Origin of the sequence: Alkalihalobacterium elongatum, assembly GCF_019024285.1 — a bacterium.
Lineage (GTDB): Bacteria > Bacillota > Bacilli > Bacillales > Bacillaceae_F > Alkalihalobacterium > Alkalihalobacterium elongatum.
In genome coordinates this window covers 1-53,731 of sequence record NZ_WMKZ01000030.1, presented here as the reverse complement: position 1 = coordinate 53,731, position 53,731 = coordinate 1, and the positions used below count along the sequence as shown (strand labels likewise).

Annotated in this window: 47 protein-coding genes, 1 other RNA gene and 1 pseudogene; 4 read left to right on the top strand and 45 right to left on the bottom strand. The window is 40.3% G+C overall.

Annotation, left to right across the window (positions count from 1 at the left end; all coding sequences use genetic code 11):
- Positions 1-297 precede the first annotated feature (297 nt).
- The 4 genes from GKP30_RS20200 to GKP30_RS20185 form a co-directional block, all read right to left on the bottom strand.
- On the bottom strand, positions 298-2,424 hold the full coding sequence (locus GKP30_RS20200) for a heavy metal translocating P-type ATPase (RefSeq protein WP_216831274.1): 2,127 nt from the start codon (positions 2,422-2,424) through the stop codon (positions 298-300).
- A complete protein-coding gene (locus tag GKP30_RS20195) occupies positions 2,396-2,764 on the bottom strand; it encodes an ArsR/SmtB family transcription factor (RefSeq protein WP_216831273.1) in 369 nt (122 codons plus the stop codon). The genes GKP30_RS20200 and GKP30_RS20195 overlap by 29 nt, the downstream gene beginning before the upstream one ends.
- Before the next feature lie 134 nt (positions 2,765-2,898).
- Positions 2,899-3,954, bottom strand: coding sequence for an HD-GYP domain-containing protein (locus GKP30_RS20190; RefSeq protein ID WP_216831272.1), 1,056 nt, complete (start codon positions 3,952-3,954; stop codon positions 2,899-2,901).
- Positions 3,955-4,080: 126 nt separating this feature from the next.
- Entirely contained in the window at positions 4,081-4,968 is an 888-nt protein-coding gene (locus GKP30_RS20185; protein ID WP_216831271.1) for a LysR family transcriptional regulator, read from the bottom strand.
- A 409-nt stretch (positions 4,969-5,377) separates the two neighbouring features.
- Between GKP30_RS20185 and GKP30_RS20180 the strand changes: the two genes are divergently transcribed.
- Complete coding sequence (locus tag GKP30_RS20180; RefSeq protein ID WP_236035252.1) at positions 5,378-6,622, top strand: MFS transporter; 1,245 nt, start codon at positions 5,378-5,380, stop codon at positions 6,620-6,622.
- 38 nt (positions 6,623-6,660) lie between these two features.
- On the opposite strand, the gene GKP30_RS20175 is transcribed toward GKP30_RS20180, so the two are convergent.
- The 14 genes from GKP30_RS20175 to rpoN form a co-directional block, all read right to left on the bottom strand.
- Complete coding sequence (locus GKP30_RS20175) at positions 6,661-7,605, bottom strand: nuclease-related domain-containing protein (protein WP_216831270.1); 945 nt, start codon at positions 7,603-7,605, stop codon at positions 6,661-6,663.
- Positions 7,606-7,865: 260 nt separating this feature from the next.
- Positions 7,866-8,225: a transfer-messenger RNA gene (gene ssrA, locus GKP30_RS20170) on the bottom strand.
- 244 nt (positions 8,226-8,469) lie between these two features.
- On the bottom strand, positions 8,470-8,937 hold the full coding sequence (gene smpB / locus GKP30_RS20165) for an SsrA-binding protein SmpB (RefSeq protein WP_216831269.1): 468 nt from the start codon (positions 8,935-8,937) through the stop codon (positions 8,470-8,472).
- A 272-nt stretch (positions 8,938-9,209) separates the two neighbouring features.
- On the bottom strand, positions 9,210-11,546 hold the full coding sequence (rnr, locus tag GKP30_RS20160; RefSeq protein WP_216831268.1) for a ribonuclease R: 2,337 nt from the start codon (positions 11,544-11,546) through the stop codon (positions 9,210-9,212).
- A 21-nt stretch (positions 11,547-11,567) separates the two neighbouring features.
- Positions 11,568-12,317, bottom strand: coding sequence for an alpha/beta hydrolase (locus GKP30_RS20155; protein WP_216831267.1), 750 nt, complete (start codon positions 12,315-12,317; stop codon positions 11,568-11,570).
- A 397-nt stretch (positions 12,318-12,714) separates the two neighbouring features.
- Positions 12,715-12,945: a preprotein translocase subunit SecG gene (gene secG, locus GKP30_RS20150; RefSeq protein WP_075387000.1), complete on the bottom strand. Its 231-nt coding sequence runs from the start codon at positions 12,943-12,945 to the stop codon at positions 12,715-12,717.
- A 348-nt stretch (positions 12,946-13,293) separates the two neighbouring features.
- The gene (gene eno, locus GKP30_RS20145) at positions 13,294-14,577 is read right to left on the bottom strand and encodes a phosphopyruvate hydratase (RefSeq protein ID WP_216831266.1); all 1,284 of its coding nucleotides are present in this window, start codon (positions 14,575-14,577) and stop codon (positions 13,294-13,296) included.
- Positions 14,578-14,714: 137 nt separating this feature from the next.
- Complete coding sequence (gene gpmI, locus GKP30_RS20140; protein WP_216831265.1) at positions 14,715-16,247, bottom strand: 2,3-bisphosphoglycerate-independent phosphoglycerate mutase; 1,533 nt, start codon at positions 16,245-16,247, stop codon at positions 14,715-14,717.
- Positions 16,248-17,000, bottom strand: coding sequence for a triose-phosphate isomerase (gene tpiA / locus GKP30_RS20135; RefSeq protein WP_216831264.1), 753 nt, complete (start codon positions 16,998-17,000; stop codon positions 16,248-16,250).
- Between the two features lie 24 nt (positions 17,001-17,024).
- Positions 17,025-18,209 (bottom strand): phosphoglycerate kinase, encoded by a 1,185-nt coding sequence (locus GKP30_RS20130; RefSeq protein ID WP_216831263.1) that lies wholly within the window; start codon positions 18,207-18,209, stop codon positions 17,025-17,027.
- Positions 18,210-18,317: 108 nt separating this feature from the next.
- Positions 18,318-19,325, bottom strand: a complete 1,008-nt coding sequence (gap, locus tag GKP30_RS20125) for a type I glyceraldehyde-3-phosphate dehydrogenase (RefSeq protein ID WP_216831262.1) — start codon at positions 19,323-19,325, stop codon at positions 18,318-18,320.
- Between the two features lie 227 nt (positions 19,326-19,552).
- Positions 19,553-20,566, bottom strand: coding sequence for a sugar-binding transcriptional regulator (locus GKP30_RS20120; RefSeq protein WP_216831261.1), 1,014 nt, complete (start codon positions 20,564-20,566; stop codon positions 19,553-19,555).
- Between the two features lie 151 nt (positions 20,567-20,717).
- Positions 20,718-20,969 carry a glutaredoxin family protein gene (locus tag GKP30_RS20115; RefSeq protein WP_216831260.1) on the bottom strand — a complete coding sequence of 84 codons (252 nt, stop codon included), beginning with the start codon at positions 20,967-20,969 and terminating at the stop codon, positions 20,718-20,720.
- A gap of 11 nt (positions 20,970-20,980) precedes the next feature.
- Positions 20,981-22,324, bottom strand: a complete 1,344-nt coding sequence (gene rpoN / locus GKP30_RS20110; RefSeq protein WP_236035250.1) for an RNA polymerase factor sigma-54 — start codon at positions 22,322-22,324, stop codon at positions 20,981-20,983.
- A gap of 500 nt (positions 22,325-22,824) precedes the next feature.
- Here rpoN and clpP point away from each other — a divergent pair.
- Positions 22,825-23,421 (top strand): annotated as a pseudogene (clpP, locus tag GKP30_RS20105) (ATP-dependent Clp endopeptidase proteolytic subunit ClpP); the annotation flags it as partial.
- 423 nt (positions 23,422-23,844) lie between these two features.
- Here the strand turns inward: clpP and GKP30_RS20100 are convergent.
- From GKP30_RS20100 to uvrB, 25 genes are all read right to left on the bottom strand, one after another.
- Complete coding sequence (locus GKP30_RS20100) at positions 23,845-24,102, bottom strand: HPr family phosphocarrier protein (protein ID WP_216831258.1); 258 nt, start codon at positions 24,100-24,102, stop codon at positions 23,845-23,847.
- An 84-nt stretch (positions 24,103-24,186) separates the two neighbouring features.
- Entirely contained in the window at positions 24,187-25,140 is a 954-nt protein-coding gene (whiA, locus tag GKP30_RS20095; RefSeq protein ID WP_216831257.1) for a DNA-binding protein WhiA, read from the bottom strand.
- Positions 25,141-25,171: 31 nt separating this feature from the next.
- Positions 25,172-26,116, bottom strand: a complete 945-nt coding sequence (locus tag GKP30_RS20090) for a gluconeogenesis factor YvcK family protein (RefSeq protein ID WP_216831256.1) — start codon at positions 26,114-26,116, stop codon at positions 25,172-25,174.
- A complete protein-coding gene (gene rapZ, locus GKP30_RS20085; RefSeq protein WP_216831255.1) occupies positions 26,117-27,010 on the bottom strand; it encodes an RNase adapter RapZ in 894 nt (297 codons plus the stop codon).
- 54 nt (positions 27,011-27,064) lie between these two features.
- Positions 27,065-27,529 (bottom strand): NUDIX hydrolase, encoded by a 465-nt coding sequence (locus tag GKP30_RS20080; RefSeq protein ID WP_216831276.1) that lies wholly within the window; start codon positions 27,527-27,529, stop codon positions 27,065-27,067.
- 629 nt (positions 27,530-28,158) lie between these two features.
- Complete coding sequence (gene trxB, locus GKP30_RS20075; protein ID WP_216831254.1) at positions 28,159-29,106, bottom strand: thioredoxin-disulfide reductase; 948 nt, start codon at positions 29,104-29,106, stop codon at positions 28,159-28,161.
- A 240-nt stretch (positions 29,107-29,346) separates the two neighbouring features.
- Complete coding sequence (locus tag GKP30_RS20070; RefSeq protein ID WP_216831253.1) at positions 29,347-30,390, bottom strand: tetratricopeptide repeat protein; 1,044 nt, start codon at positions 30,388-30,390, stop codon at positions 29,347-29,349.
- 545 nt (positions 30,391-30,935) lie between these two features.
- Positions 30,936-31,565 (bottom strand): bifunctional phosphoribosyl-AMP cyclohydrolase/phosphoribosyl-ATP diphosphatase HisIE, encoded by a 630-nt coding sequence (gene hisIE, locus GKP30_RS20065; protein WP_216831252.1) that lies wholly within the window; start codon positions 31,563-31,565, stop codon positions 30,936-30,938.
- Positions 31,562-32,320: an imidazole glycerol phosphate synthase subunit HisF gene (gene hisF / locus GKP30_RS20060; protein ID WP_216831251.1), complete on the bottom strand. Its 759-nt coding sequence runs from the start codon at positions 32,318-32,320 to the stop codon at positions 31,562-31,564. Before hisF ends, hisIE begins: the two co-directional genes overlap by 4 nt.
- 1 nt (position 32,321) lies before the next feature.
- Positions 32,322-33,056 carry a 1-(5-phosphoribosyl)-5-[(5-phosphoribosylamino)methylideneamino]imidazole-4-carboxamide isomerase gene (gene hisA, locus GKP30_RS20055; RefSeq protein ID WP_216831250.1) on the bottom strand — a complete coding sequence of 245 codons (735 nt, stop codon included), beginning with the start codon at positions 33,054-33,056 and terminating at the stop codon, positions 32,322-32,324.
- On the bottom strand, positions 33,049-33,690 hold the full coding sequence (gene hisH, locus GKP30_RS20050; RefSeq protein WP_216831249.1) for an imidazole glycerol phosphate synthase subunit HisH: 642 nt from the start codon (positions 33,688-33,690) through the stop codon (positions 33,049-33,051). Before hisH ends, hisA begins: the two co-directional genes overlap by 8 nt.
- A complete protein-coding gene (gene hisB, locus GKP30_RS20045; protein WP_216831248.1) occupies positions 33,691-34,278 on the bottom strand; it encodes an imidazoleglycerol-phosphate dehydratase HisB in 588 nt (195 codons plus the stop codon). It abuts the gene before it with no gap.
- A gap of 1 nt (position 34,279) precedes the next feature.
- Entirely contained in the window at positions 34,280-35,554 is a 1,275-nt protein-coding gene (gene hisD / locus GKP30_RS20040; RefSeq protein WP_216831247.1) for a histidinol dehydrogenase, read from the bottom strand.
- Positions 35,551-36,192 (bottom strand): ATP phosphoribosyltransferase, encoded by a 642-nt coding sequence (gene hisG, locus GKP30_RS20035; RefSeq protein WP_216831246.1) that lies wholly within the window; start codon positions 36,190-36,192, stop codon positions 35,551-35,553. Before hisG ends, hisD begins: the two co-directional genes overlap by 4 nt.
- Complete coding sequence (locus GKP30_RS20030; protein WP_216831245.1) at positions 36,185-37,375, bottom strand: ATP phosphoribosyltransferase regulatory subunit; 1,191 nt, start codon at positions 37,373-37,375, stop codon at positions 36,185-36,187. The genes hisG and GKP30_RS20030 overlap by 8 nt, the downstream gene beginning before the upstream one ends.
- Positions 37,376-38,011: 636 nt before the next feature.
- Positions 38,012-38,533 carry an acyltransferase gene (locus tag GKP30_RS20025; protein ID WP_216831244.1) on the bottom strand — a complete coding sequence of 174 codons (522 nt, stop codon included), beginning with the start codon at positions 38,531-38,533 and terminating at the stop codon, positions 38,012-38,014.
- 2 nt (positions 38,534-38,535) lie between these two features.
- On the bottom strand, positions 38,536-39,177 hold the full coding sequence (gene ppaX, locus GKP30_RS20020) for a pyrophosphatase PpaX (protein WP_216831243.1): 642 nt from the start codon (positions 39,175-39,177) through the stop codon (positions 38,536-38,538).
- The gene (locus tag GKP30_RS20015; RefSeq protein ID WP_328703190.1) at positions 39,167-40,126 is read right to left on the bottom strand and encodes a nucleoside recognition domain-containing protein; all 960 of its coding nucleotides are present in this window, start codon (positions 40,124-40,126) and stop codon (positions 39,167-39,169) included. The genes ppaX and GKP30_RS20015 overlap by 11 nt, the downstream gene beginning before the upstream one ends.
- Before the next feature lie 25 nt (positions 40,127-40,151).
- Positions 40,152-41,036, bottom strand: coding sequence for a prolipoprotein diacylglyceryl transferase (lgt, locus tag GKP30_RS20010; RefSeq protein WP_216831242.1), 885 nt, complete (start codon positions 41,034-41,036; stop codon positions 40,152-40,154).
- A gap of 69 nt (positions 41,037-41,105) precedes the next feature.
- On the bottom strand, positions 41,106-42,044 hold the full coding sequence (gene hprK, locus GKP30_RS20005) for an HPr(Ser) kinase/phosphatase (protein ID WP_216831241.1): 939 nt from the start codon (positions 42,042-42,044) through the stop codon (positions 41,106-41,108).
- 503 nt (positions 42,045-42,547) lie between these two features.
- A complete protein-coding gene (locus GKP30_RS20000) occupies positions 42,548-42,901 on the bottom strand; it encodes a phage holin family protein (RefSeq protein WP_216831240.1) in 354 nt (117 codons plus the stop codon).
- Positions 42,901-43,104 (bottom strand): PspC domain-containing protein, encoded by a 204-nt coding sequence (locus GKP30_RS19995; RefSeq protein WP_216831239.1) that lies wholly within the window; start codon positions 43,102-43,104, stop codon positions 42,901-42,903. The genes GKP30_RS20000 and GKP30_RS19995 overlap by 1 nt, the downstream gene beginning before the upstream one ends.
- 19 nt (positions 43,105-43,123) lie before the next feature.
- Complete coding sequence (locus tag GKP30_RS19990) at positions 43,124-44,239, bottom strand: DUF4097 family beta strand repeat-containing protein (RefSeq protein ID WP_216831238.1); 1,116 nt, start codon at positions 44,237-44,239, stop codon at positions 43,124-43,126.
- 460 nt (positions 44,240-44,699) lie between these two features.
- The gene (uvrA, locus tag GKP30_RS19985) at positions 44,700-47,573 is read right to left on the bottom strand and encodes an excinuclease ABC subunit UvrA (RefSeq protein WP_216831237.1); all 2,874 of its coding nucleotides are present in this window, start codon (positions 47,571-47,573) and stop codon (positions 44,700-44,702) included.
- Between the two features lie 7 nt (positions 47,574-47,580).
- Entirely contained in the window at positions 47,581-49,557 is a 1,977-nt protein-coding gene (gene uvrB, locus GKP30_RS19980; protein ID WP_216831236.1) for an excinuclease ABC subunit UvrB, read from the bottom strand.
- Positions 49,558-50,306: 749 nt separating this feature from the next.
- Here uvrB and GKP30_RS19975 point away from each other — a divergent pair.
- Both GKP30_RS19975 and GKP30_RS19970 read left to right on the top strand, forming a co-directional pair.
- Positions 50,307-50,810: a sigma-70 family RNA polymerase sigma factor gene (locus tag GKP30_RS19975; RefSeq protein ID WP_216831235.1), complete on the top strand. Its 504-nt coding sequence runs from the start codon at positions 50,307-50,309 to the stop codon at positions 50,808-50,810.
- Positions 50,800-51,966 carry an anti-sigma factor gene (locus tag GKP30_RS19970; RefSeq protein WP_216831234.1) on the top strand — a complete coding sequence of 389 codons (1,167 nt, stop codon included), beginning with the start codon at positions 50,800-50,802 and terminating at the stop codon, positions 51,964-51,966. The genes GKP30_RS19975 and GKP30_RS19970 overlap by 11 nt, the downstream gene beginning before the upstream one ends.
- A gap of 81 nt (positions 51,967-52,047) precedes the next feature.
- On the opposite strand, the gene GKP30_RS19965 is transcribed toward GKP30_RS19970, so the two are convergent.
- Together GKP30_RS19965 and GKP30_RS19960 are read right to left on the bottom strand one after the other, a co-directional pair.
- On the bottom strand, positions 52,048-52,266 hold the full coding sequence (locus GKP30_RS19965; protein WP_216831233.1) for a DUF2198 family protein: 219 nt from the start codon (positions 52,264-52,266) through the stop codon (positions 52,048-52,050).
- Positions 52,267-52,368: 102 nt separating this feature from the next.
- Positions 52,369-53,731: PDZ domain-containing protein (locus GKP30_RS19960; RefSeq protein WP_216831232.1), on the bottom strand; the 1,363-nt coding region annotated here is incomplete at its 5' end.

The following is a 53,731-nucleotide window of genomic DNA, read 5'->3' as shown; positions in this document are numbered from 1 at the left end:
CCTGCTCTTTTTCCTTGCAACGGGCTCCATTCATTCGTATTAGTTACCGTTTCCTGCTTTTTTCAGCCGCTCTGGGCTCCATTCGCTCCCTTTAGTGACTGCCTCCTGCTCTTTTTCCTTGCAACGGGCTCCATTCATTCGTATTAGTTACCGTTTCCTGCTTTTTTCAGCCGCTCTGGGCTCCATTCGCTCCCTTTAGTGACTGCCTCCTGCTTTTACCCAAGTGGATATTTATCTTTTTTTACAACAGACTCTAATCTTGGTTCAATGACTTGCCTACTGCCTTTGACTCGCATACTATTCCTCATCTTTGACTCGCAACAAACGCAAGCCATTCAAGGTGACTAGCAGTGTTGCTCCCATGTCGGCAAAGATGGCGATCCACAGTGTTAACCACCCTGGAATGACGAGCAATAGGGCTAACGCTTTCAGGCCGAGCGCAAAGGCAATGTTTTGCTTAATGATCGTTAATGTTTTGCGACTTAACTTGACCGCAAACGGAAGCTTTCGTAAGTCATCTCCCATTAGTGCAATATCGGCTGTTTCCAACGCTGCATCGGTACCTGCTCCACCCATTGCAATTCCTATGTTTGCTGTTGCGAGTGCAGGGGCATCATTTACTCCATCTCCGACCATAGCTACTTGACCGTTATCTTTCATTTGTTTTACCCATTTTAGTTTTTCATCTGGCAATAGCTGTGCCCTGACTTCGTCGATCCCAAGTTCTTTCCCAATGGCACTTGCCGTTTCTTTATTATCACCTGTCAACATGATCGTGCGATTAACGCCTAATCGTTTTAAACCGCGGACAGCAGCTACACTTGACGAACGAATGCGGTCAGAGACGGCAATATAGCCGAGCAGTTCATTTTGTTTTCCGACTAAAATAACGGTTTTTCCTTGGTGTTGTAACGAATGTACATCTTGTGGAACATCAATTTTTAATTCACTAAAAAATGACGGACTTCCGACGAAGTAATGCTCTTGATTGATAACACCTGTAATTCCTTTTCCAGTAAACGAGCGGAAGTTTAAGACCTTTTGCTCTGCAGGCTCAATGCCTTCTTTACTCGCTCGCTTCATAATGGCTGATGCTAATGGATGCGCAGAGCTTTTTTCTAGGTATGCACCGATCTCTAGTACATCTCGCTCGGAATATGGTGATGCGGCAAAAATGTCAGTTACTTCAGGTACACCTTTAGTAAGTGTTCCTGTTTTATCAAATGCGATCGTTTGGATCGAACCTAATTGTTCAAGATAAACTCCACCTTTGATGAGCACACCATTTCTTGCACTATTTCCTATCGCTGTAACAATTGAAACAGGGGTAGAGATGACGAGCGCACAAGGACAGCCGACGACGAGGACAGCCAACCCTTGATACACCCATGTCGACCAATCGGCTGCAAAAAATAGTGGTGGAACCGTTGCGACCCCTAAAGCAACAAGCATAATGAGTGGTGTATAATACTTAGCAAAGCGGTCGACAAACGCTTGGGACGGTGCGCGTTCGGCTTGCGCTTCTTCTACAAGTTCAATAATTTTTGATAGCGTCGTATCTTCAACTCTTTTTGTTACTTTTATTTCTAGCAAGCCTTCTTCATTTAATGTTCCCGCATATACTTCATCGGCTGCACTTTTAGCAACTGGAATAGATTCTCCTGTAATCGCCGCCTGATTAACAGTCGAGATCCCATGTTGAACCGTTCCATCCATCGGAATTTTCTGCCCAGGCTTTACAAGCATAATCTCACCTATTTGAATGTCATCCACAGGAACATCAACCATTTTCCCTTGTCTAATAACCGTTGCCGTGCGTGGAGCTAAGTCCATTAACGAACGAATCGACTGTCTAGCCTTATCCATTGAGAAGCGTTCAAGTGCCTCACTAATGGCAAATAAAAATACAACCGTCGCTCCTTCTCCCCATTCACCGATGAGCGCAGCACCTATTATGGCAATCGTCATGAGCGTTTTCATATCAAAACGAAGCTTTGTCAAATTTTTTAGACCTTGCCAAAACAGATTGTACCCACCAATTATCATCGCTGCAGCAAATACACCAATCGCTACACTGTCCGTTTCTCCCCTCTGTAAAACGAGTGTCCAACCGAGAATGAGAAGGAGTCCAGAAATAACGGTTTGGACAAACTGTTGTTGCTTCCAAAAAGGCTTATGTTCGATTTGTCGTTCCTTTTCTGGATACAATTTTAGGTTTTCAAATGCTCCTGCTTTTTCTAATTCTTCAATGGAAACGTCTCCGTACACTTTAATCTTTGAAGCGCCAAAGTTCACCTTTGCGTCAGAAACGTGAGGAAGATCTTTGACATTTTTCTCGAAAAGACCCGCACAATTAGCACAGGTAAACCCTTGTACCCGATACGTTTTTTCTAGATCACTCATGGCCTTTCCCCTCTTTTCCATGCTCTAATCCGTTTAGAATTAACTGTTTTACATGGTCATCATCAAGTGAATAAAAAACTAGCTTCCCTTCTTTGCGGTATTTTGCTAATCCAATATTTTTAAGTAATCTTAAATGATGAGAAGCTGTAGCGGTAGAAGATCCGATAATCGTTGCTACATCACAAACGCATAATTCCTCTTCTGATGCTAGTAGGAATGCAATTTTCAACCTTGTTTCATCCGCTAAGGCTTTGAAGATTTTTGCAGTAACATCGAATGGTTCTACGTCCATTGACTTTGATAAACGGTCTACTTTTTCAGAATCATATTGAAATATTTCACATTGATCTCCTTTAGTCACCTTACAAACCCCTCTCATTAATCAAACGCTTATTTGAATGTATACTTCTATCTTACTGCAATTCATTCAAACGTTCAAATGATTGTTTGATTGTATAGTTCAAAAAAACACAGGAAATATTCCTGTGCTTATCATTATGCTGTTTCTGTATGATTGGTGAACGACACGAATGAAACGATATAAAGCGGCGAATAACGCAAGTCTTTAAGCTCTCCATCTAAGTTAATAACTGGGTTAATGGGATCATCGTGATAGACAAATACAATTTGACCGATTGAGCCGTCATTCAAATAGACTTGATTACCTATCGACATTTCCATAATTCTTTGGATAAATATATACGTCATTTTCGGGTCTAATTTCCCAAACGCTTCCGTCTTCATTTGTTTCAGTACTTCATACAAGGCAATTTGATTACGGTAAACACGATCTGAAGTCATCGCATGAAAAATATCAGCTATCGCAATAATTTTTGAATACAGATGAACTTCATCCGCATTCTTACCATAAGGATAACCTTTTCCATTTTCTCTTTCATGATGCTCCAGTGCCATTAAACAAATCTCTTGACCAAAGTGCCCACTTTTATTTAAAATCTCATAACCGTAAAGCGGATGATTTTTAATTTCATCATATTCTTCATTTGTCAGTGGTCCCTGCTTAAGTAAAATTTCATCTGGAATGTTCAGCTTACCTATATCATGCAAGAGGCCTCCAAGAGAAATCGTTTTTATTTCTTCTGGAGAAAAACCAAGCCATTTAGCCAAGAGCGCAGCAAGAACGGAGACCCCGATATTATGCCTGTACGTATAATCATCCTTGCTTAAAATCCCATTCATTAGTGTCGCTAAATCATAATTTAATGATATTTGTTCGACAACAGGTAACACTTTTTCCTCGACTTCTAGCAATACCGTATCATTGTCTTTTACTTTAGAAAAAATATCTCTGATTTCTCCTACGGTATTCGTGATTAATAGATCTTGCTGAAATGGGGTTAATAGTGCCTTCGCTAGCAAAGGTACTATATTGTACTTATATTTGTCTAAATCAAACTCCATCTCAATTAACCGTCTGACATGTAATTCAGATAATATCGTTCCTTTTTTAACTAATAATTCACCTTGTTCATTATATAAATCCCTTTTAAGGCGACAGCCAACAAAACGAAAGGCATTTTCTTCATTCATTGTTATCCCCCATAGTATGTATGATTCTAGATCCCTTTCAGCTGCAAAAATTGTAAAATCTTGTCTTTATTACAAGAATACACTTCTATTACTATTCTGTAAACGGAATCACCACTTAAACAGGACTTATATACTAGTACTTTTAAATTGTTCAATAACAAATGATTTAAACTTCTGTACAATCGGCGACATATACCTTCCTTCCACCCAAGCAACTCCAATAGACCGTGTGCATTCATGGTTTACAACCTCTAACTTTGAAACCTCTGTTTCATCTAAGCCTTTTCTATCAGGAATTAAACTAACACCAAGACCAGCAGATACGAGCCCATTAACCGTCGAAACCTCTTGGCCTTCAAACATCACGTTAGGTTTGAAACCCGCCTTTTGACAAAGCCGATCAGTAATAGTCCGTAAGCCAATGCCTTCTTTAAAACCAATAAATGGTTCTTCACCTATTTCCTCTAATTTTATAGATTCTCTCTTTGCTAATCGATGCGCCTTCGGAACAATCACGTATAATTGTTCACTAAATAACTTTTCCCATTTAAACCCATCTGTTTGAATGGGCTCGGATGTTAAACATAAATCAATCTCCCATGTCATGAGCTGCTCAATTAAAATGTCTGCCGTACTTTGAAAAAGCTGAAACTGGACATCTGGATAGGATTTTCGATATTCGCCTATGAGTTCTGGCACTAGGTGTGACCCTAATGTATGTAAAAAGGAAAGCGCAATTTGGCCTTGATCAGGATGAATGATGTCGTTAATTTCTTGCTTCCCTTCCTCTATTAAGAGAAGGGCCTCATTTACTCTCGTTAAAAAGATTTTCCCGTACCGGCTCAATTGCACAGATCTACCGTTTCGCTCAAAGAGTGGTACTCCTAAATCTTTTTCTAATCTGGCTATCGATCGACTTAATGCAGGCTGTGAAATATAAAGACTTTCTGCTGCACGCGTAAAATGCTGCACTTGGGCTAATCGTTGAAAATACTCTAATTGCTGCCATTCCATTACACTCACCCGTTTCCATTACATTTTTGCATCAATTTTATGAAAATTATAAATTGGAAGTTATCAGTTGTCAAAAGTATGATTAAAGATACAACTATGTTGATGAAGTGTTGGGAGAAAAAGAAATGCTTTAGGAAGGCGATTTTGAGGAAAGTGCAGGTTTGAATAGAGTGATGTTTTGGAGGAAGCGAAATATTAGAGGAAGCGAGTTTTGAGTAGAGTAATTCGGAGCTTTGAATGATGCCAGTTTTAAGTGATTAAGACTTTGAGAATTATGTAAATTTTTAAGTAACATTAAAATGGTATGAAAGGAATTGATCGGTTTTATTAGCTTCGCTTTACTAAGTGCATTAAGTTTAATAAAGACTTTTAAGTTTCAACCTGACTAGAAAAAAAGGAGAAGGAAACCTTGAATTACATTACTAAAAACGACTCAAGTTACTATAAAACGATTATTGCTTTGTTTTCTGGAAGCTTCGTTAGCTTTATGATTTTATATTCCATGCAAACACTCATTCCGGTTTTCTCAATGGAATTTGATGTGACGCCTGCAGTGGCAAGTCTCGCACTATCGGTAACTACTGGTTTTTTAGCGGTGACGATGCTAATAGCGGCTACTGTCTCTGATTCGACCGGACGTAAACGAATGATGACCTTGGCGCTCATTATCTCATCAATCCTTTGCATTTTGTCTGCTTTCAGCACTAGTTATACAAGCCTACTTTTTATTCGCGTCCTCCAAGGAATTGCACTCGCTGGATTTCCGAGTATCGCAATGACATATGTAAGTGAAGAGTTCCACCCGAAAACATTAGGTGTGGTCATGGGTATTTACGTAAGCGGAACGACACTCGGCGGGCTTTCAGGCCGACTTGTAACGGGTGTTTTGACGGATTGGTTTTCATGGCAAATCGCCCTACTCGTCATTGGGGGCATTAGCGTATTCCTTAGCGTTCTATTTTGGATGCTACTTCCCGTTGATGTGCATTCGAAGCGAACCAAGTATTCACTTAAGCAGCTATGGCCCTCGTTACTGTACAATTTAAAAGATCGAAAATTACTTGGCCTCTATACCATTTCATTTGTTTTAATGGGCGGGTTTGTGACCGTTTATAACTACATTAGCTTTGTTCTAATGGCTCCTCCTTATTTTTTAAGCCAAACGTTAATTGGCCTCGTTTTTCTCATATATTTAGTTGGAACATTTAGCTCAACTTATATGGGGAGAGTGAGTGATCAATATGGCAAACAAACGATGCTTCCTTTGACCATTCTCATCATGCTCGTTGGTACCCTTTTAACGTTAAGTGAAAGTCTATGGCTCCTTTTGTTGGCGCTAGCTATTTTTACGTTCGGCTTTTTCGGTAGTCACTCGATCGCGAGCAGCATGGTCGGCGAGTTGGCAACGAATTATAAATCGCAAGCGGCTTCTCTCTATTTACTGTGCTATTATCTCGGTTCAAGTGTCATCGGCACGAGCGGCGGCGTCATCTGGGAGAATTTTGCCTGGACAGGAATCGTCTCGACCATTTGCGGATTGATTCTGATTGCCCTTGTGATGGTGATTATGATTCGAGTGGAGTTACGGCGGGAAGTGCGTGTGGAGGGTGAGATGCTTGATAAACATGGAGAGACTGTTAAGAGGATGGGATGATGATTAGTTGTAGCTTTTATTTTTTGTTTCGTTAGTTTCTATAATTTGTATTTTCGTCCCTTTCTATTACCTATAGGTTCCAGCTCCAATGCAGCGAGTAGTTTTGATGCTATTGATTTAGATGATATATGACAAAAATGTCTAAACTGATTATTTGATATTGTATCTCCTATTAAAAGCTTATAATCAATTAAAGCTAATTTATGAGCATCAATAGAATTACTTTGACATGCATGACAAAACCAAGTGCCTCTCTGTCTTTGCATTGGAATATGATAACAACTAGGACAATGAACACCAGTTAGAATATCTTCTTTTAATATATCGTATTGATTTAATAAGTCTTGATCTAATGAAACATGCTGTTTGAGAATAAGTGAGGACAGTTTTTTCATTTCTTTTTGGGTAAGTATTTCTTCTTTAAATTGTTGGGTTAGTTTTGAAATATGATATGGAAGTGAGGCAGCGTGAATGACTTGATTACTTGGGGCTGACTTAATAATTGTAGAAGGATTACTAATCACAATTAGTGAGCTTATCGGTGGTAACGGTAACTTCTGCTTCACCCACCATTCACCTAATTGCTTTTTTTGACGTGTTACCTGTAAGATAGGGTCGGGGAAACCCTCTTCTTTATCATTGATGATGCGGAGAAGTTGGTTATACGTTCTGTCAAAAATTAATGTTCCAGATATGTTCTTAACCTCTAGTAGTAGAGCAAATTTGGTGGAAAAAATTAATGTATCAATCTGAAAATACCTTCCATCTCCATCATCCATGCGAATATCGTGAAGAATAATAAAAGCTCTAGGATCAAGAAAGGACAAATGAAAGTCAATCGACTTTTCTCCATTGTACCCTGCCATACTCTTCGCCAATTCTTCTTGAAGTCTACTCTTTTTGGGATGATTAAAAGGCAATCTTCTTAAAAGAGCATTTAATTTTTGTATTTTTATTGGTACACTTCGATTTTTTTTAATCAAAACATCAACTCCTCTCATTGTTGAGAGAGAATTTCTATAAATGCGCATAATATTCCTTCTATTTGATAAAAAAATTTATTTATATGATCCAAGTTGGCTTATTTATGATCCTAATTTCGAATTTATGATCCGAACTAATGCATTTATGATCCTAACTTTCAATTTATGATCCAAACTACTATATTTATGATCCGAGCAGACTTTTCCTATAAAACCAAGCAAAAAGACCACCTAACACGGTGGTCTTCTTCACGATATATTGGTGGAGACGGCGGGAGTCGAACCCGCGTCCAAAGATGTCGACACTTAAGCTTCTACGAGCGTAGTTACTGTATTAGCATTTCGCACTTACGTCGGCCCAGCAACAGGCTTCGGTAAGGCTAGTCTGATTAATCTCTTCCTTCGTCCACAGACTGAGGACAGCCAGCGTAGCCCACTAAGAGTGAGTCCCGTTCCCTACCACATGGGCGATGGAGGGTGGAACCGCAAAGCGCTATTAAGCTGCTACTGCGAAGTTATTGTTTGTTTTGCCAGTTATAGGCGTTGGCGTTTTAACGAGGCCGACCCCCTCGACTCGCAACCTAAGCTCAACCCACCCCTGTCGAATCCGTAACGTCCCCAGATTATAAATAGCTGTGCGACTTATTCAGACGCAACTGCTAAACAAAAGTAAGCTACATGAGCTAGTTGTAAATCCAGAAGCAATTATCTCGCCCTCTGGAATTACATTATAGCATATCTGCACCAGTTTTCAAATGACAAATCCTGTAAGTCCATAAAAGTCGATCCTATATGAAATCGAACAATAACTGAAACCAGTACAGCAGATAAAATTACTGCTCGTGAGCAGAGCAACGCATTACTTTAAACGCGTTGCTTGTCGCGAAAGGCACGTTCAATTTCACGTTTTGCATCTTTCTTTTTCAAGTCTTCACGTTTATCGAACTTCTTTTTACCTTTTGCAAGCCCAATTAATACTTTAGCGAAGCCGTTTTTAATATAGACTTTTAATGGAACGATGGCATAGCCTTGTTCCTTAGAAGCACCAATTAGTTTGTTAATTTCCTTTTTGTGGAGCAATAATTTTCTCGTCCGTAAAGGATCATGATTATAACGGTTTCCTTGTTCGTATGGACTAATGTGTGCGTTCCATAAGAACATTTCACCGTTTTGTATTTTAGCAAATGCATCTTTTATATTCATTTTACCCGCACGGATCGACTTGATCTCCGTTCCTTGCAATACCATCCCAGCTTCAAACGTTTCTTCGATATGATAATCATGGGATGCCTTTTTATTTTGAGCAATGACATTACTGTCTTTTTTCGCCATTTCTCATACACCTACCATTTTTTGACGTCGTTGTCCTATTATAACAAATTCACGGGAAAAATCCTATAGGATAGCACAAACAAACAAAACGAGGCTACAGTAATGTGTCATCACCAAGTTGTACGCACTACAACGTACAACTTTAGGAGAAGAGCACTGTCAAAGTAATGAACAGCGCCCATTCAACTAATACAAGTAGTGACACTTTCAATGCAGCCTCGCATGAGTGTTAATTTCTAATTTTCAAAAGCAAATATTACTTCAACTAAAAATTAGCGCTTTTTCTTTTTCCCTTTGTTACGTTTACTTCTTGGGGCATTTTCATAAAAGCCTTTTTTCTTTTTACGCTTGCCTTTATTTTTCTTATCTGAATCTCCAGCACCTTGTCCACCATCTTTTCCTCCGCCTGGTTTTTTGCCGCGCTTTGGACCGACGATGACTTTAGGAGACGCTTTACGCTCGCGTTTCTTCGCAGGCTCTTTCATGCCGACGATTTCAAAGTCGATCGATGACTCTTCAACGTTGACGTTAATACAACGGACTTCAAGCTCATCCCCAATACGAAATACATTGCCTGTGCGTTCACCGATCATCGCATACGAACGCTCATCATAGCTATAATAATCATCCGTTAAGTAACTAACGTGAACGAGACCTTCGATTGTATTTTCTAACTCGACGAAGATACCAAAGTTCGTTACACCACTAATAATACCAGTGAATGTTTCGCCAATTTTATCTTCCATAAACTGCGCTTTCTTCACTTCATCGGTTTCACGTTCTGCATCTACCGCACGACGTTCCATTTCAGATGAGTGCTTCGCAATTTCATCAAGACGGTTTTTCCAATGACTCTGGGTTTTCTCGTCTGTTTTGCCTTCGATTAAATACGTGCGAATCAAACGGTGCACGATTAAATCAGGGTAACGGCGGATCGGTGACGTAAAATGTGTGTAAAACTCCGTCGATAATCCAAAGTGCCCTAAGCTTTCTGGATCATATTTTGCTTGTTGCATCGAACGAAGCATGACCGTACTTATGACCGTTTCTTCAGGCTCACCGCGAACGGCTTCAAGAAGCTGCTGCAAGGCACGCGGGTGGATCGAGTTTGCTGATCCACGCACAACATAGCCAAAGTTCGTAATGAACTCTAAGAATTTATTGAGCTTGTCTTCTTTTGGATCATCGTGAATACGGTAGATAAACGGCACTTTTAACCAGTGGAAGTGTTCAGCAATTGTTTCATTCGCTGCGAGCATAAACTCTTCAATTAGGCGCTCGGCTACTGACCGCTCACGGATAACAACTTCCGTTGGTTTCCCTTCTTCATCGACTAGAACTTTTGCTTCTTTGAAGTCGAAGTCGATCGCACCACGTTCAAAGCGTTTTTTACGTAAAATGTCTGCTAACTCACCCATTTGTTTGAAAAACGGAATGAGTGGCTCAAAACGTTTTAGTACTTCTTCGTCCTCGTCTTGTAAAATTTTTCGCACTTCTGAATACGTCATTCTTTCTGTCGTTCGGATAACACTTTGGAATATATCGTGGCCGACCACTTGTCCTTCTGGTGTAATTTCCATTTCACACGAGAGCGTTAATCGGTCTACTTTTGGATTTAAACTACAAATTCCATTGGATAGACGGTGTGGAATCATTGGAATAACACGGTCAACTAAATACACACTCGTCCCGCGTTCCTCGGCTTCAATATCGATCGGCGAACCTTCTTTTACATAATAGCTAACGTCTGCAATATGAACACCGAGTAGATAGTTGCCATTTTCCAATCGTTCAACGTTTACGGCATCGTCTAAATCTTTGGCATCGGCACCATCGATTGTAACGATCGTTTTATCACGAAGATCGCGGCGGTTCTTAATTTCTTCTGGATCAATTTCATCAGGCACGTTCTCCGCTTGATCAAGTACATCTTGTGGAAATTCCTGCGGTAATCCGTGCTTATGAATAATCGATAAAATATCAATTCCTGGATCATTTTTATGCCCTAAAATCTCGGTAACTTCCCCTTCAGCACTATTACGTCCTTCTGGGTACTTTGTAAGTTTTACAACGACTTTATGCCCTTCTGCTGCTCCTTTAGAAGCCGTCTTGGGAATAAAGATGTCATTTGGGATCCGTTTATCATCGGCAACAACCATTCCATATTGCTCATGGTCTATGTACGTACCAACGATTTGCTGTAGACCACGCTCAATAATACGAATGACACTACCTTCTGGACGTGTTCCCGTTGATTTCGGATGCAGACGGACGAGGACAATATCACCATTCATTGCCCCTCCTAAATCACTTTGCGAAACGTAAACATCCGTTTCGCCTTGTACTTCTGGAATAATAAAAGCAAAGCCTTTCGCATTCCCTTGAACTTTTCCTTTAATTAAATTCATTCGTTCAGGAACACCGAAGCGATTGCTGCGTGTACGAACGATAAGCCCTTGCTCTTCCATTTGGTTTAAAATTTTTACAAATTCCTTAAATTCACTTGAGTCTGTTAGCCCAAATGCTTCTTCTAGCTCCGTGACCGTCAATGGCTTGTACGCCTCTTCTCTCATAAAAGCTAGAAGGTGTTGAATTTTATCTTCATTCATTTGTAACACTCCTTTCTATTTTTACGTATTCGACCAATTTAAAGTTTCTAAAAATTGATGTACGTCTTCGTGTAATTGTTCTTTTTCTTTGTCTAGCGTAATGACATGGGTAGATTCTTCATACCACTTCAATGCTTTTTCGTCACTTTCCACTTCGTTATATATAATATTGGCACTTTCCACATCAATCATCTCGTCATGTCGTGCTTGTACGACCATAACAGGTGAATAAATATGATCGAGATACTCTCTAACACCATTAATGAGTTGTTGCAGTGCATTTAACGTTTGCATCGGTGTTTTTTTAAATTCCACCATTTCTTGCTCGATTTGTTCTTCTGTTTTTCTTTCGCGGCGCTTATATTCTTTAGCGTATTCGACAACGCCAGCATACATTGACTCCTGCGTCTTTGGGTTCATCGGTGCACACATCGGCACAACTCCCATTACGGGTAAAGTGTAGCCGAGTTTTAAAGAAAATACACCTCCCAGCGAAAGTCCACAAACCGCGATTTCTTCATGGCCACGTTCTTTTAATAAATTGTAGCCTTCCTCAACATCCTTCCACCAATCTTCAGGGCCCGTGTGAACAAGTTCTTCAGGCGGTACACCATGACCTTTATATAAAGGAGCATGACATGTATAGCCTCTTTCTTGTAAATATCTGCCGAGCATTCTTACATCGGCTGTATTGCCTGTAAAACCGTGTAGTAATAACACAGCTCGTTTTCCACCTTCAAATGTAAATGGTTTTGGAGCAACTATCTTCATACGACCGTACCTACCTTTTCATTTCACAGACCTCAAGATAATGTATAGTTTCACCTGAATTTGCTTTCTCTATGATAGGAAGATGTTTAAAAATATCATTTTCGTTGATTGAGCAGCTTTACCACAAATACTTTAGGAATAATTGTAATTAGGGTGAGCGTTTCAGCGAGCTTACTACCGTTAAAGCCATTATTAGAGTATTTTATTTCCCTTTGACTTTTAATTACCGATAATTACCGATATCTGGTTGTAAAACTATAGCATTACTCTATTGGTCTAATTTTCCATTTTTAGTTTTTATAATAAAAGCTGCCTCTTGTTTTTTCATTGAGACAGCCTTTTCTTTTCCCAGATATAAAGAAAAGCAGTGAAGAGTGCTTCAGCTGCTTTCGTCTTTTTACATGAAATATGCTACAGCAATCGTTAAAACAAAGAACAATACTGCAAGAACAACTGTTGCACGTGCAAGGACCGCATCTATACCACGAGCTTTTTGTTTACCAAGTAATTGTTCCGCTCCACCAGAAATCGCTCCTGATAGACCTGCACTTTTACCAGCTTGTAATAAAACAACAGCAATTAGTGCAATTGACACAATAATTAATAAGACGAACATTAACATTTGCATTGAATCATCCACCTCCAAGCACAGTATGCGCTTATACTAATGTATCACAAAAGGACACCCGTTAGCAATATATAATCAGTTTAGCGTTGACACGATGCGTTCGTTTGATGCGGTGGATACTATTGGGTTATGTGTTGCTTTTTCCAGTTTTAGTCGGATGTTGGTGGAAAATCTCATTTTGTGCAACTTTTACCAGTATTAGTAAAATACAGGTGCTAAATCTCTATTTGCACGCCATTTTTCCCAGGATTAGTAAATATCGAGCATTTACCTTAACAGGCCCCTCCAACTCCCAAAAAAAAGAGGCTGAACCTGGAATAGCGCTCCAGTTCAGCCTCTTGCATGCAATTACTTGCTTAGGTTATAGAATGCTTTTTTGCCGTCGTATTTAGCAACGTTTGCTAAATCGTCTTCAATACGAAGAAGTTGGTTGTACTTCGCTACACGGTCTGTACGTGAAGGAGCACCTGTTTTGATTTGTCCAGCGTTTGTCGCTACTGCGATATCAGCGATTGTGCTGTCTTCTGTTTCACCAGAGCGGTGAGAAATAACTGCTGTGTATCCTGCTCGTTTTGCCATTTCGATTGCATCAAACGTTTCCGTTAATGTACCGATTTGGTTTACTTTGATCAGGATTGAGTTACCTACACCTTTTTCAATACCTTCAGAAAGCTTTTCTGTGTTTGTAACGAATAGATCGTCACCTACTAATTGAACTTTAGTTCCAAGCTCATCTGTAAGCTTTTTCCATCCATCCCAGTCGTTTTCGTCTAGACCGTCTTCAATTGAGATGATTGGGTATTTTGCTACTAGATCGCTATAGAACTCGATCATTTCTTCAGATGTTTTAACAACACCTTCACCTTCAAGGTGGTATTTACCGTCTCTGTATAGCTCAGAAGCTGCAACGTCAAGGGCTAGAACGATCTCTTCACCTGGCTTGTATCCAGCTTTTTCGATCGCTTCGATGATTGTTTGAAGCGCTTCTTCGTTAGAAGATAAGTTTGGAGCAAATCCACCTTCATCACCTACAGCCGTGTTAAGGCCTTTTGCTTTTAATACTGATTTTAAGTTATGGAAAATTTCTGTACCCATGCGAAGACCGTCTTTGAACGTTTCAGCACCTACAGGCATAACCATGAATTCTTGAATATCTACGTTGTTATCCGCATGCTCTCCACCGTTTAAGATGTTCATCATTGGCACTGGTAATGTTTTACCGTTGAAGCCGCCTAAGTACATGTATAATGGCATACCAAGAGCTTCTGCAGCCGCGCGAGCAACAGCCATAGAAACACCTAGGATTGCATTTGCCCCTAATTTACCTTTGTTGCTTGAACCGTCAAGCTCGATCATGTATTGGTCAATACCAAGTTGGTCTAAAGCGTCCCAGCCGATTAATTCTGGAGCAATTTCTTCGTTAACGTGCTCAACTGCTTTTTCTACACCTTTACCCATGAAACGGTCGCCACCGTCACGAAGTTCTACGGCTTCGTATTCACCTGTAGACGCACCACTTGGTACTAGCGCACGGCCCATTGCACCTGATTCTAAATATACTTCTACTTCAACTGTTGGGTTACCACGAGAGTCAAGAACTTCACGTGCATAAACATCAGTAATTGTTGTCATTTTAAGTCATCTCCCTTTTTTCATAAAAATACTAAGTATAGTCATTGGTATCCATTTCTAGGATGTCCGTTGTTGCCTATCACTCATTCGTCATTGCTTGTTAATTTCCTTTAACCAGTCTAAAAAATTAACGTAATTTACTTAATTAATGTTTTTCCAGTCATTTCTTTCGGTTGTTCGCCGCCAAGTAAGTGTAAAAGAGTTGGAGAAAGGTCTGCTAAAATACCGTCTTCTCTTAAATCAATTCCTTCTTTTGTTACGATGACTGGAACAGGATTTGTCGTATGTGCAGTCATTGGGGTGCCTTCTAGGGTTACAACCTCATCGGCATTTCCGTGGTCGGCTGTAATAATTGCATGTCCACCTTTGGCAATGATCGCATCAACGATTTTTCCTAAACACTCATCGACTGCCTCAATCGCTTTAACCGTTGGGTCTAACATTCCTGAATGTCCGACCATGTCAGGGTTAGCGAAATTTAAAATGATCGCATCATGCTTATCGGCTTCGATCTCCTTTAGTAGAGCATCTGTTACTTCATAAGCACTCATTTCTGGTTTCAAATCATATGTAGCAACCTTTGGAGAGTCGATTAAAATTCGTTCTTCACCTGAAAACGGCTCTTCCCTACCGCCACTAAAAAAGAAGGTAACATGAGGGTATTTTTCCGTTTCCGCAATCCTAAGCTGTTTGTAGCCTTGTTGTGAAAGAACTTCACCTAATGTATTATCTAAATTTGTTGGCTGGAATGCAACAAAGCCTTGAACCGTCTCACTAAAATGCGTTAAGCACACGTAATGTAAGTTTTTCGGGAATGCTTCACCACGGTCAAACCCTCTAAAATCTTCATTCGTAAACACTTGCGACATTTGAATTGCACGGTCAGGTCGGAAGTTAAAGAAGATGATGGCATCGTCATCCTTGATCGTTCCAATCGGTTGATCATTTTCATCATTAATGACAGAAGGAAGAACAAATTCATCATGAATTTCATTTTTATACGAGTCTTCTAGAACTTCAAGCGCATTTTTATAAGAAGGTCCTTCACCGTAAACCATTGCTCGGTACGACTTTTCTACACGCTCCCAGCGTTGGTCACGGTCCATTGCATAATATCTGCCGTGGATGGTCGCAATTTTTCCAACACCTAGTTCGTTTGTTTTATCAATAAGTGCTCGAATAAAAACTTCCGCAGTAGTCGGTCCAACGTCACGGCCGTCTAGAAATCCGTGAATGTAAACACGTTCTACTCCTTTACTTTTTGCAAGTTCTAGTAAAGCAAACAAATGTTCAATATGACTGTGAACGCCACCATCCGAAAGAAGTCCATAAATATGTAAGCTACTATTTTTTTCTTTCACATGATTCATTGCTTGATTAAACGTTTGGTTTTCATAAAAGTCACCTTCACGAATGGACAGGTTAACTCTCGTTAAACTTTGGTAGACGATTCTCCCTGCTCCAATGTTTAAGTGGCCAACTTCCGAGTTCCCCATTTGTCCTTCAGGTAAACCAACAGCTTCACCTGAAGCTGTTAATTGTGCATGAGGATAGGTGTTCCAATAGCGGTCAAAGTTTGGCTTTTTCGCATGGGTAACCGCATTTCCCTTTGTTTCATTTCTTAAGGCAAATCCATCGAGGATTATCATTGCCACTGGTTTCTTACTCATTTACTTTGCCTCCAAAAGCTGTAAAAATGAATCAGCTTCTAAACTTGCACCACCAACTAATGCGCCGTCGATGTCGCTTTGGCCAAGATATTCTGCGATGTTAGCAGGTTTTACACTTCCACCGTATTGAATGCGAACAGCATCTGCAACATCTTGTGAGTACATGTCTGCAACGACTGTTCGGATGTGCGCGCACGTTTCATTCGCTTCTTGTGCAGAAGAAGATTTCCCTGTTCCGATCGCCCAAATTGGCTCGTAAGCAATAACGAGTTGTTTTACTTGATCTTCTGTAAGTCCTTCAAGACCTTTTTTCACTTGATCACCAACAAGTTCATTCGTTTGACCCGCTTCGCGCTGCTCTAATGTTTCTCCGCAACACATGATTGGGATCAGGCGGTGAGCGAAAGCTGCTTTTACTTTTTTATTGACTGTTTCGTCTGTTTCATTAAACATTTCACGACGTTCTGAGTGTCCAATAATGACATAGTTTACGCCAATGTCAGAAAGAGCAACTGGGCTAATTTCCCCCGTAAATGCACCGTTATCTTCGAAGTGCATGTTTTGTGCTCCAACTTTTAGGTCTGTTCCTTCTACACTCTTTACAAGAACATCAAGGAATAACGCTGGTGAACAAACGACTGCATCGACTTGTTCACTTGTTGGAACTGCTCCTTTGACTTGATCCACAAACTGAAGTGCTTCACCAAGTGTTTTGTTCATTTTCCAGTTTCCTGCAATGATTGTTTTACGCAATATGAACATCCTCTCTTGATTACATTACTTATCGTTTAACGCTACAACTCCTGGGAGGTCTTTACCTTCCATAAACTCTAAAGATGCGCCCCCACCAGTAGAAATATGACTCATGCTTTCAGCTAAATCAAACTTTTCAACCGCTGCTGCAGAATCTCCTCCACCAATCACTGTGAACGTATCAGTTGCATCTGCAAGTGCGACAGCTACTGACTTCGTACCATTAGCAAATGCTTCCCATTCGAATACACCCATTGGGCCATTCCAAATAACGAGTTTAGAGTCTAAGATGACTTTACGGTATGTATCAACCGTTTTCGGTCCGATATCTAGTCCTTGCCAGTCAGCTGGAATTTCATCAATATCCACGACTTGTGTTGTTGCGTCTTTGGAAAACTCGTTTGCGACAACAACATCCTCTGGCATATATAATTTAACGCCTTTTTGTTCTGCTTTTTCAATAAAACCTTTAGCTAAATCGATTTTGTCTGCTTCAAGAAGCGATTGACCGATTTCATAGCCTTTTGCTTTTACAAAAGTATAGGCTAGTCCGCCACCGATAATTAAGTTATCTACTTTTTCAAGTAAATTTTCGATGACCCCGATTTTGTCTTTAACTTTTGCTCCACCGATGATCGCTGTAAATGGACGCTCTGGGTTTGAAAGTGCTTTTCCTAACACCTCAAGCTCTTTTTCCATTAAAAAGCCTGCTACAGCTGGGATATGATGTGCAATACCTTCTGTTGAAGCGTGTGCACGGTGAGCAGCACCGAACGCATCGTTTACATAAAGATCAGCAAGAGCTGCAAATTGTTGCGCTAATTCTGGCGCGTTTTTCTCTTCACCTGAATAGAAGCGGACGTTTTCTAATAGAACGACGTCACCATCTTGCATAGATGAGATCGCTTGGTCTACCTCTGCACCAAATGCTTCGTCTGTTTTTGTCACTTCTTTTTGTAAAAGATCACTTAAACGTTTAGCGACTGCATCAAGGCGAAGCTCTTCAACGACTTGTCCTTTTGGACGGCCAAGGTGACTCGCAAGGATGACCTTTGCTCCTTGTTCGATTAAATATTGAATCGTTGGCAGTGCAGCACGAATTCGCGTGTCATCTGAAACTTCCCCATCATTCATTGGGACATTAAAGTCGACACGGCAGAATACTTTCTTTCCTGTTAATTCAACATCGCGAATTGATTTCTTATTCACTTCGTGAACCCCCTCATTTGAACTCAACATTTAGAAAGATTTTAGAAAAAGGGAGAAAAAACGTATGGTGCATTTCTCCTCCCTTTCCAAAACTTTCACTATAAACGATTATAGTCCTTGCTTTGCCATATATTCAACTAAATCTACAACTCTGTGTGAATAACCTGCTTCATTATCGTACCAAGAGATCACTTTTACCATGTTTCCTTCCATTACCATTGTTGAAAGTGCATCAATAGTAGAAGAATCTGGGTTTCCGTTATAGTCACCAGAAACTAGTGGCTCTTCAGAGTAACCAAGAATTCCTTTTAATGGACCTTCTGCAGCTTCTTTAAAAGCGTTGTTTACATCTTCAGCAGTAACTTCTTTGTCAAGCTCAACAACTAGGTCTACTAATGATACGTTTGGAGTTGGAACACGCATAGCTCCACCGTTTAATTTTCCTTTAAGCTCTGGTAATACAAGAGCTACTGCTTTTGCTGCACCAGTTGTTGTTGGAATGATGTTTTCTGCTGCTGCACGAGCACGACGGTAGTCTTTGTGTGGTAAGTCTAGGATTTGTTGGTCGTTCGTGTATGAGTGAACAGTTGTCATCATACCGCGACGGATCCCAAATTGGTCATTTAATACTTTAGCAAATGGAGCTAAACAGTTTGTTGTACAAGATGCATTTGAAATTACGTGGTGGTTAGCTGCATCATATTGCTCGTGGTTTACACCCATAACTACTGTGATGTCTTCGTTGTTTGCTGGTGCAGAGATAATAACTTTCTTCGCTCCTGCTTCGATGTGTTTTGCAGCATCCTCACGGTTCGTGAAGCGTCCAGTTGACTCAACGACTACTTCTACACCTAGGTTACCCCATCCTAATTGAGCGGGGTCACGCTCTGCGATAACTTTGATTTCTTGTCCATTAACAACTAGGCTCTCACCGTTTACTGTTACTTCAGCATCAAGCTTTCCGTGAACAGAGTCATATTTTAAAAGATGTGCTAACATGTTAGCATCTGTTAAGTCGTTAATTGCAACTACCTCTACGTTAGGGTTTTTAAGTGCTGCACGAAATACAAGTCGACCGATACGTCCAAATCCATTAATTCCAATTTTAGTTGCCATGTTTAAATTCCTCCTTAGTATATAAAACGTAAAACGATGAACTGCCAGCCCTTTATTGCGTTAAAGGTGCCTGGCACCTTTTATTAAGGATGCCATCGCATTTATGAAAAGGGCGAGCCCTTTTTTTCAATTCTTAATGTAAATTATGATACGGGTTCTTCAACCAGCTAGTACTGGCGCTGCTTTAATGCGTTAATCAACTGCAGGTGCCTGGCACCTTTGTTATGTTAAAGCATTTGGCGAGCTGCGCCTTCGTCTGTTATAAGCACGCTGCTTTTTCGGTTCTTTAAGTAAGCCGCGATGGCAACACTTTTGGAAGAACCGCCTGCAATGGCGATCACTTGCTTTTCTTCATTTAAGTGTTCAAGTTGAAGGCCAATTGTACGTTCCCTGTGAATAATATCTCCTAATTGGTCAAAATAATAACCAAACGCTTCAGCAACTGCTTCATGAGTTGATAACTTCCCGAGAAACTCTGGTGACGCTCCTCTTCGCTCGGCCATAGTCTTTGCTTCACCAATACCATGAATGACTACTGTCGCAGACGTTATGGTATTTAGTACACTTTGAACGGAAGGCTCGGAGATTAATGATGTATACGTTTCTTCACTTAATTGATCAGGAACGTGTAACAAGCGATAGGATGACCCTGTTTGTCTAGCCATTTCTGCACATATTGTGTTCGCTTGGTTTTCCACCTTTTCACCAATTCCACCTCTTGCTGGTACAAATAACAAATCTTCTCTTTGAAAATCCGATCCCATCATTTCGGCAACAGATGCTACAGTTGTACCACCCGTAACAGCAACTGTCGTACTACTTTCTACATGCTGCTTCAAGTATTGGACACATGCACGCCCCATCTCTTTCTTTACCCAATCAAATTGATCACTATCTCCTGGAACGACGATGACCTTTTTTAATTGGTATTCATGTTGAAGTTGTTCTTCAAGAGCTTTTAAACCTAACAGCTCTTTCATCATCCCTTCAAGCTCCAGTAATAAATTCTTACCTTCTTTAGTTAAACTCATTCCTGCGCTAGCTACATGAATTAGGCGTTGATCTTTAAGGAAAGTTACTTCACTGCGTAAAATCCTTTCGCTAATGTCCATACTAGAAGAGAGACTTCTTCGTCCAATTGGTTCCATCAAACGAATGTACTGGAGTATTCTATAACGCTTCAACAAAACCTCAAGTAAATCAGGCACGAGTTTTTGCTGAATGTCAAAAAGATTTCTCATCCTTTTTCTCCTTCTGTTGTAATACATCCCCTTTTATAGGGTCATTATATGTCCCTGTGTGACAAAATGTGTCCCATCTAGTGAAAAAAAAAGATCAAATTCCTTAACAAATTCATTGTAACAAGGAAATGATCTAAACTTCAAGTAGATTTTATCGACAAACTGAAAGTAAACGTTTTCTTATTTTTTCCTCAGACACAATTCCGTAATCAATGTCTTCACCATCTATAGAAACCACAGGAATCATCACCTGATATTTTTCTAACAATTCGTCGTCTTTATATATATCCACCATTTCGATCTCAAATGGTATATCCTCTTGAACCATTTTCAAAACCGTTAATCCATTGTCACATAAGGAACAATTTTCTTTTGTATAAAACGTCACCTTTAGTTTACCCATAACTACCTCCACTATTCGAATCGTTTCCTCTTTGAGGATGATGGAATTTTCATCTCATCTCGATATTTTGCTACAGCTCGACGAGAAAGTTCAATTTGATGCTGTGACTTTAAGGCTTCAACAATTTTTTGATCAGAAAAAGGCTTACGTTTATCCTCTTTCTCAATTAACGATTTTATCACTTCTTTTGCATAAGAGGTAGATGTTTCACCTGTACCTCCATTCGAAAGTGCAGTTGTAAAGAAGTATTTTAGTTCAAAAAGACCACGCGGTGATTGCATATATTTATTCGTCGTCACCCGGCTAACTGTCGACTCATGAACATCAATTTCTTCAGCTATTTGACGTAAGGTTAACGGACGGAGCGCTTCTGCCCCTTTATAAAAAAACTCTTTCTGATGACGTACGATCGCCTCAGTAACTTGATAAAGCGTCATTTGACGCTGCTTAATGTTTTTTAACAGCCACTGTACTTGGTCATATTTTTTTCGAACATACTCATTCGCATCAGAGCTTTTATCGTCCAAAAGCGGTTGATATTGTTTATTTAATTGTATCCTTGGAAGTAAATCATCGTTTACTAAAACGACAAGCTCCCCTTCCATTTCCTCAACCGTCACATCTGGCTGAATATATTTTGGGGTGTCATCAGTGTAATTGACACCTGGTCGTGGCTGCAGCGTTTGGATCAGGTCATACACTTGCTGGATCTCTTGAAGCGTCACAGATAGCTCCTTCGATAATTCTTTCCACCTTTTTTCAGCCAACAATTCCAGATAATTCTCGATAATCATCTCGGCAAGGATATTTCGATCTTTTATTTTCGCTAATTGCAGTAAAAGACATTCCTGAAGATTTCTAGCCCCGACCCCAGTCGGTTCCATATTTTGCAAGACCATCAGCAAAGTTTCGCCTTCTTCTTCTGGAATGCTTAACTCTTCGATAATTTTTTCAACAGGCTCACTTAAATACCCATCCCCATTCACATGAAGAATAAAGTAACAAAGTGCTTCATAACTTTGCTCATCTAAATTTAGAAACCGTGCTTGATATAAAAGATGATCATGTAAGTTGTATCGATCACTACTAACGAAATCAAGGGGAGATACTTCTTGCTCGCGATACCCACTTTCCCAATTTCTTTCGTCTATGTCATCACCTTGTTTTTTTGTTCTTAAAAGATCAACTGGCAAGTTTTCCTCTAACTCAATGAGTGGATTTTCTAAAGCCTGCTCCTGGATATACTGCGTCAGCTCTGTCATTGAATATTGCAGGAGTGAGATCGCTTGCCGAAGTTCTTTGGTCATATATAACCCTGTAGTCTGTTGTTGAAAAAGACCAACATCCATTCTCATAAACAACTCTCCCCTTGCTCATTAATAATCACGTTTTATTACGATACTTAAAGACCCTATTAGACATTCAATCATAGTCTGCTAGGAAAAGATTTTACAGCCTCGGTAAAGGCGTTAAAGTTCAGTATTATGTGTAAGCGCTTTCTTTATCGTGCATATTGTCAAATAAAGATCATATTCTTTCAACTAGTTTATATTCTCTTATTATAGTTTATGAACAGTTTTCGCATCTGTAAAGAGAAAATGTTAACCAATCTGTAAAATAAAGTTTGATTTTTTTTATTTTCGGCTATGATGAAAAAGGGATGAAAGTAAAAAAGGCGAAATAGTATAATATAGATAGTAGTTAATATTTGACCTTTATTGACCTTTCAAGTATGATATACATAAGCACAATGGCTCTCATATTTGTGTTCAAAAGGGTTGTTTTCCCGCTTTGAACACTCATGCTTAAAAGGCAAATATGATTACTTCGAAACTATACGAAATATAAGGAGGAAAAAAATATGAATTTAATTCCTACAGTTATTGAACAAACAAATCGTGGTGAACGTGCCTATGACATTTACTCACGTCTATTAAAAGATCGTATTATCATGCTAGGAAGCGCAATTGATGACAATGTAGCAAACTCAATTGTTGCTCAATTACTTTTCTTACAAGCGGAAGACCCAGAAAAAGATATTTCACTATACATCAATAGCCCAGGTGGTTCAATCACAGCTGGTATGGCGATTTACGATACAATGAACTATATCAAGCCTAAAGTTTCTACAATTTGTATCGGTATGGCTGCTTCAATGGGTGCTTTCTTACTTGCTGCTGGTGAAAAAGGAAAACGTTTTGCATTACCAAACAGTGAAGTTATGATCCACCAACCACTTGGAGGAACTCAAGGTCAAGCATCAGATATCCAAATTCACGCAAAACGTATCATTCAAATGCGTGAGCAATTAAACAAAATCTTAGCGGAACGTACTGGTCAGCCTTTAGAAGTGATCGAAAGAGATACAGACCGTGATAACTTTATGACAGCTGCTAAAGCAAAAGAGTACGGTCTTATTGATACTGTAATTGAGACTTCAACTACAAAATAAGCATCATTCTAAACGAGAAGGATCCTCTAGCGAATTAAGCTAGAGGATTTTTTTCATTTTTTGTTATGAAGTCGGCTGATTTGGCTTCATTCGGTAAAAAAGAGAGGTGTCCTTATGTAAATGTGGATCTAGACTCCTCGACTTCAGGTAAGTATATAGTTGAATGGATGGATAAACCGATTATACTTTGGTAAATCTCTTTATTTTTGGAGGAATTAATGATTTTGGTAGCATATAGTACTTCTTTATCAGGTGCCTTATCAGTTTTATGAGCGGAAAATCAATTTTATCGGCGGAACTTCTACTTTTATCGGCGGTACCCACTTTTTTGGAAATACTCCACTCTATTGGGGCACAATCTAACAAACTCCCCCGCTAAAATAAAAAACCTGAGCTGGACAGTTGTCTCGCTCAGATTTCGTGTTATTCTTCATTTGCGATGAAAGCTTCTAGTGCAGCCATTGCCTCTTCTTCGTCATTTCCATTGACGATGACATTAATGGAAACACCTTTACCGATTGCTAAACTCATGATCCCCATGATACTTTTGGCGTTAACCTTTTTATTGTCTTTCTCAATAAAGATCTCTGAAGAGTAACGGTTTGCTTCTTGTACAAATAATGCGGCTGGTCTAGCTTGAAGACCTGTTTTTAATTTGACTTCCAACTGTTTTTCAATCAAGTGAACTACCTCCTTTTTTTCCGTTCAATCAAACTTTTTGTTTTATACTCGTTCGGCCCGTTCCTGTGAAAGACGCGATTTAAATTAAAAGCCTGGTAACTGTTCACCTGAACGAATCCGTTCCGCTAATTCATCTATTTTTCGAAGACGATGATTGACTCCAGATTTACTAACTTTTCCTGTAGACACCATTTCTCCTAACTCTTTTAAAGTCACATCTTGGTGCTTTACCCGCAGCTCAGCAATTTCCCTTAACTTCCCTGGCAAATTCACTAAACCGATTTCACGATCAACCAAGCGAATATTCTCTACCTGCCTTAATGCCGCCCCAACCGTTTTGTTCAAGTTCGCTGTTTCACAATTCACTAAACGATTGACAGAATTTCTCATATCCTTCATGATACGGACATCTTCAAAATAAAGTAAAGCTTGGTGAGCTCCGATAATATTAAGGAACTCTGTAATTTTTTCGCTTTCTTTAATGTACGTAATAAATCCTTTTTTACGCTCTAATGTTTTCGCATTAAGGCCAAAAGAATTCATTAGCTCACACAAAGATTGATTATGCTCTTCATAAAGAGAGAAGACCTCTAAATGATAGGAAGAGGTTTCAGGATGATTAACCGAACCTCCTGCAAGAAATGCTCCCCTTAAATATCCACGACGGCAACAGTGTTTCTTTACAATCGAAGAAGAAATTGTACGGATAAAAGTAAATCCTTCACCTATAATACCTAAATTTTCAAGAGTTTGCCTTGCTTCTTGTGAAATTCTCACTAAATAGACATTATTTTTTTTCAGTCTCATCTTTTTTCGAACGAGTAACTCCATATGAGTTTGCGGAAATAACCTCTTTACTAGTGTATAGATTCTTCTCGCAATTGCGGCATTCTCTGTCGTAATATCTAACATTATTTTTTGATTACTAAATGCAAGAGAACCATTCATTCGAATAAGAGCCGTTAACTCAGCTTTTGCACAACATTCATCTATCTCTAATTGAGTGAGCTCTTTTTTAGTAGTTGCAGCAAATGACAACAGTCTCACCCCCATATTTCTGTCCGTCTAACTATGTTAGCTGTAAAATCATTTGAGCTACCTTATTGGCATCATGTCTTATTAGTTTATCTTTATATTGTAAAAATGACTCATTAACTATACGGATACCATAGTTCTCAAGCTTGTTTTTATCAAACTCTACGGGTTCAGCTCCCTCTTCAGCATAGCGAGAAATAATATCCCTAGGGATATGTTGCTGGTTCACCACAATATAGTCTAAGAGCTGACTGCCACAATGATCAAAAATAGCTTTCACATGATCAGAGGCTTTGTAGTGATCCGTCTCTCCTGGTTGAGTCATCACATTACAAATATAGATTTTTTTAGCCATTGCTTTTTTTACTTCTTCAGTGATCCCAGGTACTAGCAAATTAGGCAGTACACTCGTATAGAGACTTCCAGGCCCAATGACAATAATATCAGCTGTTTGGATTGACTCAATACTTTCTTTAAGGGGGGATACATTAGAAGGCGTTACAAATACTTCTTTTATCTGCTTACCTACTTGTGGAATTTTTGACTCTCCGCTAACGACTGTACCATCACACATTTTCGCGTGGAGTACAATACTTTGATTAGCAGCAGGGTACACCTTTCCTCTAACATTTAATACTTTACTAAGCTCACTTATACCTCTAGCAAAGTCTCCTGTTAACGAAGTCATACCAGCGAGTAGTAAGTTTCCTAAAGAATGACCACTTAAACCATCCCCATTTTGAAAACGGTGTTGAAACAACTGTTCAACTAACGGTTCTACTTCGGCTAATGCGACAAGCACATTACGAACATCCCCAGGTGGTGGAATGTGTAACTCTTTTCGTAACCGTCCCGAGCTTCCCCCGTCATCAGCTACAGTTACGATCGCTGTTATATCCACCGGAAATGTTTTTAATCCACGCAAAAGAACCGATAAACCAGTTCCTCCCCCGATGACTACAACCTTTTTCTTTTTCACTTAGTGTCTGTCCTTTCCTTTTTCAATATCTCGATGACTTACATGGACGACATATTCCTCGGAGAAATATTCCCCAAAGTATTCGGCTAATGTCACTGATCGATGTTTTCCACCTGTACAACCAATTCCAACGACAAGTTGACTTTTTCCTTCTCGTTTATACTGCGGTAGCATGTAGACGAGTAAATCACGAAGCTTCTCAATAAATTGCTGTGTCTCTGACCATTTTAATACATATGATGAAACCTCTTCATCAAGTCCAGTCTTCGGACGCATATGGTCAATATAGTGGGGATTCGGTAAAAATCGAACATCAAAAACGAGGTCCGCATCGATCGGTATGCCATACTTAAACCCAAATGACATGAGATTAATCGAAAATAGCGGCTGCTCTTCGGTAGAAAAACGTTGACTAATTTTCTCACGTAACTGAATGGGCTTTAAGTCCGTTGTATCTATAATTTGTTGAGCTCTACCTTTCAGTTCCTCAAGCATTTCACGTTCTGCTTTAATTCCTTCAAGTGGTAATCCCTTTGGAGCTAGTGGATGGGAGCGTCGCGTTTCTTTGTACCTTTGGACGAGCTTCGCATCCTTTGCATCTAAAAATAAAACTTGAGGGTTTAACTGTAGGTTTGAATTACTTCCTAATTTATCAATAACCTCGAAAAAGTGATCAAAGAACTCTCGACCTCTAAGGTCAATAACTAAAGCAACTTTATTCATTTTACCGCCAGAGCTTTCGATGAGGTCAATAAATTTGGGAATAAGAGCAGGGGGTAAATTATCCACACAAAAATATCCTAGATCTTCAAAGCTTTGAACTGCTACTGTTTTTCCTGCTCCAGACATTCCTGTAATAATTACAATTTGAATATCTTCCTTTTTTTCCGTCATATTTATCACCTTTAACTATTAGTATTGAGATTATTAAAAAGCTACATTAACTTTTTAAAACTGATTCGGTTCTAAGCGGTATGAAAGAAGTTGGAAATCAGGTGTGTAGTGAAATGTACCGTAAATCGGCTCATCATTGTACAGTAGATGTTCAAAGATATATCGGTCTCCTGCAGCCATTGGCAGTAGTTTCACTTCATCTATTTTCTTCCACTCTAATTTTCCTTCAGGCGATTGTTCGAGTGGTTCACCTTGAAATTGATTGGCTTTAAATGTAAATAACATCCATTCGGAGGTTATCTTTTCGCCATCTTTTATGACGACCGTAAAAACGCCATTAATTTTTGGGTCCATGACAGTAAGCCCTGTCTCCTCACGATATTCTCGTTTGACAGTTTCTAGTACTGACTCACCGATCTCCATTTTCCCACCAGGTACAACCCACCACCCACGACGTGGTTTTTGTAGCATTAAAACAGATCCATCTTTTACAACAATACAATTCGTCACTCTCTGCACACGACTCACCTCACGTTCTCATGAACTAAGTATACTATCAAACGGTTGCACGAACAACGGTAAGCTGCCTGTGCAGCAATTGGTAATAGCTACTTAGCAATGCATAATTTGTCGATTACCAGTAGACTTTAGTGCACCTTATATAGATACTCTACAATCTTTTTTGGTTGTTAAGAGTTTAAGAGGAAAGAATGAGCTGAGGAAATTTCGTGATTATCCATGATATTCTATGATGATCGTCACATTAGGTGTAATCAGAATAAAGAACTTCCTGAAAATAAATTTGTATATGTCAAACCTACTCTAGCTGAACGGTTATAATGAGAACCCTTTCAAATTCTGAAAGGGGTGAAATGAATATTTCACTCTCTGCATTAAACCAAAGTATAGCAGATAAGCTTTAATACTTTTATAAAAAAAAGAGCACGAACAAATTATGTCCGTGCTTTCAAAGTAATATATAAAAAAGGGGGTCAATTACTTACTCTTATATTAACCGTTTTATGTTGCATGACTGTTACAAAAGAGTTAAGACGTAATTACGTTTTGTAAATTTTTTTTGTAGATGATTGTCGAGGTGTCAATCTCTTCCATAAAAATTTACTGTTCCCCTTTACAAGACGAGTCTCTTACTTGGCTTTTGCTTTTTCAGCCAATGTTTCAATGTAATGCTGTGCACTTTGTGCTGCAATACTTCCATCGCCTGTTGCAGTAACGATTTGACGAAGTGTTTTTTCACGAATATCTCCAGCAGCAAAAATCCCAGGTACTTTCGTTTCCATTTCATCATTTGTTAGGATATAACCATCTCCATTTGTAATGCCTAAGTTTTGAACCGCAGCATTTAATGGAAGCATCCCAATGTAAATGAATACTCCGTCCGTCTTAAACTCACGCTCTTCCCCTGTTTCCGTGCTAACAAGTGTAACACTTCCAACTTTACCATCAGCGTCATTGATTTCTTTTACCGTGTGGTTCCAGATGAAATCGACTTTCTCGTTGTCAAACGCACGTTGCTGAAGAATTTTTTGTGCACGTAATTGATCACGACGGTGTACAATCGTTACTTTCGTAGCGAAGCGGGTTAAGTACACTGCCTCTTCAACTGCAGAGTCTCCACCACCAACAACAACTAACTCTTTACCTTTAAAGAAGGCACCATCACATACTGCACAATAAGAAACACCGCGACCGCTTAGTTCTTTTTCTCCTGGAACACCTATCTTTTTATACTCTGCACCCGTTGTAACGATAACAGCCTTTGCTTTAAACTCCTTGCTGCCAGCTTTTACAATTTTGTAATCTTCGCCGTCAACAATTTCCTTAATATCTCCATAAGCATACTCTGCACCGAATTTTTTGGCATGCTCGAACATTTTGTTTGAAAGATCAGGGCCAAGAATATGATCAAAGCCTGGATAGTTTTCTACATCTTCCGTATTCGCCATTTGACCACCAGGAATTCCTCTTTCAACCATTACCGTGCTTAAATTAGCGCGTGACGTATATACTGCTGCAGTCATACCAGCAGGTCCAGCTCCAGCAATAACAACATCATAAATTTTCTCTTCACTCATCTATCTCACTCCTTCTGGTTACTGTATGAGGGGGTATCATTTTTCTTTACTGTTCCCCAATTAGTATTCCACTATCTTCTCTGTCTATCGTATTAATATCTTTTGCAGAAGTCCAATAAAGTGCTCCATACACTCCATTTTTGCTAATGAAAAGAAGAACCATATCATCATGTAAATCCGATTTACAAATATAGAAGATAAAAAGAGAACGATACAGCGTTTCATATACCCCTTAGTGTATTAATTATACCGAACATTCTCCTTCTTTAGCAAACCGTTTGCATCTTCAAGAAGTATTTTTTCAGCTTTTTTATCACCGAGTCTTGCCGCTTTTCGCCAGTACAGATTCGCTCGCTCAATTTCCCCGCAATGAAAAGCCGCTACTCCATAGCAACGTAGAAAATCCAATGATTCTTCATACTGTTCCTTTTTAAGTAACCGAAGCTGATGAAAGCTCTCCTTAAAAAACTCAATCTTACAAAAAGTCTCTGCTAATAAAAATCGTTGTTCAATATCGATTGGACTAATTTTCGTTAACAATTGTGCTAGCTTATACGCTTCTTCTTTCTCACCCAATTCAAAGAAAAACGTTGTTAAGTGACAATAGGCTGTAAAATTACCATGGTCTTTTTCTAGAACTTCATATGTTCGATTTAGCGCCTCTTGATGTTGACCATGAAGAAATAAAGCTTTTGCCAACTGATTATGCGCAGACCATAAATTCGGGCGATCTTTAATCATCTGTTGAAATTGATCAATCGCAAGTTCATAATGTCCACGTGCAATGTGAGCAGCTGCATTTCCATGACGAATGATCAGCAGCTCTTCTTCATCCAATTTTTCTTCCATAGAATAATCATCATCTTTTTCGAAGTGTAGTAGCTCCAGTAAAGATAAAGAATCATCGAGAAATTCTCCATCCTCGTTGTTCTCAATATATTGAAATGCCATTTCCTCTGCTTTTTCAAATAGCCCAAGGTGTGCATAGTTATTAGCCATAAAGAAGTAACATTCATACATCGTCGGGTCCATCTCAGAAATTACTTGTTGTAATATTTCATTAGAACGCTCATATTCACCTTTATCCGCTAAAATCGCTGATAACTGGCAATGATACACTGGATCATCATTTTTTAATTCAATTGCTTTTTCCATATAAAAAATGGCGCGTTCGATATTATTTTTACGATAAAAGGAAATACCTTTCTGATAGAAATAATCACCATTTTGTATAAAGGGTACCACTTTCCCTAATTTAAATGCTTTTTGTGCTTTAAAATTCATGTATACGGTTTTCCTCCATGTGAAAATTCAGCTACTGCAAGTATACTATATTTCTCTTGATTTTCATTAGCAAAATTTCGACAAACAATACTTAATTTATGAACGCTAATATTTGTTTCGTTTGGGAGCGTTGTAGTGGTTGATGTTGTTGAGGTGATTATGACTGGTTTTTCCCTTTTTGTGGGAGAAACTTGCTCAAAGTTTGTCTTTAGAACAGTGATGTTCCTCTTTTTGGAAGTTACCTGTTGTGAGTCTCTTATTGAGATCGGTATTTTCCTTTTACTGGATTGTTTTTGTTCTAATGCCTGCTTTGCAACATAGTTTTCCCTTTTACTGGAACATCCCTGTTCTAACTGCTGCTTTGCAACGCATTTTTCCCTTTTATTGTAATTCCTTTGTTCCTTCCCCTGCTTTAAGTGATTACTGACTGTTGCGTGCTTACAGATTTCTAGCTAACTGTACGATACCACCTACTCTTCTCACGACAAAAAAGAAGATGAGAACGCTTTGTCGCATTTCATCTTCTTTTTACGTGATTTACTGCTTTATTTCGTATGACGCTCTTCAAGTACAGCTAGCACTTCATCGAGTGGTAGCTTTTGCTCGCGTAATAGGACGAGTAAGTGAAAGAGTAAGTCAGCGACTTCCCATTTTAGTTCTTCTGGGTCGCGGTTTTTAGCGGCAATGATGACTTCGCCCGCTTCTTCGCCGACTTTCTTTAAGATTTTATCGACACCTTTATCAAATAAGTATGTCGTATACGACTTTTCTGGCATTTCCGCTTCGCGTTCAGCAATTAGGGACTCTAAGCGAGAAATAATTGCAAAGCGATCATCCTTTGCGCTTACCTCATCCTCACTCAATAGTGAGTCGGAAAAACATGTGTAAACGCCTTTATGACAAGCTGGACCACTTGGGTCAACTAGCACAACGAGTGCATCCGAATCACAGTCATAACGGAGATCAATCAATGTTTGTGTATTACCAGACGTTGCGCCTTTATGCCATAACTCTTGACGAGAGCGGCTATAAAACCAGGTTTCTCTCGTTTCAATTGTTTTTTCAAGAGATTCCTTGTTCATATAAGCAAGAGTTAGCACCTCTTTACTTTGTGCATCTTGAACAATAGCGGGGATTAGCCCTTTATCATCAAACTTAAGCTCTGCTAAATTCATCGCATTGGTACCCCCTTTTCTTTAAGCAACGATTTTACTTCAGCTACAGACGTTTCTTTATAGTGGAAAATCGAAGCCGCCAATGCCGCATCACATTTCGTTTCAGTGAACACATCATAGAAGCACTCTTTCGCACCAGCACCACCTGAAGCGATGACAGGTACGGTTACAGCTGCGTTTACAGCTTTTGTAAGCGGCAAATCAAAGCCTGTTTTTTCACCGTCTTGGTCCATGCTCGTCAGAAGAATTTCTCCTGCACCGCGACCAACCGCTTCTTTTGCCCACTCAATCACTTCCCAATCGGTCGGTGTTCTTCCGCCATGTGTATAGACGCGCCACGAACCGAGTTCTTCATCATACTTGGCGTCAATCGCAACAACAATACATTGTGAACCGAAGTAATCCGCACCTTCTGTAATCAGCTCTGGGCGATTGACTGCTGCTGTATTTAAAGATACTTTATCAGCACCTGCACGAAGCACACGCTTCATATCCGCTAAGGAGTTAATGCCGCCCCCGACCGTAAATGGAATCGCCAGCTTAGCTGCTACTTCTTCGACGACTTCGACCATCGTCTCTCTTCCTTCATGAGAAGCCGAAATATCGAGGAAAACGAGCTCATCTGCCCCTTGCTCATCGTAAAAAGCCGCGAGCTCAACAGGGTCCCCCGCATCACGCAAGTTCACAAACTGAACGCCTTTTACAACACGGCCTTCTTTAACATCAAGACATGGAATAATACGTTTAGTCAACATTTTATTCCACCTCACTTAATGCTTGTGCTAGTGTGAATTGGTTTGTATAGAGCGCTTTTCCGATAATGACTCCACGAACACCTTCAGCCGCATAAGGCTTCACTTCCGTTAAGTCCGCTAATTGACTAACTCCGCCTGATACGATGACTTCTTTGCCTGTTGCATTCGCAAGTGATCGGCATGCTTCGACGTTTGGCCCTGTTAACATACCATCACGAGAAATATCAGTAAAAATAAACACTTCTGCTCCGAAATCAGCCATTTCTTTTCCGAGCTCTTCAGCCTTCACTTGTGACGTTTCAAGCCAGCCTTCCGTTGCGACATAACCGTCACGTGCATCAAGACCGATCGCAATTTTTTCACCGCCATATGTAGCTAGCATTTCTTTTGTAAAATCAGGGTCGTTTACAGCAACGCTACCGAGAATAACACGGTCGACCCCTTGATCTAAATAAAAAGCGACATCTTCCTTCGTACGAATACCGCCACCAATTTGTACTTTTACATTCAGCTCTTTGGCTACTCGCAGAACATGCTCAAAGTTGACTGGTTTCTTTGCTTTTGCTCCATCAAGGTCGACCATATGAATCCAGTCAGCCCCTGCTTCAGCAAATGTTTTTGCCATCTCAAATGGCGAATCCCCATAAACCGTTTCTTGATCATAATCACCTTGGATAAGACGGACACATTTTCCACCACGCATATCAATGGCAGGATATAACGTTACTTTACTCATTTGATAGGCTCCCCTCTACCAGTTTCACATAGTTTGCAAGAATGCTCATCCCAATTGAACTACTCTTTTCTGGGTGGAATTGCGTTCCCATAATATTATTTCTACCTACTACAGCAGGGACTTCCCCGTCATACTCACTGCTAGCAATAACAACGTCCTTATCGTCTGTACGAACAACGTAGGAGTGAACAAAATAGACGTGGCCGTTTTCAACGTCTTTTAATAACGGATGGTCTGGCTGATGGAATTCAAGTTGATTCCAGCCCATATGTGGCACTTTATACGCTTCTCCTTCGGTCGTTACACCAGGAAATCTGCGCACGACACCAGGTAAAAGGTTTAAACCTTTCGTTTCACCGTTTTCTTCACTTTCTTCAAATAAAAGCTGCATACCTAAGCAAATACCTAGTAACGGTTTACCAGACTTTGCCCAATCCGTAACAAAATCAGCAAGTCCCTCTTGTTTTAAAATCTCCATTGCATCACGGAAGGAGCCGACACCAGGCAAAATGAGTCCATCTGCTTTTTGGAGCTCTTCTACTTTTTCGGAAACAAAATACTCTTTATCTAAACGCTCAAGTGCCTTACTGACACTATGTAAGTTCCCCATCCCATAGTCAATGACACCGATCATTTATAACATTCCTTTCGTCGACGGAATTCCTTTTACACGCTCGTCAATTTGAGTTGCTTCATCTAGTGCTCTCGCTAATGCTTTAAAAACTGCTTCGATCATATGGTGTGTGTTGTGGCCATAATGAACGATGACGTGTAAATTCATTCGAGCTTCTAGCGCTAGCTTCCATAAAAATTCATGGACTAATTCTGTATCGAATGTACCTACTTTTTGACTTGGGAATTCAGCACGAAATTCGAGATGTGGGCGGTTGCTCAAATCAACAACGACTTGAGCTAGCGTCTCATCCATTGGTACAAAAGCGTTTCCATAACGTTTAATTCCTTTTTTATCTCCTAGCGCATCCTTAAGGGCAATTCCTAAACAAATGCCGATGTCCTCTGTTGTGTGGTGATCATCTACTTCTACATCACCTTTTGCATCAACCGTTAAATCAAAGTGACCATGCTTTGTGAATAAATCAAGCATATGAGTCATAAAAGGAACGTTTGTATTTAATTCAGATTTTCCTTCTCCATCTATTGAAAACTGTAGTTTAATTTGAGTTTCACCAGTGTTTCGTTCAATACCTGCTGTACGTTCCATCTTACTTTTCCTCCTCTAGTCGCTTTTCAATGGCTCGTGCATGGGCTTCTAGTCCTTCAAGACGAGCGAGTGTTGTGATTTTTTTGCCATTTGCTTGTAGTGCCGCTTGACTATAGTAAATAATGCTTGATTTTTTCGTAAAATCATCGACATTTAATGGACTTGAAAAACGGGCTGTCCCGTTCGTCGGTAAGACGTGGTTTGGTCCTGCAAAGTAATCGCCAACAGGCTCTGAACTGTAAGGACCAAGAAAAATCGCGCCCGCATGCTTTATTTTTCCTAGCAATGTGAGTGGTTCTTCTGTCAACACTTCAAGATGTTCAGGTGCCAGCTGATTGACAACATCAATCGCTTCCGTCAAGTCGTTCGTCACATAAATCGCACCGTAGTCTTCGATGGACGCTTGGGCGATGTCTCTTTTCGGTAAGGTTTCAAGTTGAACGGCTACTTCATCAGCAACTAGTTGCGCCAGCTTATCACATGGTGTAACAAGAATAGCTGATGCCATAGGATCATGCTCTGCTTGTGAGAGCAGATCTGCCGCTATAAATATAGGATTAGCTTTTTCATCGGCTAATACAACAATTTCACTCGGACCCGCAATCATATCAATATCAACTTGTCCAAATACTGCTCGCTTGGCAAGGGCAACAAAAATATTTCCTGGTCCAACAATTTTATCGATTGGAGCAATCGTTTCTGTTCCATATGCAAGTGCAGCAACAGCTTGTGCACCGCCGACTTTATACATTTCCGTCACTCCAAGCTCATTCGCGGTTACGAGTACTGCTGCTGGCCACGAACCATTCGATTGCGGCGGAGAGACCATAACGATTCGCTCGACTCCAGCAACTTGAGCAGGAATGACATTCATCATAATCGATGACGGGTATGCTGCGCGCCCGCCTGGTACATACACACCAACAGAATCAAGTGGAGTTACTTTTTGGCCAAGCATCGTTCCATCTTCTTTTGTCGTGATCCATGTTTCTCTCTTTTGACGCGCATGGAAATCACGTATATTTTCGATCGCCTCACGGATCGCTGCGAGCGCTTCGTCCTCAATTTCTTTGTACGCTTTTTCTATTTCGTCTTTTGTTACTGCAAAAGAGTTAAGGCGAACACCATCGAATTTTTCCGTAAGCGCTACTAATGCGTCATCGCCATAGCCTTTCACTTTTTCAATGATCTGATTTACTGCTTGCTGCTGGGTTTCTGTTCCCGTTTCAATCGTTCGTTTCAGTGATACGTTTTTGGTTACGTTAACGATTTTCATTCGCCATCCACCTCGATCACTTTGGCCAGACGTTCCACTAAATCATCAATCCATTCATCCTTCATGCGGTAGCTCACTGGGTTGACGATCAGTCTAGAGGTAATGTCCATAATTTTTTCTAATTCAACAAGGCCATTTTCCTTTAACGTACGACCCGTTGATACGATATCTACAATCCGGTCGGCTAAACCAACAAGAGGCGCCAGCTCAATCGACCCGTTTAACTTGATGACTTCGACTTGCTCGCCTTGTTCTTTAAAATAACGGATCGCAACATTTGGATATTTTGAAGCTACTTTCGGAGCGATCTCACTTTTCTTTTCATACGTTGGCAGTCCTGCTACGGCTAGATAGCATTCACTAATTTTCAGATCAAGTACTTCATATACGTCTCGTTCTTCTTCTAGCATCGTATCTTTTCCAGCCACCCCAACGTCAGCTACACCATGCTCTACATAAGTTGGAACATCCATCGGCTTCGCTAGAATGAAGCGCATTTTCGCTTCTGGAGCATCAACGATTAATTTGCGCGAGTCGTCAAATTCAGCTGGCAGAGCATAGCCTGCTTTTCTTAATAAATCAGCTGCTTCTTCAAAAATACGACCTTTAGGCATCGCCACTGTTAACCATTCACTCATCACCAGCACCTCCATTCTTTGCTTTTCCGATACAGTAGATGACGTCTGCAAATTGTTCTGATAAAACATCAACATCTTTTATTCCTGCTAAATCTTGCAGGATCACTGCCTCTCCTTGCTCTCGTTTTTCCGTTGCTAGAGCAATCGCTTCTTTTCTACGCTCATTACTGAAAATAATGCACGTTTGCGGAGTTAGTTCTTTTTTCGAACCGATCGCTTCAACTAATAAATCGAGACGAATGCCAAAGCCTGTTGCTTGGGCTGGACGGTCAAAGTTAGCAAGCAGCTCATCGTAGCGTCCTCCGCTTCCAAGCGGAACACCTAAACGACTGCCATAGCCTTCAAAAACAACGCCTGTGTAGTAGCTCATGTGCATAACGAGATTTAAGTCAATTTTCAAAAATTCTGTCACACCGTAGCATTCTAAAGCTTCCCAAAGCTTTGTTAAGTCCTGTAAAGCTTTCTCGCCCGCTTCGCTTTGAACTAATTCAGATGCGGCTGTAATCTTTTCACTTCCGCCACGTAATTGAAGTAAGTCTAGGAGGCGCGTTTTATCAATTGAAGAAAGAGGTAAGCTTTTCACGTGCTGACGATAGCCGACGTAATTTTTTTCATATAAATAACGTCTTAGTACATTGGCCCGCTCTTCATTTCCGACCACTTCGAGCAATAAGGCGTTTACGTAGCCAATATGACCGATTGCCACTTGAAAGTTCTCTACGCCAGCTTTGCGTAGTGTGGAGATCATAAGTGCGATCACTTCAGCATCAGCACTTGCCGTTCCGTCTCCGACGAGTTCCACACCAATTTGTTCGAACTCAGCTGGTTTTCCACCTTCGCGCTGCTGTGAGCGATAAAGATTTGTATGGTAAGAAAGGCGTAGCGGGTACCCTTCGTTTTTTAAGCTAGATGCCGCTAATCGTGCAATTGGTGCGGTCATATCTGGTCTTAGCACTAGCGTATTTCCATCTTGATCAAGTAGCTTAAATAGTTGTTGGTCGAGGATCGCTGATGCGACACCAACGGTTTCATAATATTCAAGTGTTGGAGTTTGGATCGCCCGATATCCCCAACGAGATACTTCTTCATTTATATCATTGGCAATTCGTTGCTTCGTTTCAAATAGTTCTGGTAGGGTGTCTCTCATCCCAATTGGTTTTTCAAACATAAATGGCTTTGTCATGTTTTCACACTCCATACTTTAGTACAATGCTTTAGCGTAATATAGTGCGTTAGTGGTGGATACGACGCTTTAGTGCGGCATGATGCTTAGTTCGCGTGGCACTTTAATGTGACGCGACACTTTAGTACGCTAATATACTAACAAGATAAAGGATATTATTTAGTAGTTTACACTCAGCTACTGTAATCGTCAACCGATATGAACATGATTTTCCTCACCTTAATTTGGCTTTAGTGAGTAAAATTGATGTGTTGGTCATCAATCGAATAAATTCAATCAAATATGTATTTAAAACTATAGTAACACTGATGGAAAAGAAAGGAACGCCAAATGTGCAAAAAGTTTAATAATTGCCATTATTGTGGGGGGCGGAAGGTTGGTGCCAGGCACCTTTAGCGCTGTGAAAGGGTAAAGGTGCCTGGCACCGAATGTACTTATGAGCGTGATTTTTAGTTTATGAGCCAAATTGGACCATTTATGATCCTAACTTTCGGTTTATGATCCTAACTTGCGCATTTATGATCCAAATGTGCACATTTATAAGCCAAACACCAAAAATCACTTCCTCGCCACAAAAAAAGCGGAGGAGTTCAATCCGCAATTGAACTCCCCCGCTTTTTTAAATTTTACCACTGGCTACTCCAGAAACTGCACGTTATTCCGCGCTTCCATCTCTTCTTTCGTATAGATGACGCGCATCGGATTTCCGCCGACAAAGCTGCCCGCAGGAACATCTTGGTGGACGAGTGTACCAGCCGATACAATCGCACCATCACCAATCGTCACACCAGGTAATATTGTTGAATTTGCACCGATCATCACTTCATCGCCAATAATGACGTCACCGAGGCGATATTCCTTGATCAAATACTCGTGAGCGAGGATCGTCGTGTTGTAGCCGATAATCGAATTGCGGCCAATCGAAATCTTTTCTGGAAACATAACGTCCATCATGACCATTAGTGCCACAGCCGTTTGATCACCGACTTTCATGTTGAGAAAGTTACGGTACATCCAATTTTTCAATCCGATATATGGTGTATAACGTGCTACTTGAATGACGACAAAGCTTTTTGCTACTTTCCAAAAAGGAACTGTTTTATAGATTTGCCAAAGCGAATTACTACCTTCGACAGAATACCGTTTCGTCTTTCTCACATTTACTCCACTCCAACAATTTTCAATAAATCTCTCATATCCTCTAAAATATAATCAGGTTCATATGAGCGAATAAACGCTTCACCTTTAATCGACCAAGCGACCGCAGCAGTTGCTGTCCCTGTGTTTTTTCCACCAAGAATATCGTACTGGCTATCGCCGACCATGATTGTCGTTTCCGCTGTAGACTTTAGTGCGGCCATTGCCTTTTCTAACGGTTCAGGGTCTGGCTTCACTTTTTCCACATCATCGATCGCGACGATAACTTCAAAAAAGCGGTCAAGACCTGTTACTTCTAAGCCTCTAATCGCAGTGCTCTTTCTTTTCGTCGTAACAACAGCTAGCTTAAACCCTTCTTTATGAAGACGTTCGATCGTTTCAAACACACCTTCATATTCTTGTAGTAACAGATCATGATTCGATAAGTTGTGTTCGCGATACATCGTAATCATTTCTTCTACACGATCAGGGTCAATACCTTGAAAACTATCGACTAGTGGTGGACCAATAAATTCGATCACCTTTTCACGAGTATATTCACCTGGAAAATAGTGCTCAAGTGTATGCAAAAATGAAGAAATAATTAAGTCATTAGTATTAATTAACGTTCCGTCTAAATCAAATAACAGTGTATCAATTTTCATGAACAGCTTCCTTTCCTGTAACTTGCTGCTTTTGTTTTTTCTCATATCGGTTCCAAATATAGGCAATTACTACTGTTAACACAATCGCTACTACTAATCGAATAAGCAGTAATGGCCAAACCGGGATTCCCAATGGAATAAATATTAGTGTATCTTCGATGACAGCGTGGCAAGCGACAAGGAAAATAAACACAAGATATAAATCTTTCTTTTTCACTCCGTCTTCTTTTACCGCTTGAATCATCACCCCTGCTCCAAATGCTAATCCAAAGATAAGGCCAGAAGCGAGTGTCGTAGACGTATTTTCACGAATGCCAAGCATTTTCGTAAACGGAGACATCCATTTTGAGAATACTTTTAACCAATTCAAATCTTTCATAATTTGAATAAAAATCATGAGTGGAATAACAATGAGCGCAAGCTGTGCTATTCCTAGTGTAGCACTTTCAATTCCCTTCCATGCAATGGCCAACCATCCAGATACTTCGGCCTCTTTACTCGATGAAACAAAACCGTACTGAGCGATTTCACTTCCACCCTGCCAAAAAAGATGAATGACCCATGCCGAGAAAAAGGCTAACCCTAAACGAACAGCCAGAACGACTGACATTCGGATGCCAACCTTTGCAGCTACCGCTGACTCAACAAATAGATTGTGAGAAAACGAAAGCATTACCGCTAAAATAAACACTTCTTTTACGGTGAGTTCCATTGTTAAAATGGCACCAATCGCAGCATACAGATTTAATACATTTCCTAAAATTAACGGAATTGCTGCTTCCCCAGGTAAGCCAATCCACCTCATCACAGGTGCTAGCCATTGAGCGACCCACTCAAGAACTGGAGTATAGCCGAGAATCGTAATGATGAGTGTAATTGGGAAAATGATCTTCCCTAATGTCCATGTTGTTTGAAAACCTACCATTAATCCCCGTTTTAAAGTTCCCACTGTGAGCTCCTCTCCTGAAAACTAGTTACTTTTTCTTTTTCTTTTTCGCTTTTGTATTTGTTGCTGTTGTTTTTACTGAAGGTTCCTCATCTAAATAATTTACAGAAGCTAACCCTGTCTTACGGCGATAAATCCACAGAACCACCGCTCCTACAATTAAAATAATTGAAACGATTTGCGCCGTTCGTAAAAAGTCACCAATCATTAAATTGTCTAGACGCATGCCTTCAATAAAGAAGCGTCCGACAGAATACCAAATTACATAACTTAAGAAAATTTCACCTTGCTTCAAATTCACACGGCGTAAATATAATAATAAGGCAAACCCTAATATATTCCAGATCGATTCGTATAAAAAGGTCGGATGATAATACCCCAATCCGTGAATCGGATCATTAATATACATTTGATTGATGATAAACTGTGGTAGCATTAAGCTTTCAAGAAACTCGCGCGATACTGGACCACCGTAAACTTCTTGGTTCATAAAATTTCCCCAGCGACCGATCGCTTGGGCAATAATAATACTTGGTGCAGCGATATCGAGAATCTTCCAAGTCGAAATTCCTCTTCTTCTCGCAAACACAATAACGGTTGCGACACCACCAATAAGTCCACCGTGTATCGCTAAGCCGCCTTCCCAAATAGCAAAGGCTTTTAAAGGATTATCAACATAATGCTCCCAACGGAAAATGACGTAATAAAGACGTGCGGAAATAATAGCAATTGGCAATGCCCAAATTAAAAGATCAGCAAACGTATCTTTCGGTAACCCGCGTTGTTCTGTTTCGCGTGTTGCAATTATGTAACCAACCACAACACCTAACCCGATCAATAAACCATACCAGTAAACGGTAATTGGACCTAATTCTAAGGCAATCCTACTTAATGGTTGAATCGTTTCCTCCATAAATTTCACCTCTAAATTTCATAAAATCTGTCCAAAAAGGTAGCTAAGATCCTTTTGAACTGCATCTGTCTATAAGTAATCGTCCCTATCTCCTTCTTCAATTACATCCGTTAAACGCTCCGAGAATTCTTGCGCCGCATTAATTCCAAGACGTTTCAACCTAAAGTTCATTGCAGCGACCTCAACGATAACCGCTAAGTTACGGCCTGGACGAACAGGAACCGTCAGTTTAGGAACTTCCACATCAATGATTTTTAACGTATCTTCTTCCAGACCTAATCGGTCATACGCTTTCTTTTGATCCCATAGCTCAAGGTTAATGACGAGCGCAATTCTTTTAAACGGACGGATCGCTCCAGCACCAAACAGTGTCATTACATTAATAATCCCTAATCCTCGGATTTCAAGTAAATGTTTAATTAATTCTGGCGAACGACCAATTAACGTATCTTCATGTTCCTGTCGGATTTCAACAGAATCATCAGCAACCAGGCGATGACCACGACGAACTAAATCAAGCGCCGTCTCACTTTTACCTACACCACTCGCTCCCATAATTAGAACACCGATCCCGTAAATATCGACAAGAACACCATGTATCGCTGTCATAGGGGCAAGTTGACTTTCCAGATAGTTCGTTAATCTACTACTAAGACGCGTAGTAGTTAGTGATGAACGTAAGATGGGCACTCCTTTTTCTTCAGAAGCAGCTACAAGCTCATCAGGAACTACTAGCCCTCTAGAAATAATAATACCTGGGGTGTCATAAGTGCAAAGTTTAAGCATTCGTTCTTTTTTATCGTAATCATTTAATTGCTGAAAAAACGAAAGCTCAGTCCGTCCAAGTAACTGAAGGCGATTTGCTGGATAGTATGTAAAAAAACCAGCCATCTCAATTCCTGGTCGTGAAATATCACTCGTTGGAATCGGTCGGTAAACGCCTTCCTCTCCACTAATAAGCTCTAGCTGGAACTTCTCTATTAAATCATTAGCCGTAACTTTTGCCATCCAATATTCCTCCATCCTATACATCAAACATTACTTACACATTATAACCTTAAAAGTACTCCTGAAAAAAGAGCAGGCATTACAAGTGTAAATAAAAGGAGGATTGCACTAATTCTATACGAGTTTCTTTCTATTTGTTTTTTTGAATTTGTATGCGTGGGTGGAAATGGACGGAGCCGACTGTTTCACACAAAACTATGTTATAAGGAAAATTTTGTATTGTAAATAGAAAGGTCTTCAGTGATGGAATGATTTTTTGAGGAGTCTTTTGGCGTGTGGGTTTGTTGCTTTTGTTTTGGATAACGCAAATTTCCTTTTGTTCTTTTTGGTGTATGCTTTTCCTCCATGCGTTCCTGTATCTCTCCGTTTTTCCCTCTCGCTAGCATGAATCAATTGAATTGTTAAATTCGGCCACTCCTAAAAATGTCCTCCATCCATGAGTAAAACCACAAAAAGCACTGAACAATCAACATGTTTCAGTGCTTGAGTGGAACTTATTATATTTATTTTCTTAATGGCTCTACAATCATTTTTTGGATGAGGGTGTTTAGGATCGTAATAATGATCGCTGCTAATATCGCCATGCCAAAGCCTTCGATCACAAATCCTGAACCCATGAAAGCGGCCGTTAATTTTAAGGTAATCGCATTAATAACGAACAGGAACAGTCCTAATGTCAGGATTGTTACGGGTAGCGTTAAGAATACTAAGATCGGTCTGACGATAAAATTTAATATCGATAGAATGATACTGGCAAAGAAGGCTGCTCCAAATCCTGAAATATGAAACTGTACAAAGAAATGGGCAACAATCAGGAGCGTAATACTATTAACGAGTAGATGTATGAGCCAGCCCATTAATCAACAATATCTCCTTCATTTGGGATAACAAACGCCGCGGCAATGTATCCGAGCAACAGTGGAAACCCAGCTGTCACAAAGAAAAGAATGATAAAAAGAACGCGGACGAGAGACGGGTCAATACCGAAATATGCGGCAAGTCCTCCGCAAACACCCGCTAGCTTTCGATCATGTATAGTACGAAATAATCTTTTTTGCATTTTGCTTCACCTCGCAATTTTACGAGCGCTGCTCAATTTGAATAGAACCTGTATTCGTTTCCGCTTCTAATTTAAATCGCGGCGAACATTCTTTATTTGCAATAAATGAAAGTGTTTTTTGAACAAAATCCTTTTTCTCCTCGACGATTTCGAGTCCGTTCAAGTCACAAGTAAATCCACCAACATTCGTTTCTAGTTTTCCTTCGACACGCAATTCTGCTGGCAAAGATACATTAATACTTCCTGTCGCTGCCTGTAAATCAGCATAGCATGGCTCTGAAACTTCATCCAGGCGGTAATTGATTTGTCCATTGACTGTTTCAACACTGACATCAATATTTTTACCTTCTAATGTGATTGCGCCATTCATCGTCTTCACTTCACACCAATCATTGTGAGCAGCTGTTATATCAATTGGCCCACTGACAGTTTCTGCATAAAGCTTCTTACTCTCGATATCAGAAAGTTGGATACTTCCATTAACCACTTTCAATTCGAGTTTGCTTCCTTGGAGGTTTTCCCCTTTAATATGTCCATTAAACGTATACAACTTAATCGCCTCGTAGTGCTCTTTAGGAATGTAACATGTTGCTTGGATTTTAATAGTTTTCACTTTTGAATAAAAACGGATGCGATCTTCTCTACCTTCAAACACTGTTTCTTGTAAAAAGGTTTGGCGGCCATCTTCGGTATCACGTGCACGATAGACTTTTGCTTTACACTCGACACGAATGTCTGGTTCCTCCCAAGGAATTAAAGTGACTGAGCCATTTTCTAATGAGAAATCTAACTCTTTACCAGTAAAATTTTTGTGATGATAAATATGTTCAACTTCGATAAACGGGCCAAAATTAAAGTCTAAGTCTAAATCTCTGATTTTTTGAATCGCGTTTTCAAGAAAACCTGTAAGAAAACTTGCACCAGATGATTGACGATAGGTACGTCGAGACTGACGTTTACTGTCCCAATCTACACGTTCAGATAATGCTGTTTGCTGGTTTTCTTTCGGCTTCGCTTCTGTTTTCTTCGTTGTTGTTGGTTCATCTTGCTGAAGGGCATTTAATAACTTTAGGCCTTCTTCTGCAGTGATTTTACCGTCTTCAATCATTTTCAGGATCATTTTACGTTCTTCCATTTAGATCAACTCCTGTATGGAAAATCTTTTCTTAATTCAATAATACATACGTCCTATGCAGAAAAAAGTTACAAATTAATTAAATATCCTAAAAAAGTTCTAATAATATTCTTAATCGATTGGACTTATTCCAATTGATCACCATAAAACATGTGTAGCCAAGCAATTCACTTGGCTACAGCCCTAAATTATTTTCTTTGAACTCCACTTTTTTCTCAACACGTCGTTATTACTATAAGTTTACGTGTCAGTATTTATGCTCATTTTGCCAAATATAATCTTTAGGTTTAACGTCCTATCGCTTTTCTTTACTCTAGAAGACGTCACATTACTATTAGACCCTTTTCTCAAGGGTTGTTCCTCTATGATGCGGAACCGAGCCCACAGCGAATGCTCTGCTCTTCTTCACGCTCTTGCGTAAAGCATTTGCTGCCACAAAGGAACAAGGATACGAAAAAGCCTATTTCTTCAATAATTCTTTTTCCTTCACACGATTTTCCATCCGCTTTAGCTCTCGTTCAAGAATTGGCTTTAAGTAATGACCTGTGTATGATCCTTTTACTTCAGCTACAGCTTCAGGCGTACCAGTGGCAACGATTTGACCACCTTTATCGCCGCCTTCAGGGCCTAGGTCAATAATGTGGTCGACTGTTTTGATCACATCTAAATTATGCTCAATTACAAGCACCGTATCTCCGTTATCAACTAATCGTTGCAATACTTTTAATAAACGGTCGATGTCATGGACGTGAAGACCTGTCGTCGGTTCATCTAAAATGTACAATGTTTTTCCTGTTGAGCGTTTGTGTAACTGGGATGCTAGCTTGACACGCTGCGCTTCTCCCCCAGACAAAGTCGTGGCTGGCTGACCTAATCTCATATAACCGAGTCCTACATCAGCTAACGTTTCAATTTTCCGCTTAATCTTCGGGATGTTCGCGAAGAATTCGAGACCATCTTCCACCGTCATTTCTAGTACGTCGGCAATCGTTTTTCCTTTATACGTAATGTCTAGCGTTTCACGGTTATAACGCTTTCCATGACACACTTCACACGGAACATATACATCTGGCAAGAAATGCATTTCAATTTTAATGATTCCATCACCGCGGCAAGCTTCACAGCGTCCACCTTTGACGTTAAAACTGAAACGACCTTTTTTATAGCCGCGTACTTTTGCTTCATTTGTTAACGCAAATACATCACGAATATCATCAAATACGCCTGTATATGTTGCAGGGTTCGACCTTGGTGTACGGCCAATCGGCGACTGATCAATATCAATAACTTTATCGACATGCTCAAGTCCTGTGATTTCTTTATGTGATCCTGGCTTATCTTTTGCTCTATGAAGTTTTTGCGCGAGCGATTTATATAAGATTTCATTGATTAACGTACTTTTTCCAGATCCAGAGACACCCGTTACTGCGACAAATACACCCAATGGAATATCTACATTCACTTTTTGCAGGTTGTTTTCGGTTGCCGCTTTAATCGTCAGTGACCGGCCATCTGACTTTCGTCTTTCGGTTGGCAGCGGAATGAACTTTTTACCTGATAAGTATTGTCCAGTTAACGATTCTGGGTCCTCCATAATTTCTTCTGGTGTCCCTTGTGCCGTAATCATTCCGCCATGCACACCCGCTCCAGGTCCAATATCAATAATGTAGTCAGCGGCGGTCATCGTATCCTCGTCGTGTTCAACAACGATTAACGTGTTGCCTAGATTACGCATATGCTTCAGCGTCTCAATTAACCGGTCATTATCTCGCTGGTGCAAACCAATTGACGGCTCATCGAGGATATATAAAACACCCATTAACGACGAACCAATTTGAGTCGCTAAGCGAATCCTCTGGGCCTCTCCACCTGAAAGCGTTCCTGCAGAGCGCTGCAACGACAAGTAATCAAGTCCGACATTAATTAAGAAACCAAGGCGTTCATTAATTTCTTTTAAAATAAGACGGGCGATCGCAATTTCTTTGTCAGTGAGTTCAAGCCCATCAAAAAAGACCTTCGCATCTTTTACTGACAATGACGTTACATCACCAATATGATTTCCACCGATCAATACCGAAAGGCTCTCTTTTTTCAAGCGATTCCCTTTACATTTCGGGCAGTGGTGCTGCGCCATATAGCCTTCCATTTGTTCACGAATGTAATCAGATGACGTTTCGTGATAACGACGAGCGATGTTGTTTAAAACTCCTTCAAAGATAATATTATTTTCGCGTATTTGTCCGAATTCATTTTCATAACGGAAGTAGATTTTATCAGCTCCACTACCATATAAAACTTTATTTAATAATGACTCTGGAATTTGCTCGACTGGTATATCCATATCGATGCCGTAATGATCACACACAGACTTTAGAAGCTGTGGGTAATATTGTGAGCTCGTCGGTTCCCATGGTGCGATTGCATGGTCATTTAATGTTCTCGAACGATCTGGAATAACGAGTTCTAAATCAACTTCCAGTTTTGTTCCTAAGCCATCACAAGTCGGACAAGCACCATACGGACTGTTAAATGAGAACATACGCGGCTCAAGCTCTGGAATCGAAAAACCACAATGGGGACATGCGTGGTGCTGGCTGAAAAGCAGCTCTTCTTCGCCGATTACATCGACGAGAACACGGCCGTCTCCAAGTCCAAGTGCCGTCTCAATCGAGTCCGTTAACCGGGCACCAATCCCTTCTTTCATGACGATACGGTCAATAACGACCTCAATACTATGCTTTTTATTTTTTTCGAGTTCAATGTCTTCGGCCACTTCACGCATTTCACCGTCGACACGAATCCGCACAAACCCTTGCTTCTTAATGTCTTCAAGCACTTTGACATGCTCACCTTTTCGTCCTGAAACGACCGGTGCGAGTATTTGCATTTTCGTTCGTTCCGGATACTGCATGATACGGTCCACCATTTGCTGCACCGTTTGTGAGCTGATTTCTACCCCGTGCTTCGGACAAATAGGTCGTCCAATTCGAGCAAAGAGTAGACGTAAGTAGTCATAGATCTCCGTTACGGTACCGACCGTTGAACGCGGGTTACGACTCGTCGTTTTTTGATCAATAGAAATCGCTGGTGAAAGTCCCTCAATTGCATCGACATCTGGCTTGTCCATTTGCCCTAGAAATTGGCGGGCATAAGCGGATAACGACTCAACATAACGACGTTGCCCTTCGGCGTAAATTGTATCAAAAGCGAGCGACGACTTCCCAGACCCAGAAAGCCCCGTTAAAACGACTAGCTTGTTTCGGGGAATCGTCACATCGATATTTTTTAAATTGTGAGAACGTGCTCCTTTAACGATGATATTTTCGAGTGCCATCTTACCTTCATCCTTCCGCTTTTAGCTCTAAAATTAAATCACGCAATTCCGCTGCACGTTCGAAGTTCAAATCTTTTGCTGCATCTTTCATTTCTTTTTCCATTCGTTCGATCATTGCATGACGATCCTTCTTGCTCATCTTCATCGTCGGTGCCGCTGTATAAGTCTCATCTGTTTCTGCAGCGTAAGTCGCTTGAATAATGTCAGGTATTTTCTTCTGTATTGTCATTGGCGTAATGCCATGTTTTTCATTATATTCTTTTTGAATTTGACGACGGCGGTTCGTTTCATCGATCGCGATCTTCATCGACTTCGTCATTTTATCGGCATACATGATGACATGACCGCTTGCATTACGTGCTGCACGTCCGATCGTCTGAATCAGTGACCGCTCTGAGCGCAAGAAGCCTTCCTTATCGGCATCTAAAATTGTCACTAACGAAACTTCTGGAATATCGAGCCCTTCCCTCAACAGGTTGATCCCGACGAGGACATCGTACGTTCCTATTCGAAGCTGACGAACGATTTCAAGCCGCTCTAAAGTTTTTATCTCGGAATGCATATATTGCACCCGAATTCCGACTTCTTTTAAATAATCAGTTAAATCCTCTGACATTTTTTTCGTTAGTGTGGTGACAAGGACCCGTTCCTTCCGAGCAACACGTTCATTGATTTCCCCAATTAAGTCATCAATCTGCCCTTCAATTGGACGGACTTCAATCGTCGGATCAAGTAGGCCAGTTGGACGGATGATCTGTTCAACTACTTTTGGTGTTTTTTCTAATTCATAAGGGCCTGGTGTAGCTGAGACGTAAACGATTTGATTCGTTTTCCCTTCAAACTCTTCAAACTGAAGCGGACGGTTATCTAGCGCTGACGGCAACCTGAAGCCATGGTCAACTAACACTTGTTTTCTGGCACGGTCCCCGTTATACATCCCGCGGATTTGCGGCAATGTCACGTGCGACTCATCGATGACGATTAAATAGTCTTCTGGGAAGAAGTCAAGTAACGTATACGGTGTATCTCCTTCATTTCGGAACGTTAAGTGTCTCGAATAGTTCTCAATCCCAGAACAGAAGCCCATTTCCCGCATCATTTCCAAATCATATTTCGTTCTTTGCTCCAAGCGCTGCGCTTCAAGTAGCTTACCTTTCTCATGAAGCTCCTCCAAACGCTCCTCGAGTTCAGCTTCAATATTAACGATCGCACGGTTTAATTTTTCTTCTCGCGTAACGAAGTGGGAAGCTGGGAAGATCGCCACATGGTTTCGTTCGCCTTTAATTTCACCCGTCAATGCATCAACTTCTGTAATGCGTTCAATTTCATCACCAAAAAACTCTATTCGAATACACTGCTCGTCACGTGAAGCGGGGAAGATTTCAACGACATCACCACGAACTCGAAACGTACCACGCGTAAAATTAAGGTCATTGCGATCGTATTGAATGTCGACCAGGTCACGCAGCAATTCATTGCGCTCTTTCTCCATTCCCGTTCGAAGTGAAACGACGAGGTCACGGTACTCTTCTGGTGAACCTAAACCATATATACATGAAACACTCGCAATAATAATGACATCTTTTCGCTCAAAAAGTGAACTTGTCGCCGAGTGTCGAAGTTTATCAATCTCTTCATTAATACTCGCATCTTTTTCAATATACGTGTCCGATTGAGGAACATATGCTTCTGGCTGATAGTAGTCATAATAGCTCACGAAATATTCAACCGCATTGTTCGGGAAAAAATCTTTAAACTCACTGTACAGCTGACCCGCTAGCGTTTTATTGTGGGCAATGACTAACGTCGGTTTATTGACTTCTTTTATTAAATTAGAGATTGTAAATGTTTTTCCAGTACCCGTCGCCCCTAGTAGCGTCTGGTGTACCTTCCCTTCACCGATCCCCTTTACAAGCTCCTTAATCGCTGCTGGTTGATCCCCTTGAGGTTGATATCTAGAGACTAACTCAAAACTTTGCTCCATCGCCTTTGTTCCTCCTTACATTTTAGAAAACAGCGGACAGCACCGTTTATGATGCGGTGGCCCTTGTTTTTCCTATATTTACCATAAAATTTGATCTAAATGCTGTTCAAGCTCATCATTACGTTCCTTTTCAACCATTTCATTATAACACACAGCCCCCCACTATACACAATTTTAACGAACGTATATTCCCTAACTTATGCTGCATTAGTTGATTCTGTGGTGGTAGGGGTGTAAAGGTGGAGGGGTGATTTTCGAGCTGGTTTTTGGCAGTTTTCTTTGCTATCGCTAGCTCTGATTGGTAGTGGCATTTTACAGTATTTGATTCACTGGAGCTCAGAGTTTGAGTTTAGCGCCTTGTTTTTACTGTTACTGAAAAATTGGTGCTCTAAACTGGCTTTTGGTACTCGCGTTTTACAGTAACTGGAAAGTTCCTGTTCTATTGCTTCGTTTAGGACTAATATCTTACAGAATTTAGGTTAACTGTGCTCTAAGTTCAAGGTTGGTGTCCCTGGTTTTTACTCGTATTGGAGTTACCTCCCTTTACTACACTACTTTTCCCAAATTCATCCACCAGACAAACAAATAGTCTACTATAATAGTTGATGATGATTGTGAACGTAGCCCTCTTTGATCACGAAACTACGGCCGCCTCATACTAAACTCGTCTTAGTCCCCTTAAAAGTTTTTTATAAATAGCTGTAACTTTTTTGAATTTCAACCGTGTTATTAGTGAAAGGAGGAGCGCAATGAAAGAAACGATCGACTCGATCTATGAAATGTATTTTCCGCATATTTATCGCTTTCTCCTTTCGCTTTGTCATGATCACTATACAGCAGAGGACCTCGTACAAGAAACGTTTTTCCGAGCTCATCTCTACGTAGAGAATTACGAGGGTGAATCGATTAAATCGTGGCTATTCACCGTTGCCCATCACGCTTTCATTGATTATGAACGAAAGCGGAACCGGACCGTGATAAAGGAAGAAAACTTCTTTTCAAATTTTTTTCATAGAGGCAGAAGTACCGAAGACCAAATGATAGTTAGTGAGGAAATTCAAGAGATTATTAATCTTTTAGAACACTTACCTGAACAACAAAAGTTAGCTGTCTTACTGCATGATTTTAATGAACTTTCATACCAAGAAGCAGCTGGTGTGATGAATGTATCGTTAGCCAATTTTAAGGTACTGCTTTTTCGTGGCCGACAGGCAATTCGTAAAAAGAAAGGCGTGAATACACATGACGGATGATTTTCAAAAGAAACTCGATGCGTATGAAAAAGGAGAGCTAACAGGAAGCGAGCTCGAACAATTTGAGCAGGAGCTTGAAAAACTCGAAAGCTATCAACAGTATTTAGAAAAAAAAGAACCTACTCTTGAAAGACCTACTAGTAGCTTCAATGATAAAAAACAGCGAAAAATATTAAAAAGGAGTAAGTGGAAAGCTCGGTTTCAAACAGCTGGAACTGCCCTTCTGATGTTCCTAGGAGTTCTTATTGTGACTTCCATTTTGACAGCAGTCTATTATAGTTGGGGTACTCCTGATCGAAGTGAAGTGTTTCAAAACATAATTGACCATACGCTGACAGTTACCCAGCCTGACGGGCACTTAGGCGGAACGAGCGTGAATGCAAAGACGTTTTTCCAGATGGAGGCAACTCGTGATATCCGAAAGAGAGTCGGCAATGAAACGATTACTGTTGGGGATATGAAAGTGAATTTTTTACTTTCAATGATGGGCTTTCCTGAAATTAATGATTATGGCCCCAAAAGCCAATCACATCCAACTTTTTTTCACCCTGAATCTCACGAACAATACGGCGACTCGGATTGGAATCAACTTGAAAAGCTACCAGAAGGAACAGTGGCATCGGCTTATGTATCGTTTGATCGGTTGTATGGCACTAACGAAGTTTTTCAATTGTTAGAAGGAAAAGACCTTGATCTATCATGGCTGGCTGTCGATACGGGACCAGAAGCACTTGATGACTTTCATGGAGGCATTATTTTCGATCCAATCGGGTTTCCATCCTTCCCTATTTGGCATGAGGATGACATGATCATGACATCACGCTCTGAAGAAAAGGGCTTTTTATTTGGACGTATTATTATGGAGGGCCGCACGTCACCAGACTACGAAGTTGGGGATGAAACGGTTCTACACGATCAATTTTTAAAAACTCTTCAATTTCTTGAACCACATGAAAAAAAGGCAAATCAAATCGCACGAAATCGTTTAAACTTATCCGAAAAATTGGAGTACTTTGAAAAAGCAGGCATTGCACATTACGGCGTAGTCCTTACAGGTCCGACAAAAGAAATTTTAGCCCTACAGGAAGAGCCCTGGATAGCAAACGTCCAAGTAGATGAAGTTACTTTTTGGAATTGGCATCATTTTGACTACTAAGTTTTGGCGGATGACCATAGAGCCTTATTAAAAATCAAATTGCAACAAAAAGCTGTAGAGAGGCATTTCTCCCTACAGCTTTTATTCTTTTGGCTTTCTCAAATCCAATGAAATTCTTATCCCTGCGATTAAGGATACGATTGCGAATGTGATAGCGAGCCAAGACATTAGATGGATTTGTACAGCAAAAATCATAATCATAAGTGTAACAATTAAAGCGCCTATTACACTATAGGAAATCCTTGTACCTACTACCATTAATAAAAAAGGTAATCCAATCGCTAAAAAAAATTGTAACATATCGTCCTAGCCCCTTTCACATCTATAAATTGTATGAAAAAAATGATTCAGTCATAAAAAACATGACTGAATCAACCTCATCAGTTACGTAATAAAGCCTCGTTAAACAACAGAATTTTGAAGTTCATATTCGGCTTTTAGTAAAAGAACGCCAAGTTGGTGATGTTGTCCGTCGTACAAGGCCGTTTGAGCAAAACGAATTTCCCCGTCTTGATCCCTCACTTCCAATTTACAAAAAGCTGATTTTCTTTGTAAAGCATCGTAAAATTGGATTTGATCATTGACCTTTTGCCCATTCACCTTGACGATCACTTCTCCGACACGCAACTGCAGTTTAGCAGCTGGTGAACGAGGGATGACCCCAAGCACCATGACACCAGACGGTTGTGGCGTAAAATAACTCATTTTTCTTTCATCCTGGTGTTTTTGTCGCCTCCAAATCCACTCTCTTCCTAGTAATGCGGCAGCGGCAGCGACCAATGCAATAGGTGGATAAAAATAAGCACCAGCAGTTAACAAACTAATAACGACACCTAATAAGATCACGCGAGTTCCAAACTTCTGAATAAAAGGTACAGGCATCGAACTTCTGATCAGCTGATGAAACCCTACGAGAAACGGAACAAGAATAATCGAAAACGTTCCCTGTTCACCAAGTGCGATGACTGGCCAGAAATCAACACTTGGCACCATCCCATTCGGTAGTAAAAGAAAAACTGGAACGAACCATAATCGCTTGGACTCATGTCCACCAATTAACATTCCACGTTTACTTTTTAGATATTTCGGGGATGTATTCTTATGACCATTTGTCCGAATAAGAAACCCTTCGCCTATTAAAAGAAACGCCATTAAGATAACCGCATAAACAATATGGCTTTCACTAAATTCAAATGAAAGCTGCCCAATGACTGGAACTGAAACCGTCGACGGAGCAAGTGTAAATAAAAACATCCCTAACACAACAACTGGAATTACGTATGAAGGCGAAACCCATCTAATTTGTGTTGAGGCGATAAATAATAAATAAATAGCAGTAACTAGCATTAAAAATTCTACTGAAACGACGATCCCTAAACCAATCGCAAAGAGAGAAATCACCATTCCTGTCACAATCCCAGGAACTAATGAAATGACCGTTTCATCAATAAAGTCATACACCTTCGTATGAAAATCTTCTCGTTCGCGTTTGACTCGGGCAATTCCAATAATAAGCATCGTGAAAAAACCAATATAAAATAATGGATGTAAAAAGACGTAACCAATCCCTTGAAGTAATGTAACCAACCATTCCATAATCATTTCTCCTAGTTCCTTCCCCTGATGAATAAAAAAAGAAAAGCGGAAGCGTCCGTTTTGCGACGTAGGGACTGGAGCCTCTCCGTATGAGATAAAGGATACACGGCGATCGTCAGTGAGCCGATGTTGACTTATCGTAAGGAGGAGAGCGAAGTCCACTAGACGC

Bases quoted from the DNA above. Each gene is read 5' to 3' on its own strand.
- GKP30_RS20190 (WP_216831272.1), bottom strand. From the start codon at position 3,954: ATGAATGAAGAAAATGCCTTTCGTTTTGTTGGCTGTCGCCTTAAAAGG.
- secG (WP_075387000.1), bottom strand. From the start codon at position 12,945: ATGCAAATGTTAATGTTCGTCTTATTAATTATTGTGTCAATTGCACTA.
- gpmI (WP_216831265.1), bottom strand. From the start codon at position 16,247: ATGAGTAAGAAACCAGTGGCAATGATAATCCTCGATGGATTTGCCTTA.
- hisF (WP_216831251.1), bottom strand. From the start codon at position 32,320: ATGTTGACTAAACGTATTATTCCATGTCTTGATGTTAAAGAAGGCCGT.
- lgt (WP_216831242.1), bottom strand. From the start codon at position 41,036: ATGGAGGAAACGATTCAACCATTAAGTAGGATTGCCTTAGAATTAGGT.
- GKP30_RS20200 (WP_216831274.1), bottom strand. From the start codon at position 2,424: ATGGAAAAGAGGGGAAAGGCCATGAGTGATCTAGAAAAAACGTATCGG.
- GKP30_RS19990 (WP_216831238.1), bottom strand. From the start codon at position 44,239: ATGGAAGAACGTAAAATGATCCTGAAAATGATTGAAGACGGTAAAATC.
- GKP30_RS20030 (WP_216831245.1), bottom strand. From the start codon at position 37,375: ATGACAAAGCCATTTATGTTTGAAAAACCAATTGGGATGAGAGACACC.
- GKP30_RS19970 (WP_216831234.1), top strand. From the start codon at position 50,800: ATGACGGATGATTTTCAAAAGAAACTCGATGCGTATGAAAAAGGAGAG.
- rapZ (WP_216831255.1), bottom strand. From the start codon at position 27,010: ATGACGGAAAAAAAGGAAGATATTCAAATTGTAATTATTACAGGAATG.
- hisA (WP_216831250.1), bottom strand. From the start codon at position 33,056: ATGAGTAAAGTAACGTTATATCCTGCCATTGATATGCGTGGTGGAAAA.
- ppaX (WP_216831243.1), bottom strand. From the start codon at position 39,177: ATGAAAATTGATACACTGTTATTTGATTTAGACGGAACGTTAATTAAT.
- GKP30_RS19995 (WP_216831239.1), bottom strand. From the start codon at position 43,104: ATGCAAAAAAGATTATTTCGTACTATACATGATCGAAAGCTAGCGGGT.
- hisD (WP_216831247.1), bottom strand. From the start codon at position 35,554: ATGAAAATCGTTAACGTAACCAAAAACGTATCACTGAAACGAACGATT.
- trxB (WP_216831254.1), bottom strand. From the start codon at position 29,106: ATGAGTGAAGAGAAAATTTATGATGTTGTTATTGCTGGAGCTGGACCT.
- GKP30_RS19965 (WP_216831233.1), bottom strand. From the start codon at position 52,266: ATGTTACAATTTTTTTTAGCGATTGGATTACCTTTTTTATTAATGGTA.
- uvrA (WP_216831237.1), bottom strand. From the start codon at position 47,573: ATGGCACTCGAAAATATCATCGTTAAAGGAGCACGTTCTCACAATTTA.
- rpoN (WP_236035250.1), bottom strand. From the start codon at position 22,324: ATGAGAATGGATGTTGGTCTTTTTCAACAACAGACTACAGGGTTATAT.
- hisH (WP_216831249.1), bottom strand. From the start codon at position 33,690: ATGATCGGTGTCATTGACTATGGGATGGGGAACTTACATAGTGTCAGT.
- GKP30_RS20155 (WP_216831267.1), bottom strand. From the start codon at position 12,317: ATGAAGATAGTTGCTCCAAAACCATTTACATTTGAAGGTGGAAAACGA.
- GKP30_RS20070 (WP_216831253.1), bottom strand. From the start codon at position 30,390: ATGAATTTTAAAGCACAAAAAGCATTTAAATTAGGGAAAGTGGTACCC.
- gap (WP_216831262.1), bottom strand. From the start codon at position 19,325: ATGGCAACTAAAATTGGAATTAATGGATTTGGACGTATCGGTCGACTT.
- smpB (WP_216831269.1), bottom strand. From the start codon at position 8,937: ATGGCGAAAAAAGACAGTAATGTCATTGCTCAAAATAAAAAGGCATCC.
- eno (WP_216831266.1), bottom strand. From the start codon at position 14,577: ATGACAACAATTACTGATGTTTATGCACGTGAAGTTCTTGACTCTCGT.
- GKP30_RS19975 (WP_216831235.1), top strand. From the start codon at position 50,307: ATGAAAGAAACGATCGACTCGATCTATGAAATGTATTTTCCGCATATT.
- uvrB (WP_216831236.1), bottom strand. From the start codon at position 49,557: ATGGAGCAAAGTTTTGAGTTAGTCTCTAGATATCAACCTCAAGGGGAT.
- hprK (WP_216831241.1), bottom strand. From the start codon at position 42,044: ATGGCAAAAGTTACGGCTAATGATTTAATAGAGAAGTTCCAGCTAGAG.
- GKP30_RS20000 (WP_216831240.1), bottom strand. From the start codon at position 42,901: ATGGGCTGGCTCATACATCTACTCGTTAATAGTATTACGCTCCTGATT.
- GKP30_RS20115 (WP_216831260.1), bottom strand. From the start codon at position 20,969: ATGGGTAAACTAAAGGTGACGTTTTATACAAAAGAAAATTGTTCCTTA.
- GKP30_RS20185 (WP_216831271.1), bottom strand. From the start codon at position 4,968: ATGGAATGGCAGCAATTAGAGTATTTTCAACGATTAGCCCAAGTGCAG.
- rnr (WP_216831268.1), bottom strand. From the start codon at position 11,546: ATGAATGAAGATAAAATTCAACACCTTCTAGCTTTTATGAGAGAAGAG.
- hisB (WP_216831248.1), bottom strand. From the start codon at position 34,278: ATGGAACGTACAGCAGGTATTGAACGAAACACTGGTGAAACTCAAATT.
- hisIE (WP_216831252.1), bottom strand. From the start codon at position 31,565: ATGAATTTAGCAGAGCTTAAGTTTGATGATAAAGGGCTAATCCCCGCT.
- hisG (WP_216831246.1), bottom strand. From the start codon at position 36,192: ATGAGTGAATGGTTAACAGTGGCGATGCCTAAAGGTCGTATTTTTGAA.
- GKP30_RS20120 (WP_216831261.1), bottom strand. From the start codon at position 20,566: ATGAGAAATCTTTTTGACATTCAGCAAAAACTCGTGCCTGATTTACTT.